The 57,671-nt window shown below is 43.8% G+C and carries 50 protein-coding genes, 3 tRNA genes, 2 rRNA genes, 1 pseudogene and 1 other annotated feature (2 of these 57 only partly in view); of the genes and pseudogenes, 45 read left to right on the forward strand and 11 right to left on the reverse strand.

Annotated elements, in window-relative coordinates; all coding sequences use genetic code 11:
• From IGI96_RS10715 to IGI96_RS10730, 4 genes are all read left to right on the forward strand, one after another.
• A 23S ribosomal RNA gene (locus IGI96_RS10715) occupies positions 1-5 on the forward strand (it extends 2,910 nt beyond the left edge of the window).
• A gap of 81 nt (positions 6-86) precedes the next feature.
• Positions 87-202, forward strand: a 5S ribosomal RNA gene (gene rrf / locus IGI96_RS10720).
• A gap of 11 nt (positions 203-213) precedes the next feature.
• Positions 214-287, forward strand: a tRNA-Asn gene (locus IGI96_RS10725).
• Positions 288-455: 168 nt separating this feature from the next.
• Positions 456-1,106, forward strand: coding sequence for an HAD hydrolase-like protein (locus IGI96_RS10730; RefSeq protein ID WP_086339165.1), 651 nt, complete (start codon positions 456-458; stop codon positions 1,104-1,106).
• Positions 1,107-1,154: 48 nt separating this feature from the next.
• Here IGI96_RS10730 and IGI96_RS10735 read toward each other — a convergent pair whose 3' ends face one another.
• A complete protein-coding gene (locus IGI96_RS10735) occupies positions 1,155-1,511 on the reverse strand; it encodes an iron-sulfur cluster biosynthesis family protein (RefSeq protein WP_015509034.1) in 357 nt (118 codons plus the stop codon).
• Positions 1,512-1,903: 392 nt separating this feature from the next.
• On the opposite strand from IGI96_RS10735, the gene IGI96_RS10740 reads away from it, so the two are divergent.
• Together IGI96_RS10740 and IGI96_RS10745 are read left to right on the forward strand one after the other, a co-directional pair.
• Positions 1,904-2,338, forward strand: a complete 435-nt coding sequence (locus tag IGI96_RS10740) for a universal stress protein (RefSeq protein WP_005225130.1) — start codon at positions 1,904-1,906, stop codon at positions 2,336-2,338.
• Between the two features lie 638 nt (positions 2,339-2,976).
• Positions 2,977-3,216 carry a hypothetical protein gene (locus tag IGI96_RS10745; protein ID WP_086339166.1) on the forward strand — a complete coding sequence of 80 codons (240 nt, stop codon included), beginning with the start codon at positions 2,977-2,979 and terminating at the stop codon, positions 3,214-3,216.
• A gap of 94 nt (positions 3,217-3,310) precedes the next feature.
• On the opposite strand, the gene IGI96_RS10750 is transcribed toward IGI96_RS10745, so the two are convergent.
• Positions 3,311-3,383, reverse strand: a tRNA-Thr gene (locus tag IGI96_RS10750).
• A gap of 194 nt (positions 3,384-3,577) precedes the next feature.
• Here IGI96_RS10750 and IGI96_RS10755 point away from each other — a divergent pair.
• Positions 3,578-3,651, forward strand: a tRNA-Asn gene (locus IGI96_RS10755).
• A gap of 90 nt (positions 3,652-3,741) precedes the next feature.
• Here the strand turns inward: IGI96_RS10755 and IGI96_RS10760 are convergent.
• A complete protein-coding gene (locus IGI96_RS10760; protein ID WP_438785109.1) occupies positions 3,742-5,130 on the reverse strand; it encodes a hypothetical protein in 1,389 nt (462 codons plus the stop codon).
• Positions 5,127-5,516: a GntR family transcriptional regulator gene (locus tag IGI96_RS10765; protein ID WP_005225133.1), complete on the reverse strand. Its 390-nt coding sequence runs from the start codon at positions 5,514-5,516 to the stop codon at positions 5,127-5,129. Before IGI96_RS10765 ends, IGI96_RS10760 begins: the two co-directional genes overlap by 4 nt.
• A 163-nt stretch (positions 5,517-5,679) precedes the next feature.
• Here IGI96_RS10765 and IGI96_RS10770 point away from each other — a divergent pair, with 163 nt between their 5' ends.
• The 6 genes from IGI96_RS10770 (at position 5,680) to IGI96_RS10795 (ending at position 12,437) form a co-directional block, all read left to right on the forward strand.
• Positions 5,680-6,696, forward strand: a complete 1,017-nt coding sequence (locus IGI96_RS10770; RefSeq protein WP_086339168.1) for an acyltransferase family protein — start codon at positions 5,680-5,682, stop codon at positions 6,694-6,696.
• 119 nt (positions 6,697-6,815) lie between these two features.
• Positions 6,816-8,144, forward strand: a complete 1,329-nt coding sequence (locus tag IGI96_RS10775; protein ID WP_005225135.1) for an aminopeptidase C — start codon at positions 6,816-6,818, stop codon at positions 8,142-8,144.
• A gap of 345 nt (positions 8,145-8,489) precedes the next feature.
• Positions 8,490-9,878: an L-cystine transporter gene (locus IGI96_RS10780; protein ID WP_010747447.1), complete on the forward strand. Its 1,389-nt coding sequence runs from the start codon at positions 8,490-8,492 to the stop codon at positions 9,876-9,878.
• A 158-nt stretch (positions 9,879-10,036) separates the two neighbouring features.
• Positions 10,037-10,816 (forward strand): tyrosine-protein phosphatase, encoded by a 780-nt coding sequence (locus tag IGI96_RS10785; RefSeq protein WP_010747448.1) that lies wholly within the window; start codon positions 10,037-10,039, stop codon positions 10,814-10,816.
• A gap of 16 nt (positions 10,817-10,832) precedes the next feature.
• Positions 10,833-11,663 (forward strand): fructosamine kinase family protein, encoded by an 831-nt coding sequence (locus tag IGI96_RS10790; protein ID WP_086339169.1) that lies wholly within the window; start codon positions 10,833-10,835, stop codon positions 11,661-11,663.
• 15 nt (positions 11,664-11,678) lie between these two features.
• Complete coding sequence (locus IGI96_RS10795; RefSeq protein ID WP_086339170.1) at positions 11,679-12,437, forward strand: acyl-ACP thioesterase domain-containing protein; 759 nt, start codon at positions 11,679-11,681, stop codon at positions 12,435-12,437.
• 50 nt (positions 12,438-12,487) lie between these two features.
• On the opposite strand, the gene IGI96_RS10800 is transcribed toward IGI96_RS10795, so the two are convergent.
• A complete protein-coding gene (locus tag IGI96_RS10800) occupies positions 12,488-13,456 on the reverse strand; it encodes an asparaginase (protein WP_005225140.1) in 969 nt (322 codons plus the stop codon).
• Positions 13,457-13,544: 88 nt separating this feature from the next.
• Between IGI96_RS10800 and IGI96_RS10805 the strand changes: the two genes are divergently transcribed.
• From IGI96_RS10805 to IGI96_RS10815, 3 genes are all read left to right on the forward strand, one after another.
• Positions 13,545-14,375: a DUF72 domain-containing protein gene (locus IGI96_RS10805; protein WP_438785110.1), complete on the forward strand. Its 831-nt coding sequence runs from the start codon at positions 13,545-13,547 to the stop codon at positions 14,373-14,375.
• An 8-nt stretch (positions 14,376-14,383) separates the two neighbouring features.
• Complete coding sequence (locus IGI96_RS10810; RefSeq protein WP_005225142.1) at positions 14,384-15,244, forward strand: Cof-type HAD-IIB family hydrolase; 861 nt, start codon at positions 14,384-14,386, stop codon at positions 15,242-15,244.
• A gap of 95 nt (positions 15,245-15,339) precedes the next feature.
• Positions 15,340-15,870, forward strand: a complete 531-nt coding sequence (locus IGI96_RS10815; protein WP_086339173.1) for an HAD family hydrolase — start codon at positions 15,340-15,342, stop codon at positions 15,868-15,870.
• A gap of 71 nt (positions 15,871-15,941) precedes the next feature.
• On the opposite strand, the gene IGI96_RS10820 is transcribed toward IGI96_RS10815, so the two are convergent.
• Entirely contained in the window at positions 15,942-17,291 is a 1,350-nt protein-coding gene (locus IGI96_RS10820; RefSeq protein WP_086339174.1) for an aspartate kinase, read from the reverse strand.
• Positions 17,292-17,649: 358 nt separating this feature from the next.
• Between IGI96_RS10820 and ezrA the strand changes: the two genes are divergently transcribed.
• The 10 genes from ezrA to IGI96_RS10870 all read left to right on the forward strand — a co-directional run bounded on the left by ezrA (position 17,650) and on the right by IGI96_RS10870 (position 30,084).
• A complete protein-coding gene (gene ezrA / locus IGI96_RS10825) occupies positions 17,650-19,371 on the forward strand; it encodes a septation ring formation regulator EzrA (RefSeq protein WP_438785112.1) in 1,722 nt (573 codons plus the stop codon).
• A 186-nt stretch (positions 19,372-19,557) separates the two neighbouring features.
• Positions 19,558-20,700 carry a cysteine desulfurase family protein gene (locus IGI96_RS10830; protein ID WP_086339394.1) on the forward strand — a complete coding sequence of 381 codons (1,143 nt, stop codon included), beginning with the start codon at positions 19,558-19,560 and terminating at the stop codon, positions 20,698-20,700.
• Between the two features lie 47 nt (positions 20,701-20,747).
• A complete protein-coding gene (thiI, locus tag IGI96_RS10835; RefSeq protein ID WP_005225147.1) occupies positions 20,748-21,956 on the forward strand; it encodes a tRNA uracil 4-sulfurtransferase ThiI in 1,209 nt (402 codons plus the stop codon).
• A 154-nt stretch (positions 21,957-22,110) separates the two neighbouring features.
• The gene (locus tag IGI96_RS10840) at positions 22,111-22,764 is read left to right on the forward strand and encodes a redox-sensing transcriptional repressor Rex (RefSeq protein ID WP_005225148.1); all 654 of its coding nucleotides are present in this window, start codon (positions 22,111-22,113) and stop codon (positions 22,762-22,764) included.
• A gap of 65 nt (positions 22,765-22,829) precedes the next feature.
• Complete coding sequence (tpx, locus tag IGI96_RS10845; RefSeq protein WP_438785114.1) at positions 22,830-23,321, forward strand: thiol peroxidase; 492 nt, start codon at positions 22,830-22,832, stop codon at positions 23,319-23,321.
• A 57-nt stretch (positions 23,322-23,378) separates the two neighbouring features.
• Positions 23,379-23,613: a binding site (T-box leader), on the forward strand.
• Positions 23,614-24,135: 522 nt separating this feature from the next.
• Entirely contained in the window at positions 24,136-26,781 is a 2,646-nt protein-coding gene (locus IGI96_RS10850) for a valine--tRNA ligase (protein WP_061053800.1), read from the forward strand.
• Positions 26,782-26,928: 147 nt separating this feature from the next.
• Positions 26,929-28,242: a bifunctional folylpolyglutamate synthase/dihydrofolate synthase gene (locus tag IGI96_RS10855; protein WP_086339175.1), complete on the forward strand. Its 1,314-nt coding sequence runs from the start codon at positions 26,929-26,931 to the stop codon at positions 28,240-28,242.
• Positions 28,235-28,909: an HAD family hydrolase gene (locus tag IGI96_RS10860; RefSeq protein ID WP_005225153.1), complete on the forward strand. Its 675-nt coding sequence runs from the start codon at positions 28,235-28,237 to the stop codon at positions 28,907-28,909. The genes IGI96_RS10855 and IGI96_RS10860 overlap by 8 nt, the downstream gene beginning before the upstream one ends.
• 82 nt (positions 28,910-28,991) lie before the next feature.
• Positions 28,992-29,684 carry a RadC family protein gene (radC, locus tag IGI96_RS10865; protein ID WP_005225154.1) on the forward strand — a complete coding sequence of 231 codons (693 nt, stop codon included), beginning with the start codon at positions 28,992-28,994 and terminating at the stop codon, positions 29,682-29,684.
• 199 nt (positions 29,685-29,883) lie between these two features.
• Complete coding sequence (locus tag IGI96_RS10870) at positions 29,884-30,084, forward strand: cold-shock protein (RefSeq protein WP_005225155.1); 201 nt, start codon at positions 29,884-29,886, stop codon at positions 30,082-30,084.
• Positions 30,085-30,228: 144 nt separating this feature from the next.
• Here the strand turns inward: IGI96_RS10870 and rnjA are convergent, their stop codons facing one another.
• Complete coding sequence (gene rnjA, locus IGI96_RS10875; RefSeq protein ID WP_005225156.1) at positions 30,229-31,908, reverse strand: ribonuclease J1; 1,680 nt, start codon at positions 31,906-31,908, stop codon at positions 30,229-30,231.
• Position 31,909: 1 nt separating this feature from the next.
• Complete coding sequence (locus IGI96_RS10880; RefSeq protein WP_005225157.1) at positions 31,910-32,122, reverse strand: DNA-directed RNA polymerase subunit epsilon; 213 nt, start codon at positions 32,120-32,122, stop codon at positions 31,910-31,912.
• Positions 32,123-32,523: 401 nt separating this feature from the next.
• Between IGI96_RS10880 and IGI96_RS10885 the strand changes: the two genes are divergently transcribed.
• The 3 genes from IGI96_RS10885 (at position 32,524) to IGI96_RS10895 (ending at position 36,667) form a co-directional block, all read left to right on the forward strand.
• Positions 32,524-34,257 carry an ABC transporter ATP-binding protein gene (locus IGI96_RS10885; RefSeq protein ID WP_074934635.1) on the forward strand — a complete coding sequence of 578 codons (1,734 nt, stop codon included), beginning with the start codon at positions 32,524-32,526 and terminating at the stop codon, positions 34,255-34,257.
• Positions 34,254-36,011: an ABC transporter ATP-binding protein gene (locus IGI96_RS10890; RefSeq protein WP_005225159.1), complete on the forward strand. Its 1,758-nt coding sequence runs from the start codon at positions 34,254-34,256 to the stop codon at positions 36,009-36,011. The genes IGI96_RS10885 and IGI96_RS10890 overlap by 4 nt, the downstream gene beginning before the upstream one ends.
• A gap of 62 nt (positions 36,012-36,073) precedes the next feature.
• Entirely contained in the window at positions 36,074-36,667 is a 594-nt protein-coding gene (locus IGI96_RS10895; protein ID WP_005231095.1) for a gamma carbonic anhydrase family protein, read from the forward strand.
• 62 nt (positions 36,668-36,729) lie between these two features.
• Here IGI96_RS10895 and clpP read toward each other — a convergent pair whose 3' ends face one another.
• On the reverse strand, positions 36,730-37,320 hold the full coding sequence (clpP, locus tag IGI96_RS10900; RefSeq protein WP_005225161.1) for an ATP-dependent Clp endopeptidase proteolytic subunit ClpP: 591 nt from the start codon (positions 37,318-37,320) through the stop codon (positions 36,730-36,732).
• Positions 37,321-37,495: 175 nt separating this feature from the next.
• On the opposite strand from clpP, the gene IGI96_RS10905 reads away from it, so the two are divergent.
• The 6 genes from IGI96_RS10905 to glnA all read left to right on the forward strand — a co-directional run bounded on the left by IGI96_RS10905 (position 37,496) and on the right by glnA (position 43,212).
• On the forward strand, positions 37,496-38,014 hold the full coding sequence (locus IGI96_RS10905; RefSeq protein ID WP_005231097.1) for a hypothetical protein: 519 nt from the start codon (positions 37,496-37,498) through the stop codon (positions 38,012-38,014).
• Positions 38,015-38,237: 223 nt separating this feature from the next.
• Positions 38,238-38,987, forward strand: coding sequence for a glycerophosphodiester phosphodiesterase (locus IGI96_RS10910; protein WP_005225163.1), 750 nt, complete (start codon positions 38,238-38,240; stop codon positions 38,985-38,987).
• Positions 38,984-39,901 (forward strand): tRNA (adenosine(37)-N6)-dimethylallyltransferase MiaA, encoded by a 918-nt coding sequence (miaA, locus tag IGI96_RS10915; RefSeq protein ID WP_005225164.1) that lies wholly within the window; start codon positions 38,984-38,986, stop codon positions 39,899-39,901. The genes IGI96_RS10910 and miaA overlap by 4 nt, the downstream gene beginning before the upstream one ends.
• Positions 39,898-41,142 (forward strand): GTPase HflX, encoded by a 1,245-nt coding sequence (gene hflX, locus IGI96_RS10920; RefSeq protein WP_005225165.1) that lies wholly within the window; start codon positions 39,898-39,900, stop codon positions 41,140-41,142. Before miaA ends, hflX begins: the two co-directional genes overlap by 4 nt.
• A gap of 289 nt (positions 41,143-41,431) precedes the next feature.
• Complete coding sequence (locus tag IGI96_RS10925) at positions 41,432-41,812, forward strand: MerR family transcriptional regulator (protein ID WP_005225166.1); 381 nt, start codon at positions 41,432-41,434, stop codon at positions 41,810-41,812.
• 59 nt (positions 41,813-41,871) lie between these two features.
• The gene (gene glnA / locus IGI96_RS10930; protein ID WP_005225167.1) at positions 41,872-43,212 is read left to right on the forward strand and encodes a type I glutamate--ammonia ligase; all 1,341 of its coding nucleotides are present in this window, start codon (positions 41,872-41,874) and stop codon (positions 43,210-43,212) included.
• Between the two features lie 316 nt (positions 43,213-43,528).
• Here the strand turns inward: glnA and IGI96_RS10935 are convergent, their stop codons facing one another.
• Positions 43,529-43,918: a YxeA family protein gene (locus IGI96_RS10935; protein WP_086339176.1), complete on the reverse strand. Its 390-nt coding sequence runs from the start codon at positions 43,916-43,918 to the stop codon at positions 43,529-43,531.
• 234 nt (positions 43,919-44,152) lie between these two features.
• Between IGI96_RS10935 and IGI96_RS10940 the strand changes: the two genes are divergently transcribed.
• From IGI96_RS10940 to IGI96_RS10950, 3 genes are all read left to right on the forward strand, one after another.
• Positions 44,153-44,755, forward strand: coding sequence for a LysM peptidoglycan-binding domain-containing protein (locus tag IGI96_RS10940; RefSeq protein WP_074536355.1), 603 nt, complete (start codon positions 44,153-44,155; stop codon positions 44,753-44,755).
• 153 nt (positions 44,756-44,908) lie between these two features.
• A complete protein-coding gene (gene nagB, locus IGI96_RS10945; protein ID WP_086339177.1) occupies positions 44,909-45,610 on the forward strand; it encodes a glucosamine-6-phosphate deaminase in 702 nt (233 codons plus the stop codon).
• Between the two features lie 232 nt (positions 45,611-45,842).
• Entirely contained in the window at positions 45,843-46,553 is a 711-nt protein-coding gene (locus IGI96_RS10950) for an MgtC/SapB family protein (RefSeq protein WP_074536356.1), read from the forward strand.
• Positions 46,554-46,614: 61 nt separating this feature from the next.
• Here IGI96_RS10950 and IGI96_RS10955 read toward each other — a convergent pair whose 3' ends face one another.
• Positions 46,615-47,439 carry a DUF92 domain-containing protein gene (locus tag IGI96_RS10955; protein WP_086339178.1) on the reverse strand — a complete coding sequence of 275 codons (825 nt, stop codon included), beginning with the start codon at positions 47,437-47,439 and terminating at the stop codon, positions 46,615-46,617.
• Between the two features lie 369 nt (positions 47,440-47,808).
• Between IGI96_RS10955 and IGI96_RS10960 the strand changes: the two are divergent.
• From IGI96_RS10960 to dhaS, 7 genes and pseudogenes are all read left to right on the forward strand, one after another.
• A pseudogene (locus IGI96_RS10960) lies at positions 47,809-49,706 on the forward strand (TIM-barrel domain-containing protein); the annotation flags it as partial.
• 126 nt (positions 49,707-49,832) lie between these two features.
• Positions 49,833-50,216 carry a DUF5110 domain-containing protein gene (locus tag IGI96_RS10965; protein WP_333493791.1) on the forward strand — a complete coding sequence of 128 codons (384 nt, stop codon included), beginning with the start codon at positions 49,833-49,835 and terminating at the stop codon, positions 50,214-50,216.
• Between the two features lie 33 nt (positions 50,217-50,249).
• Positions 50,250-51,590, forward strand: coding sequence for a citrate transporter (locus IGI96_RS10970; RefSeq protein WP_086339179.1), 1,341 nt, complete (start codon positions 50,250-50,252; stop codon positions 51,588-51,590).
• 39 nt (positions 51,591-51,629) lie between these two features.
• The gene (locus IGI96_RS10975; protein ID WP_438785118.1) at positions 51,630-53,756 is read left to right on the forward strand and encodes a hydantoinase/oxoprolinase family protein; all 2,127 of its coding nucleotides are present in this window, start codon (positions 51,630-51,632) and stop codon (positions 53,754-53,756) included.
• 14 nt (positions 53,757-53,770) lie between these two features.
• Entirely contained in the window at positions 53,771-54,418 is a 648-nt protein-coding gene (locus tag IGI96_RS10980; protein ID WP_086339181.1) for a hypothetical protein, read from the forward strand.
• Complete coding sequence (locus tag IGI96_RS10985) at positions 54,390-56,900, forward strand: glycoside hydrolase family 31 protein (RefSeq protein ID WP_086339182.1); 2,511 nt, start codon at positions 54,390-54,392, stop codon at positions 56,898-56,900. Before IGI96_RS10980 ends, IGI96_RS10985 begins: the two co-directional genes overlap by 29 nt.
• Before the next feature lie 339 nt (positions 56,901-57,239).
• Positions 57,240-57,671, forward strand: partial view of a dihydroxyacetone kinase transcriptional activator DhaS gene (gene dhaS / locus IGI96_RS10990; protein WP_060793018.1) — the 5' portion only. 96 nt of this gene lie beyond the right edge of the window; only the first 432 of its 528 coding nucleotides appear in the window; the start codon lies at positions 57,240-57,242; the stop codon falls past the right edge of the window.

A 57,671-nucleotide genomic window follows, 5' to 3' on the forward strand; every position in this document is an offset into this window, starting at 1 on the left:
ACCAAAAAGAAAAAAGCACGTAAACTCGTAGAGTTTTGATTTCTTCGATCCAGTTTTGAGTGAGCAAAACTTACTCAATTGAATAGTGTGGTGGCGATAGCAAGAAGGATACACCTGTAACCATGCCGAACACAGAAGTTAAGCTTCTTAGCGCCGATTGTAGTGAAGGGTTTCCCTTTGTGAGAGTAGGACGTCGCCACGCATTTCAATTTTTCCGGCATAGCTCAGTTGGTAGTAGCGCATGACTGTTAATCATGATGTCGTAGGTTCGAGTCCTACTGCCGGAGTTGCTTGATAGCATCTGCTATCTTTTTTTTTACATAAAATGACAAAAACAAAGACGTTGCCTTTGATGGGGCAGCGTCTTTTTTATTTAGATGAGATCAGAACGAAAAGGAAGAAGTGTTGCTTGTCCTGCTGTTTTTTTCTATACTATTAGAAAAGGAGACGATGGCGTGAGAAAGAAAGTACTTTTTGATTTAGATGGAACGATCATTGATTCGAGTGAAGGAATCTATGGATCGATTCAATATGCGATGGAAAAAATGGGAAAAGAGCAATTAGCGCAAGACGTACTGCGGAGCTTTGTGGGGCCGCCTTTGATTGAATCCTTCCGTGGCTTGGGCTTCGATGAAGCTGCTGCCCAGCAAGCCGTTGCCTTCTACCGGGAAAATTATCGTCAAGCGGGTATGTTTCAAGTCCAACCATATCCGTTGATCGAAGAAACATTGCAGGAGCTGGCGCAGGATCACGATTTGTATATCGCTACGTCGAAACCAGAAGTTTTTGCAAAAGAGATCCTGACCCATCTCAAGTATGATGGCTATTTCAAAGGAATCTATGGGGCGGATCTCGAGAATAAACGTGGGGAAAAAGCGGCCGTTATCCGCTACGCGTTAACTGAGATCGAAAAGGAGCAAAAAGCGCAGCAAACCATCATGATCGGCGACCGTGAGCATGATATTTTAGGGGCAAAAGAAAACCAGTTACCGGCAATCGGCGTTTTATATGGTTTTGGGTCAAAAGAAGAATTGCTTGATGCTGGTGCGATCGCTTTAGTCGCTGAGACACAAGAACTCTTAGCGTTGATTCCAGATTCATTATAGAGAAAAAGAGCTGACAAGCACCTTACAAGGCGTTTGTCAGCTCTTTAGTTACGCATTCGTTTGTTTCAACTGTGGAGAGGATTCCAATAAAAGATTGGTATCCAAATAGCCGCTTTCGTTTTTCAAAATCAAAGTTCCTGAAGTTGGGTGAACATCTAGAATCAGATGACCAGTCAAGAACATTTGATCATAGGTTGATGTAAAGAAAGTAAACTGATTGCTTGAGACTAACTCATTGTATGGGTCTAACGGTTCGTCGATCGGTGTGATCAAAAAACGTTCGCCGATCATACAGCATCCAGCTGCTGAAGAAAATTGGTTCGATCCGTCATTACTCGTCAAAATATATAAGTCGTGTCCTTCTGGAAAGCGAGCAGCGGCAGTAGGGGTAATATGTAAGTCCATTTTGCATGATCTCCTTTTTGAAACGAGTGAGCAGCAAGCTGTTTCGTTTCGATAATTGTTGATAAACCAAGTGTATCACTCCTCTTAGGGATGTGACAGCAACTTGCTTTTCAACAAACCAAGCTTAAAGTTTTAGCAAGAAAAAGGCGATAATACCGATTATCAGCAAGAAAAGCCCTAAGTACAAGAGCACAGTGACCGCAGCCTGGAAAAAAGAGCGCATTTCTTTCACCTCGAATCATTCCTCTCTTTATTTTACTGTATAATCACGGAGACAAGTAAGAAACTTCACAAATCTTAAAGGAAGTTTTAGGTCTCTTAAGAGTAGACCTTGTCCTTTTTTGTAACGCTTCCATTTTTTATGGTAAAATAAAGAAAAGGAGGCGATTTGGATGTTACGTAATTGTCAAAATGTACTTGTTGCCTTGGATGGGTCGGATCAGTCAGAAAAAGCGTTCCAAGAAGCACTCGCGATTTGTCGTATGAACAAAGCCAAATTGTATGTCCTCTCTGTTATCAACAATGCTGAGTTATCCACAAGTGCCTATGCTTTTGCAAAAATTTTTGACCAAGAAAAATTGCGTGTGGAAACGGACATGTTGAAAAAAATCTATGATGCCAATCAGCATGGGGTAGAAGATGTTGAGGTAATCGTTGAAGTCGGCGATCCAAAACGCTTTATCATTCATGCAGCAACAGAATTGTACCCGATTGATTTGATCATTATCGGTGCAACTGGTAAAGGCACATTGACCCGAGCTGTCGTAGGCTCAACCACCGATTATGTCGTCAATCATTCGAAATGTACGGTGTTGGTCGTGAAGTAAAAATTTAAATTAAACGGAAACAGTATGTTATTTTTTAATTCAGCATAAAGCGTATCCTTTTAAAAAATTTAGTGTAGTTGAAAAAACCGCTCTCTTAGCTTTAGGAGAGTGGGTTTTTTGTGGTAAAAAAGATGTGTCTAAAATTGAGCTGTGAGCACCGATTGGAAAACCCGTTTTGTTCGTTTTGTAAGAAAAAATTTATTTAAATTTATAAAAATTGACTATTAGAAGAGATAGTTTGTTACACTTTTAATAAGCAAAGGCTGTAGGAAAAGTATTTGAGAGAGGGGCTGATAATTTATCGACTTTACAGAATGCAGCAGAATACAATCGAATATTGTTGGAAAGGAGAAATAAATGATGAAAAAGATTTTTAAAATTTTAATGATCATGTTTGTTATTTTTATAGTAATTATTTTTCTGCCTACTATTATACTTTTCATAATTAAATAGAAAGAAGGCATTTGAAATGAATTGGTTAAATTGAATTGAACCTTCACCCCGTGGTAATTGTTCAAGTTTGACTTGCGGAATTAAACCTTGTATTTCAGATTCTTGTTTAAATAATGAGGGACATTGAGAGGATGTTGGAATAAATCTTGTTATATCAATTTTAAACAATAAAAAAGGAGAATGAAATGAAGCGTGTTGCAGAAAACTATTTAGTTGTTTTTTCGATTCTTTTGCTGATTATATGGCTAGGCTTGATCCAAGTAAAAGAATATTCGCAAGAAGCAGCCCTGTCGATCATTTACTTTATTAATCTATATACGCTCTTGTTTAAATTTAAAGATACAGCGAAAATGATGAAAGCAGTTGTATCGGTCCTACTATTGGGTTTTACGATCTTATTTCTTTTGTATATCGCAGGAAATTAGGGGCGTACGAATGATTAAGTTCAGAAATTATCGCTATATTTTGGGAATTAGATGCACAAAAAAAGACAACGTCCGACAAACGTTGTCCTACCAAAGCCACTTGACGGGCTTGAACCGTCGACCTCATCCTTACCATGGATGCGCTCTACCAACTGAGCTAAAGCGGCGTGTTATTTAACACAAGATATAGAATACCGTAAAGGCGCTGCTTTGTCAATGAGATTTTCGGATATTTCTTGAGAAAAACACTTTGCGGGAAGGGAAGTTTCTAAAAGGGGATTTTCTTGAAAAAAAGGAACAAAAAATTGATTTTTGCTCTTGCTAAATTATCTGACTATTTGGTATAGTACAGATAGATTCTTCCGGCATAGCTCAGTTGGTAGTAGCGCATGACTGTTAATCATGATGTCGTAGGTTCGAGTCCTACTGCCGGAGTATCAAAAACGACCTTCGTTTCGGAAGGTCGTTTTTTTGGTTGTGGATAGCCTGGGGATAATGGGTTCCCCAGGTTTTTCTCCAGAACACTCACTCCGCTGAGGAAATCTTCTGTACTAGTTCTTCGTATAAATCCGTCGTTTCGGCGGCTTTTTTATTTGTGTAAAAAACGGTGGGGCCATCTTTGGTGGTGACTTTTAAAATAGGTGTCGAGTTTATGTCCACGAACATTCTGGCAGGATCACCAGCAACGGTAAATTTACCAATTTGGTAACTGGCGGTTCCTACACCCATGGTACGAACACGAGGCGATGGCAAAGCTTCGATCAATTCCACCGTCTCTATATCTGCCAAAGAGACCGTTGTTTTCCCAGTCATTGGTGCATCGAAGGTGACTTCTTGTCCTTGCACTTCACCGGTAATCGCATCAGGAGCGAAATCTAAGCGATACATCGGAATGATGGTACCGACCATTAATACAAGTAAGAAGACAGCGGTGATATCTGAGACGATTTGTCCGCTACGTTTGCCTAGATTGATGCCGATATTCATCCCAACACGGTCAGGAACAAACAGTCGCGCATCATTAGGATTGATGTAAAAACCATATCGCCAGTAAGCATCTTCACCATAATAGCGCGGTTGTCCTGCTGGTTCTAAGAGCTGATCTTGTTTTTTACGTAGATCTAGCAACAAGAAGAAGGTAAAGACGATCAAGAAAACAACCAAAACAACAAAGAGCACTAAGAGGATAGTACTGAATGCTCCAGTAGCGGACATGGATGCCAGCGGGACAGTCAACAAGAGCAGCGTAATGGTACAAGTGACAGCGATCAATAAGGACCAATAGCGCTTTGTTAAATCATTGATGTGCTGGTCGATAGCTGAATCACCGCTGATTCCGCGAACGGGTAAGCGGCTGATGATCACCCAGAGATAGACGAACAGCGCAAAAATTGCTAAGGAGACGCCGCCCATCAAGTATACTGTAGAAAGATCAGGCAACTGCCATGCTTGGTACAAACTGATCATCAACAAAATCCCCGCAGGAACGAGGCTATACCACGGCAGCATCCGTTTATTTTTGGCTTGAACGAGTTTTGTATCGATCCGAATCGGATCGATAGGTAGTTCCCATCCTTTGGCAAGGATCAATTGCCGCATTTTTCCAATGTAATGCACTTGCACCAGGTAAGCTGTCCCCAGCAAAGCGGCCATATAAAGCCAGAACAGGGTAAGGATGATGGAGTCAGATAAATTGAACAAAAAAAGGAGACTTGCTACACTAAATATACCAACGATTTGTAAGATACGCTTGCGAAATTCTGTGATCAAGCTGTGGACGCTAGGATCATCCAGATGCTCAGGGGCAAGGGTATTTTCGAGTAAAACATTTTTGTGGGGTTTACTGATCAAGCGTAAACCAAATGCGGTCGTCCCACAGAGGACAAGAGCAATAATGAAAAAAAGATAGGTCATTTGCATTCATTCCTTTCAGGAAATTGGTCCAGCAGTTGTTGAACATCCGTTAAAAGCGCTTGCTTGCTTTTGCCGTGTAAGAGAGCGGTTGCTAGCTGCAGCTGCAAGTTTTGGCGATACTCCGCTTCTTGTCCAGAAGTAAACGGTGGTGGTGCGGCAACGGCGGTTCCTTTACGGCGATCCGTGACTAACAAGCCTTCTTCTTTGAGGGAATTGTAGGCTTTTGAGATCGTCATGGTATTGATGCCGATCTCTTCGGCTAATTGACGGACGGATGGTAGCAATTCGCCAGCGGATAAATCGCCTTTTGCGATACCGACAATGATCTGTTCCCGCAACTGCTGGTAGATCGGTTGGTTGCTTTGAGTTTGAATATCAAATATCATCGAAGACAGCTCCTTTGTATTATATATATTAATACAAAGTATACAAAATAGCAACTGGTAATCAAATGAACAAGAATCGTTAGGAAAAAGTAAATAGCTTGTTACAGTTCTGTTTCATGGATCAGGTATCCTTTGACAGATACAACTTAGAGGAGGAACTTTTATGAGCCAATCGCAAAGAACGGCTTACTTTGATAATGCAAAATTTTTACTGATGATCTTGGTCGTCTTCAGTCACTTACTACAGCCTTTTATCGGCGATCAGAAGTTTTATCATGACCTATATTATTTTATCTTCACTTTCCATATGCCAGCTTTTGTTTTTCTGGCTGGGTACTTTGCCAAACCGTTGACGAAGGGACACAAGCTTCGTGAGCTGATGAAAAAGTTCTTGCTGCCTTATGTCTTCTTTCAGGTGTTTTACACCGTCTATTACTGGTTGATCGGTCTACGGGAGTCGTTAAAAATCCAACTGTTGAATCCGCAATGGGCACTTTGGTTTTTGCTTAGCATGTTCTTTTGGCAGCTCTCCTTGTTGGTCTTTCAAAAAATGTCCAAAAAGCAGGCGATCTTGCTGAGTATCGGCTTGAGCATCTTCGCTGGCTACGTGCCGTTTTTAAATCAAGTGTTGACCTTGCAGCGGACCTTTGTCTTTTTGCCGTTTTTCATCATCGGGTTTTATTTTCCCAAAAATGAGATGCGCTTTTTATTGAAACCAAAGATTCGGACTATCAGTTTGCTTTTCTTACCGATCATCTACACCTTTATCGCGTTTTTTCATGGGATGAACAAGTACATGGTTTTTGGTTCCAAGCCTTATGACGATTACTTGAGCTATCCGTTGTTCGGCGGTCCCTTGCGTGCGGTCTTTTTCGTGATCGGGCTGATGGGGATCATCGGCTTTCTGAGCCTCGTGCCTAGAGAGCACCTCTTTTTTACGAAGTGGGGCAAAAACACCCTGCTGGTCTATCTTTTACAGGGGATCTTCATCAAGGGCTTGCGGGCATTAGCGATTACCGACTTGAACCTGTCGGTATTAGGCTTTGTGACGTTGGTGTTAGCCAGTGTTTTACTGACGATCTTGCTAGCCAGTCGCCCGATCCGCTTCCTTTATGCACGATTTGAACGAGGACTATCCTTTGTTTTACTTGGCTTTTTGCTTTTGATGCTAACTCTTTAAATCCTTGATACGAGCAACCGCTCTTAGAAAGATGATCCTTTCATTTTTCTAGGAGCGGTTGTTATTTGAGAGGCAGAGGCGTAAAATGGAAGGAACGGAAAGTGAAAGGATGAAGAAATATGTCAGAAATTTCAAAAAAGACCACCGCTGCCTTTGCGCAAGCGTATCAAGACAATAATAAACAAACGGCACTACAACGGAGTGTTGTGAAAAATGGGATCACCGCTTCTGCGGAAAACGTGTCAGCAAAAGTCAACAATGTGCCAGTTTTTTCAGTTGATGTGACAACCGGGAAAGTCTCAAACCAAAAACAATCAGGCCGCTGCTGGATGTTTGCCGCATTGAATACATTCCGTCATAAGATGCTGAATGATTTCAATTTAAAAGAATTTGAATTGTCGCAAAACCATACCTTCTTTTGGGACAAATACGAAAAAGCCAACTATTTCTATGAAAATATTTTAGCAACTGCTAACGAGCCTTTAACAAGTCGCAAAGTTGCTTTCTTATTGCAAACACCACAACAAGATGGTGGGCAATGGGACATGATCGTTTCGATTTTCCAAAAATATGGTGTCGTACCAAAAACGGTCATGCCAGAAAGCAGCAACTCTTCCAATTCTCGTGACCTAAACAATTACTTGAACAAAAAACTGCGTAAAGATGCGGTTGCTTTGCGTCAGCTAGTGGCTGAAGGCAAAACAGCTGAAGACATCCAAACAGCCAAAGAAGCGATGTTGGAAGACATTTATCGTTTCTTAGCGACTTCTTTAGGCACACCGCCAGAAACCTTTGATTTTGAATACCGTGATGAAGACAAAAACTATCACATTGATCGCAACTTAACACCGCAAAGCTTTTATGAAAAATATGTCGGGGTGGACCTTGACGATTATGTCAGCATCATCAACGCACCAACTGCCGACAAGCCTTACAATCAATCGTATACCGTAGAAATGCTAGGCAACGTGGTTGGCGGCAAAGAAGTCAAATACTTGAACGTCGATATGCCGACCTTCAAAAAATTAGCGATCGCTCAATTGGAACAAGGGGAGTCCGTGTGGTTCGGTTGTGATGTCGGTCAATCTTCTACCAGAGATACTGGGATCATGGCATTAGATGCGTATGATATCAACGACCTATTTGACATCGACTTTACGATGACCAAAGCAGAACGCTTAGATTTTGGCGAAAGCTTAATGACCCACGCGATGGTCTTGACTGGCGTTGACTTGATCGACGGCGAATCAACCAAATGGAAAGTCGAAAACAGCTGGGGTGAAAAAGTCGGAACGAATGGCTTCTTCGTTATGAGCGATGCGTGGATGGATGAATACACCTATCAAATCGTGGTTCGCAAAGAGTTCCTGACAGCAGAACAATTGGCTGCCTTTGAAGCAGAACCAACAGTCTTAGCACCTTGGGACCCAATGGGTGCTTTAGCGTAAGACAGCAATTTCTAATGATTGCCTGAATATTCTCTGAAATTTTTCAAAAAGTCGAAATGAAAAAATAACGAACCAGTTCCCGCAATCCAACCGTTAGGAAAGTAGAAATCCTAACAGTGTGGGGTTGCGGCAACGGTTCTTTTTTTATTTTCTGACAAAAAAGCGGTACCATCCCAGAAAAGTGGGAACTTATTTATTGTAAGATGAAGCAAACTTCTTTAAAATGGAATAGTCACTAATGATGCCACACGTCTCATTAGAGTGAACTGTTGAAGAATGGTCACTGGGAACCTTTACTTCCTCTGACAGACTTTGTCATGTTTATTGAACAAAAGGAGGATTCAAATGACAAATCTGTTAACTATTATTGTTGTTCTACTTTTTGCTGCCCTTATTTATGGGTTCTACTTATTGCAAAAACGTCACGTGAAGTTTTCTACGCGGGTCTTTGCGGCGTTGTTCGTCGGGATCGTTTTTGGTGGCGTGCTGCAGCTGATTTTTGGGACAGGCTCTGACGTTGTCACGCAAGCTCTTGACTGGATCACGATGGTCGGTAGCGGCTATGTAGCTCTCTTGCAAATGCTGATCATGCCCTTGATCTTCGTTTCGATCGTTGGTGCTTTCACCAAGATGAAAGAAAGCGAAAAAATCAAGAAGATCAGTTTTACGGTTCTTGCGACTTTGCTAGGGACAACGGCGATCGCTGCCTTGATCGGGATCGTGATGGTCATGGTCTTTGGTCTTGACGGTGCCAGCTTTACCGAAGGGGCAACGGAAACAGCGCGGATCGCAGAATTAGCGGAACGTTCGACACAAGTCCAAGACCTATCGATTCCACAACAAATCGTTTCCTTCATCCCAAGCAATGTCTTCGCCGACTTTGCGGGTACTCGTTCGACAAGTACGATCGGGGTCGTGATTTTCTCAGCCTTTGTTGGGATCGCCTTTCTTGGTGTCAAACGTAAATCACCGAAAGAAGCGGAAACTTTTGCGAATTTGATGGACAGCTTATATAAAATCGTGATGCGTATCGTCACGTTAGTTTTGCGCCTGACACCTTATGGCGTTTTGGCATTGATGACAAACGTATTAGCTTCAAGTGATTTTGAAGCCATCTTGAACTTAGGCAAATTTATCATCGCCTCTTATGCGGCTTTGATTTTGGTCTTACTCGTTCATTCATTATTGCTGATCGCTGTTCGGGTCAATCCAGTAACGTATTTCAAAAAGGCCTTTCCAGTCTTGAGCTTTGCCTTTACTTCTCGTTCAAGTGCGGGAGCCTTGCCATTGAACATCGAAACCCAAACCAAAGCGTTAGGTGTTGATGAAGCCACGGCTAACTTTGCAGGCAGCTTTGGGTTATCGATTGGTCAAAACGGCTGTGCGGGTGTGTATCCAGCGATGTTGGCAACGATCGTTGCACCAACGGTTGGGATCAATGTCTTTGATTGGCAGTTTATCCTGCTGCTAGTTGCAGTAGTTACGATCAGCTCATTCGGCGTTGCTGGTGTCGGCGGTGGGGCAACCTTTGCTTCATTGATCGTCTTAGGCTCAATGAACTTGCCGATCGCCATCGTAGGCTTAGTTATTTCTGTTGAACCATTGATCGATATGGCACGGACACTCGTTAATGTCAGCGACAGTATGGTTGCAGGAATGGTGACCAGCAGTCGTATCAACGAACTGGATCGTTCGATCTTAGATGATTCTGCCGCCGTGATCGAAGCCGAATAGAAACGTTTTGTAACAAGCGAAAGCAAAGAAAGACTGCGTGTGGTCTTTTTTTTTTTTGTCCGTTAAAGCTCAGCTCATAGAAAAATCTAGGTTTCAGTGCCCTTAATAGCGAAGTTTCTGCTATACTTTTAACTAGAACATCGCGGGAGGGATAAGCAATGACACAATTGATTCAACTAGAACGAGCAGCAAACGTCAGAGAACTTGGCGGCTATCAAACGACAAACGGCACGACGATCAAACGAAAAAAATTGATCCGCAGTGCGGCGATCAATGAATTGACTGCTTCAGATCAAGCAGTACTGGCAAACTATGGGGTCAATCAGGTCATTGATTTTCGCTCTATCGCTGAAGCCAATGCACAGCCTGATCGACCAATCGCCACAGCAAAGCAGCTTTTTTTACCTATTTTTAAAGAAGACGAAACGATGGTTTCCTTGTCGCCAGAAAGCTTGAAGCAGCGCTTGGAAGATGGGGAAGATGCCGAAGAGCAGATGAAAAAAGTCTACCGTCACTTTGTTGAAAGCGACTATGCCCGCCAACAATATCGGCAGTTTTTTGATCATGTGATCGCCAATGCGGAAGGCGAAGGTGCAACCTTGTTCCACTGTACCGCTGGCAAAGATCGCACAGGCTTTGGCGCCTTTTTATTGCTGCATGTGTTGGCGGTGGCACCAACGACGATCAAAGAAGATTATTTAGCGACCAATCGCTATTTAGCGCCAATGCTAAAAGAAAAATTTGCCCCAATGACCCAGCATTTGCCGCAAGAGCTGTTAACGGCGATCACGGTTTTGATGAGTGCCAAAGAGAGTTTTCTTGATGAAAGCTTGGCTGCGATCGATCAGCATTTCGGTTCGGTTGATCAGTATCTCCTGCAGGGACTAGGGGTGACGAAAGAAGAGCAAGCGTATTTGAATGCCCAACTGACTGAGTAAAGAAAGGGAGATCCGTATGGAGGAAGCATTGTTCGCAGCAATCGGGATGACCGGCTCGCTGACGCCCATCAGTGGTGGGGATGTCAATCAAACGTATCGTTTCACTACAGCAGAAAATCGCTATTTTTTAAAAACTCATCCTCATGTTTCATCGGTGTTCTTTCAAGCAGAGATCAACGGCTTAGCTGAATTAGCCCCTTTCGTGCGGGTGCCAAAAATCGAACATATCGGTCAGACTGAAGAGAGGGCATTTTTATTGATGGAATGGATCGATGGTGGGGAAGGACAGCAGCGACGCTTAGGTCAAAGCTTGGCTCGGCTTCATCAGCAGACGCAGGAGTCTTTTGGGTTTTACGAAGACAATTACATCGGCTTTTTGCCGCAAGTCAATCCGAAAACCACCGATTGGCTTGATTTTTACACAGTCTGCCGTTTGGATGTGCAAGTCGAATTAGCGAAGCTGGGTAACCGCTGGCATGCCAAACGGGAAGCTGCTTATCTGCGTTTGAAAGAATTTTTGCATGAAAATTGGCGTGATCGCAGCGTCACACCTGCTTTATTACACGGTGATTTTTGGCGGGGGAATGTGCTGTTCGATCAGCAAGGAGAACCAGTGTTTCTTGATCCAGCAGTCGCTTATGGGGATCGAGAAATGGATATTGCGATGTCCCAGCTCTTCGGTGGTTTTCGTCAGGAATTTTTGGAAGGCTATCAAGAAGTCTATCCATTAGATGAGGATTGGCAAGAGCGACTGCCAGTGTATCAATTGTATTATTTATTGGTCCATTTGAATCAGTTTGGCGAAAGCTATGGACCAAGTGTCGATGAAATATTGAGTCGTTTTTAGGAGGCAATTAGAACTATGGCAGCAAAGTATCAAACCACGCATGAAGTGGCGTATTATGAATGTGATGTCAACCAAACGATGACGTTTCCAGCCATGCTAGGCATCGCCATCAAGACATCAGAAGAACAAAGTGCGGCGTTAAACCGCGGACCAGAAGTCATCGCTAGTTATGGCTTGACCTGGATCATCACCAGCTATCACATAACGGTGACTCGTTTGCCGCGCGTAGGGGAGCAGATCCAAGTGGCGACCCAGGCGAGAGAATACAATAAATTTTTCTGCTACCGTTACTTCTGGTTATTGGCAGAAGACGGAACGGAACTGGTCAAAATCGAGGCGGTTTTTGCGTTAATGGACCCTGAGACGCGCAAAGTCAGCAGTGTACCAGATGAGATCGTGGCGCCTTTTGGCAGTGAAAAAATCAAGCGAATCAAACGCTACCCGAAGATCACCCCTATCACGCAAGGACAATTTTTGCCGTATCGAGTGCGTTTCTACGATATTGATAGCAATCAGCATGTCAACAATGCCATGTATTTCAATTGGCTGATGGACGTCTTAGGCTATGAGTTTTTAACAAAACATGAAGTGACACAAGTGACGATCCGTTTTGATCGGGAAGTGGCTTACGGCCATTTGATCGAAAGCCATTTTCAAATCAATGAGAAGACAGTCGATGAAGCCGGCGGGGCTGTGCCGCTGCAAACGATCCACGAGATCAAGATCGGTGAGGATACTTACTGCGAAGCCATCTTTACTTGGCGAGAAAAATAAAACAACCCTTTTGCCTCCATTAGCGGAATGGCAAAAGGGTTTTTGTTTGGTTAATTCTCCATGAAATCAGGCAGTTCATCCATGGTCAACCCACGGTTTTTCGCTATCAGCAATTTGATGCGGGCTTTTTGGCTATTGATGCTATTGCAGAAAATCACCCCAAGAGCTTGCAATTCGATCCCGCCGCCTAAGTAGTCATAGACCGGCTCGGCAACGCCGTTGAAGCAGCGAGAAACTAAGACGACTGGAATGTTTCTAGCGATCAGTTTTTTCAAAGGCTCTATGGTCTGCGGCGGCAGATTGCCAGCGCCTAAAGCTTCGATCACTAGTCCATCGATCAGCGAGTCGGCTAAAGCATCGAACAATTCCCCAGTCATTCCCGCATAGGCTTTGACGATCGGAAACAGACCATCGACACGATCAACATCCAAATGGCGGTTATTTAACAGCTCTTGCATGAACAAGATACGGTGCTTTGTGACTAAGCCGATCGGACCTAATGTCGGGGTGCGGAATGTCGCAATATTGGTGGTGTGGGTCTTCGTAACATAACGTGCGGAATGGATCTCATCGTTCATCACGACTAAGACGCCTTTTCCTAAGGCATCAGGTGATTTCGCCACCCGAATCGCACTTTCAAAGTTATAAAGTCCGTCACTGCCGATTTCATTACTTGAGCGCATGGCGCCAGTCACCACGATCGGTAACTGACCGCCGATTGTGGTATCTAAAAAGAAGGCTGTTTCTTCCAGCGTATCGGTTCCGTGAGTGATCACGACCCCATCGACACCGCTTAAATGCGCCAGCTGGATACGTTCTTTCAGCTGCAGCATTTCTTTTGGGGTCATATGAGGACTGGGAATATTAAAAATGTCTTCGACGATCAATTCAACATCGTCATCAATGTGGATCGGTGCATCCATCAGCGGATTGCTGACATCAGGGCTGACGCCGCCTGTCAGGGTGTCTTCTTTCATGGCGATGGTGCCGCCAGTGTGCAACACGAGAATTCGTTTCATTTTTTCATCACCTGCAATGATTTATTTACTCTTAACTCAAAACTATTGTATACTATTAAAATAAGAAAACAAGGAGCGATGGGAAAAAATGATTCGAATTGGTTGTACCACATTTAGTGAACATGGCAGTCTCGTGCAAAGAAAAAACTCGAAATTATTTGAGTATGCCCGTTATTTTCCGCTAGTTGAGCTGGATACTACCTATCATTTTTTGCCAAAAGAAAAAGACGTGCGCAACTGGTTGACCCAGATTCCCGAAAATTTCCGCTTTGTGTTGAAAGTCCATCAAAGTGTGACCACCCAAGGAAATTTGCCAGATCAGTTGACCATGACCGAAGCGCTGCAGCTTTATAAAGAAGCGATCGCGCCAATGGTAGAAGCAGGCAAACTCTTTTGCCTATTGGCGCAGTTTCCCAACAGCTTTAAATGTACAAAAGAAAATGTCGCCTATTTAGACCAAGTGCGAGAATGGTTTGCGGGCTACCCAGTGACGATCGAGCTGAGAGACAGCAGCTGGTATCAGCCGAAACTGTATCCGGGAATGATCGATTATATGAAGCGAAAGCAGTTTTCCTTAGTAGTTGTTGATCAGCCGAAAAAGCTATCGACCACCATTCCCCTTGATCCAACCGTGACCAATCCCGCGTTTGTCTTGTGCCGTTTTCATGGACGCAACGACAGCGGCTGGACAGCGACAGGACCAGATGCCAAAAATCTGCGGACCTTGTATCGCTATGACCAAGCCGAACTAACGGAGTTAAAACACGCAGTCCAAGCCATCGAAGCCAATGCCAAAGAAGTCGCAGTGGTCTTCAATAATAATGCCGGTCGTGATGCCGCTGACAATGCTCGCGCATTGATCGATGCGCTGCAGATCGATTACGAAGCATTAAATCCTAATCAGTTGAAATTATTTTGAGGAGTCATATGATAAAAGCAATCTTTTTTGATATTGATGGCACGCTGATTGCCAGCAACGGCAAGGCGCTTGCCAGTACCCGTGAAGCCATCAAACAAGCCCAAGCCAATGGCGTCCTCTGCGGCATTGCCACCGGACGTGGTCCGGTTGATTTAGAGAAGGTGATCGATTACTTGTCGTTAGACATGTTTATCACCTATAACGGCCAATATGTCTACACGAAGGAAAACTTGATTTATGCTAAACCTTTTCCAAAACAAACGCTGGAAGCGATCGTAGAATACGCAGATGAAAATTACCGCCAAGTCATGTTTGGCGGAGAAACGCAAGTGGCTGGCAGCTTAACGATCCGCTTAAGCCAATCACCCGTCATGCAGCGCTACTTACGCTATGTACCGAAAAAATTTCCCGTCGGTTTTTTAAAGAAAGTCTTGCAGCGCTTTAGTCCCAATCGCAACGCCAAGCGCTATGAATCGTTGGACATTTTACGAGAGCCCATCTATCAGTGCATTATGCTGAGCCCTGAATCAGAGCGCGAAAAATTACGGTCCAAGCTGCCGCAATGTGATTTTAAGCGATCCAATGCCTATTCTGTTGACATCGTGCCGAAAAACGGTTCGAAAATCAAAGGCATCAAAGAGTTTTTGGCCTATGAAGGGATCGCGATGGAAGAAGCGATGGCATTTGGGGATCATTTTAATGATGTGGAAATGTTAGAAGGCGTGGGGATCGGGGTTGCGATGGGCAATGCCCAGCCCATCACTAAAGCCAGTGCTGACTTTGTGACGGATACCAACGATCATGACGGCATCAAGAAAGCCTTGATCCATTTTGGCATCATTGCCGAGGATGCCCAAGCCAGGGAATAAAAAAATAAGCAAGTAGCCAATCTATGAAGCAACGTAGAAGACAGCGCAGAACCATAAAACAGAACCATGAGAAAAAGCAGAAAGAAGCGAGCAAAATGAGTCCATTTGAAATGACGGAAGAGTTTCATAAAACCTTTGATCCAACGCGACCGCCATATCCACAAGCTTTTTCAGCGGAAAAAGCCCAGTTTCGTGCTGGTTTTAAAATTGAAGAATTAGTTGAGTTCCTTTATGCTGCCAGCAACAATGACGAAGAGACCTTCCAATCAGGTCTGGAGCATTTGCATCAAGCGATCGATCAAGCCCAAGCCAAGCTGGCTGCCAAACAACAGCCTGTCAGTGATTCTCTAGTAGAACAAGTCGATGCGCTTTGTGATCTGCTGTATTTTACCTATGGCTCGTTTTCACTGTTAGGGGTCGATCCAGCGCCGATCTTGGCTATCGTTCATGACGCCAACATGGGGAAACTTTTTCCAGATGGGCAGCCTCATTATGATCCTGAGACCCACAAAGTCATGAAGCCGAGCGATTGGGAAGAACGGTTTGCTCCTGAACCGCGAATCAAGGCAGAAATCAACCGCCAATTGGCACAAAAACAAGCGCAAGCTCAAGAATCGTCAGAATAAAAACCAAACGTGCCAGTTGCCCGTTCCGATTGCTTATCAGCAAAAGGAGTGGTGCAACTGGCACGTTTGGTTTAATCAAAGAAAGTGTAGTAAAGGGTTCTGACAGCGGCTTTTTCTTGTTCTTTGTGGATACCGAACATGATGCTGACCTCAGAGGACCCTTGGTTGATCATCTCTAAGTTGATATTTTTCCGCGCAAGGGCAGCGGTACTGTCGGCAGTGATCCCGACTCGTTGACGCATTCCTTCACCAACGACGACGACCATGGATAGATCGTGGGTCATTCGCAGTTCATCGGGATCGATCTCGTAGGCGATCTTGCGCAGCAGTTCTTCTTCCAATACTGGATTCAACTGGTTGGAGCGCATAATGATCGAGATATCATCGATTCCTGAAGGCATGTGTTCATAATTTAAATCAAATTCACGGAAAATCTCTAAGACCCGTAACGTGAACCCAACTTCGCGGTTCATCAAGTATTTGCGGATATAGATCATACAAAAGCCTTCGTCACTGGCAACGCCGATCACGGGCTGATCCAAATTGTCTCTCTGGTTGGTGATCAAGGTACCGGGATGACTTGGATTATTGGTGTTTTTGATCACCACGGGAATTTTCGCATGGTATGAAGGCATCAAGGCCTCATCGTGCAACACAGTAAAGCCCGCATAAGACAGCTCTCGCATTTCTCGGTAGGTCACTTCTTTGATGGACTCTGGATGATGAACATAGCCTGGATGAGCAGAAAAAATCCCATCGACATCGGTAAAGTTTTCGTACAATTCTACTTGCAGACCAGCCGCCACGATGGCACCAGAAATATCTGATCCTCCTCGAGAGAAGGTACAGATCTCGCCGGCTTCTGTGTAGCCAAAGAAGCCAGGAATCACTAAGATTTCAGGACTGTCGCGCCATTGTGCGATCTTGGCGTACGACTTGTTCAAGATACGGGCGTTTTGAGGTTCATCCGTCACCAGCAACCCAAGTTCTTGCGGATTCATGTAGCGAGCAGCTAACCCACGGCTTTGTAAAATCCCTGCGATCAATTTGGCGTTGTTGTCTTCGCCGCTTGCCAAGACCGTATCATAAAGATGCGGATTGTCTTGGGTAGGCAGTGTTTGAAAAGCCGCCAATGATTGCCAGATGCGGTCTAAATGGACTTGTTCGATACCAAAGGGGGCAGCAATCGCTGTATAGCGGGTATAGATTTCTTCTATTAAATCAGTGATTTCTTCTTGGGCACACAGACGGGTACAGACAGCTAGTAACAGATCGGTGACTTTCTGATCGTCGCTGGAACGCTTACCAGGCGCTGAAACAACAACAAACCGTCTTTTAGGATCACTTTCAATTATCGCAACAACTTTTTCGACTTGTTCGGCTGAGGCAAGGGAACTGCCTCCGAATTTCGCTACTTTCATTTGACATTACTCCTGTTCAAGCTTTTTACTAGAGTACAGTTTCAATAGGGAGAAATCAAGCGGTTTCTTGAAAAAAATCGGAAAAATCAGAAAAAAAGTCACTTGTTGATGTAAATTTCACGATTTGTTTTCATTATCGCTGGAAAAGCCGTGATTTATTTTATTCGATGCGAAAAAAGTCGATCTTTTTTGCCTCAATCTAATGCTTGATTTTTTTCTTTATGCTATAATCTAGCGTAGATGCTTTTTTATAAAGGGACTATCTGTCCTTTTTATACTCAACGAACTTATCAATCAATCTGCTGATCAGCAGGTTTTAGACGAAACATGTATATTTGAAAATTGGAGGAACCACAAAATGGGAACTAATATCATCTTTGGAATTGTCATTGCCATCATCATCATCGCAGCGGTCTTGTATGCAATTGGCTTTTTCATGCGGAAGAAAAACCAAGAAAAGCTGAATGACTTGGAAAAACGCAAAGAAAATCTGTTTGACTTGCCGGTGATCGAAGAAGTCGATGAAGTAAAAAGAATGCACTTGGTTGGTCAAAGTCAAAACACCTTCCGTGAGTGGAACCAACAATGGACAGATATCTCCACAAAATCTTTTGCTGAACTTGAAAGTCAAATCTTTGAAGTGGAAGAGCTGAACGAACGCATCCGCTTTTTCAAAGCAAAAGGGGCGATCGTCCAAGCCGAAGCGACCATGGACGAGATGGAACGCCAAGTGGAAGAGATTCGCGCAGGCTTGAAAGAATTACGAGAAAGTGAAGAACGAAATTCACTGGAAGTTCAAAAAGCGCTGGACGTTTACGAAGACTTGAAGAAGAAGCTGCGGGATCAAGGCGAAGAATTCGGTCCTGCCTACAATGAGCTGCAAAAACAAATCAAAAACATTGAAATTGAGTTCACCCAATTTGTTACCTTAAATACTTCAGGCGATCCTGTGGAAGCACGGGAAGTGTTAGACCAAGCGGAAAAACACACCTATGAAGTGGAAGACCTAATGAAACGGATCCCAGCGGCGTACGAAGAATTAAATCGTACCTTCCCTGATCAGTTGAAAGAAATCCAAGAGGGTTATAAAAAATTATTAGAACAAAAATATGTGTTCCCAGAAGCAAACTTCCAAGAAGAAATCAACCGTGTGAAAAAACGGGTTGAAAACTCCATGAACGATCTAGCGAAAACAGAAGTCGCTTCCGTTGAAGTGGCAAGCCGTGATACTGCAAGTGATATCGATGCCTTGTATACGGTGATGGAACGTGAGATCAATGCCAAGAAATATGTCATGAAAAATCGTCAGATCATCGAAGACTACATTGACCACGCAACGAAGAACAACCGTCAGTTGTTGATCGAATTGGATCATACGGCACAAAGCTATACTTTGAATCATAATGAATTGGGTCGCGTCCGCGGCTTCCAAACCGAAGTGGACGAATTGGCTCGCCGCAACAACGAGTACTTACCGAAATTGGAAAAACATGAGATTCCTTATTCAGAAGTGCAAAGCTTCTACAAAGATGCCTACAAGATTTTGGATGATGTGGAAAGCCAGCAAGTCGAAATCGATGATTCTCTTGCGGAATTACGTCGTGGCGAAAAAGTTGCACAAGAAAAAGTGGAAAGCTTCGAATTCCGTCTACGCAACTTGAAACGGTTTGTTGAGAAACAACGCTTACCTGGTTTGCCAGGCGAGTATTTAGAATTCTTCTTCGTGGCAACGGATCGTGTCGAAGAACTAGGCAAAGAATTGAACAAGATTCGCATCAACATGCAAGAAATCAATAAATTGGTTTCTGTCTGTGAAGAAAATCTTGATCTTTTAGATGAACAAACAAAAGACTTAGTGGATGCTGCGGCATTGACTGAGCAAATGATGCAATATGCCAACCGCTATCGTCATTCTCATCCAGATATCAAGGCAGCGATCGACAAATCACTTTACTTGTTCAGTAAAGAATATCGCTATCAAGATGCGCTAGATGAAATCGGCACAGCGTTGGAACGAGTAGAACCAGGTGCCTTCAAACGGATCGAAAACTTCTACTTCAATAACCGCGACTTAGTATAATACGAAAGCCAGCAGTGAAAAACTGACTGGCTTTTTTCATGGAAAGAATGGCTCGCTGCATGAGTACCGCTTACGAAGGAAGGAAAAGTTTCCTTTAAAAAAAGCCAAAGCCAGCGAGTCACCTTGAAACTCAGCCCAAGAGCAGTTATAATGGGAAAGAATTTTTTTAGAGAAAGGGTCCTATCATTGATCTATTTTGACAACAGTGCAACAACCGCTATTTATCCACAAGCTTTAAATACATATGTCCAAGTCAGTCAGCGAATCATCGGCAATCCCTCAAGCCTGCATGATTTAGGAAATCAAGCCAATCGCCTGCTGCAGCAATCTCGTCAGCAGATCGCCGATCTGTTAAACGTTTCTTCCAAAGAGATCGCATTTACCAGTGGAGGAACTGAAGGAGACAACTGGGTCATCAAAGGGACTGCTTTAGCGAAAAAAGCCTATGGGAATCACCTGATTATTTCCAGTATTGAACACCCTGCCGTCAGTGAAACAGCGGCTCAATTAGCCGAGTTAGGGTTTGAGGTCAGTGTTGTGCCTGTCGATGCCCAAGGCTTTGTCAACGTGTCTGAATTAGCAAACCTGATTCGCAAAGAAACGATTTTGGTTTCGGTGATGGCGGTTAATAATGAGGTAGGGTCGATCCAACCGATCCATGAGATCGCAGCTGTGCTAGCGGACCATCCAACGATCCATTTTCATGTAGATGCCGTCCAAGCCATCACAAAGGTGCCGCAAGAACAATGGTTCAATGAGCGGGTCGATTTTGCCGTGTTCTCTGCGCATAAATTTCATGGACCTCGTGGCGCAGGCTTTATCTATTGGAAACAAGGCCGTAAGCTGGCGCCATTGATGACCGGCGGTGGGCAAGAGCAAAACCAGCGCAGCGGTACCGAAAACGTACCAGCAATCGTTGCTATGGCAAAAGCCCTACGTTTAGCGACAGAACAAAAGGCTGAAAAGCCGAACCATGTTCAATTATTAAAAGGCTATTTGCAAGAAGCACTGGCTGGGTACGAGAAAGTCACGCTTTTTTCTGGTACAGAAGGGTTTGCGCCGCACATACTTTGTTTTTCATTAAAAGGGATCCGAGGAGAAGTTTTAGTCCATGCCTTTGAAGAAAAGCAGATCTATCTTTCGACGACGAGCGCTTGTTCCTCCCGTAAAAAGATGGCCAGCAGTACGCTTCATGCGATGCACGTTCCAGAACAGTTAGCAACATCGGCTGTTCGTATCAGTTTAGATGAGAGCAATACAATGGCAGAAGTCGAGCAGTTTCTGATCGTCTTCCACCAGTTGTACCAAAAATTTTCGAAAATCAATTAAGCACGACAGACCACTATAAAATCAATCCAAATCAAAGGAGTTTTCTCGTGAATTATTCAGAAATCATGGTTCGTTATGGCGAACTGTCAACAAAGGGCAAAAATCGTCGTAGTTTTATTATGCAATTAGCTTCAAACGTCAAACGTACCTTAGCAGATTATCCCCATGTCAAAGTTCATGCCGAGCGAGATCGCATGCACTTGCTATTGAACGGTGAAAACAGCCAAGAGATCATTCCTAAGCTGCAAAAAGTCTTTGGGATTCAAAACTTTTCCCCCAGCATTCGGGTCGAAAAAGATATCGAAGTATTAAAGAAAGCCGTTCAAGACGTCATGGCAGAGATCTATACGGGTGTTGAGACCTTCAAAATCACAGCCAAGCGCAGTGATCATTCGTTTGTGCAAGATAGCAACCAGTTGAATTTGACCTTAGGTAATGCGGTGATCGACCGTTTTCCTGATATCAAAGTCCAAATGAAAAAACCAGACATCAATTTGCGTGTAGAAATACGGATCGATGGCGCTTATTTGTCTTATGAAACGATCCAAGGAGCCGCTGGGCTGCCAGTGGGCACCAGTGGAAAGGGAATGTTGATGCTTTCTGGCGGTATCGATTCGCCAGTTGCAGGCTACTTTGCCATGAAACGCGGCGTTGAGATCGAAGCGGTCCATTTTGCAAGCCCTCCTTATACGAGTGAACAAGCGTTGCAAAAAGCCAAAGATTTAACGAAGAAGCTTGCGCCTTATGTGGGAAGCATCCAGTTTATCGAAGTTCCGTTTACAGAAATCCAAGAAGAAATCAAAAATCGTGTGCCACAAGGCTATTGGATGACCATCACCCGTCGGATGATGCTGCGTTTGACGGATGCGATTCGGGAAGCTCGTCATGGCTTGATCATCTTAAATGGTGAATCATTAGGACAAGTGGCTTCACAAACTTTGCATAGCATGGTCGCCATCAATGAAGTAACCAATACGCCGATCGTGCGCCCAGTGGCAACGATGGACAAATTGGAAATCATTGAAGTTGCCGAAGCCATTGATACCTTTGAATTATCAGTTCAGCCATTTGAGGATTGCTGCACAATCTTTGCACCTCCTCAACCAAAGACGCGCCCAAGACTGGATAAGGTCCACCAATATGAAGAACGTCTCGATATCGAAGGGATGATGGAACGTGCGATGGCTGGGTTGAAACTGGAAGCAATCACGGCAAATCAAGAAAAAGCAGCAACGGAATTCGCTGAATTTTTATAATAAAACCCCGATTTTAATGCTACGACCACAACTGTTTTTGAATAGTTGTGGTCGTTTTTCATCGAGTGAGAGAGTTTGTGAATATTTTCTTGCTATTGAAAATGGAACATGCTACACTCAATATGTGAATCATTTAACAAGGAGGGTGGACAGGATGGAAGCATTAAGAGATAAAAAACTTCCGAAAGCGACGGCAAAACGTTTGCCAGCTTATTTACGACACTTAAAATTACTGGATGCCTCTGGTATTCAGCGAATCAAATCGAAAGAGTTTGCAGAAATCACGCAAGTTCCTTCAGCCACGATCCGCCGAGATTTTTCTCATCTAGGAGAATTGGGCAGAAGTGGCTATGGCTATGATGTTCCTTATCTGATTGAGGTATTGAGCTATATCTTAGAAACCAATGAAGAGAAAAAAATCGCCTTGATTGGTTATGGAAATTTAGGAAAAGCGTTAGCCAACAACAATTTTCGCAGAAATGAAAATCTTTCCGTGGTCGCGGTTTTTGACAATGATCCAGAAATGATTGGTCAGACCATTAGTGGGCGTTATGTCTATGGAATGGATCAATTGGCGGAAGTCGTAGCAGAAAAAGGGATCACCGTAGCGATTTCGACCGTTCCTAGTCGTTATTCACAAATGGCGATCGATGCGATCGTGGATGCTGGGATCACAGCGATTTTAAATTTTGCCCCTGATCCCGTCATCGTGCCAAAAGACGTCAATATCCAATACATTGATTTGACGACAGAATTGCAAACATTGATCTTTTTTGATACGACCTACTCGCAAAAATCGAAAGTCTGAGCAAATCCTTTTCGTTTTTTGACAATCTTTCTTATACTGGGAGAAAATGCTATAGGAGAGATGTTATGCAAGTTACACGCAAAGAAACGGTTTATGAGATGCCTGGCAACCAACCAAAAGTAGGGGATAAAGCGGCTGATTTTCGCTTGAAAAGTTTAGAGGACAAGGAATACACACTGACTGATTTTTTAGGAAAACCAACGATCATCAGCGTGGTTCCCGATATCGTGACACGCGTCTGTGCATTGCAGACCAAGCGTTTCAACCAAGAAGCAAGTCAATTGGATGACATCCATTTTGTCACGATTTCTAACAATACAAAAGAAGAACAAGCGCAATGGTGCGGCCAAGAAGGTGTTGACATGATCATGCTTCATGATCCGGCGAATACCTTCGGTGAGGCCTATCAAATCATGATCCCAGACTTCGGTCATTTTGCCCGAGCAATTTTCGTTTTAGACCGTGAAGGCGTGATCCAACACGTTGAGATCGTGCCTGAGATCTCCCACGAACCGGATTATCAAGCAGCCATTGATGCTGTGAAAGCAAACCTCTGATTGACTTTCAAAAAAGTTCATTGTAGAATGTAGCAAGATGAAACAAGAATCTATGATAGCAAGACAATGTTCAAGAGGAGTATCAGTGACCCTGGCGGTCAGAGAGAAGTCGGTCGGTGCAAGACTTCCCCAGACACTGAAAAGGTAGCTTGAAGGTCTTTGATCCGAACCACGGTTTGTTTCTTGCAGACAAAGCCGAACAGTAAGATCAAGCGCGTCGTGAACGTTACCTCACGTCAAAGTGGCAGAGCAATCTGCAATTTAGGTGGTACCGCGTATCAGCGCCCTAATGCCTCGGCATTAGGGCGCTTTTTGCTGTGAATCACTGCGAGTGGCCCACAAAGTGGGACAGAGCAGATGATGAACAGTACTAGGCGACCATAGGGAGCGTAGTAACCGTACTAGGAATCACAATGAGTGGCCCACAAAGTGGGACAGAGCAGATGATGAACAGTACTAGGCGACCATAGGGAGCGTAGTAACCATACTAGGAATCACAATGATTGGCTTGCGATGCAAGACAGAATAGATGATGAACAGTACAAGAAGTCATCAAAATTGGTTCACGAAGCGAGTCAGATCGGTTGCCAAAAGCCCTAAGACACAATAGCGGATCACGGAAGCGAGCCTTGACCTCTGTAAGCAACGTTTTTTTACGAACAACAAGCGAGGCGTCAACAAACAGCTGATAATCATCTCTACCACGGCACTAATCCTGAACGATTCAAACATTGTCACGCTTTACCCAGCAACAGGCACCAAAAATCCACACCAACCATTACGTCTAAAAAACGTAACTTTAGGAGGACCAACAATGACAGAAACTGAAAATCTATCCACCAAGTACAATCCCCAAGAAGTAGAAGCGGGGCGCTACCAAGATTGGTTAGAACATGACCGTTTTAAACCAAGCGGCAACAAAGAAGCAAAACCTTATTCTATCGTGATTCCGCCACCAAACGTAACAGGAAAATTGCACTTAGGTCATGCCTGGGATACCACGTTACAAGACATCATCATTCGTCAAAAACGGATGCAAGGGTATGACACCTTATGGTTACCAGGAATGGACCATGCCGGGATCGCTACCCAAGCCAAAGTAGAAGAAAAGCTGCGGGAACAAGGGATTTCTCGCTATGACCTTGGTCGGGAAAAATTCGTTGAACAAGTATGGGATTGGAAAGAAGAATATGCCGGTCACATTCGGGAACAATGGGCGAAACTAGGTTTATCTCTAGACTATAGCCGTGAACGGTTTACGTTAGATGATGGATTATCCGAAGCGGTTCGCAAAGTTTTCGTGACGCTATATGAAAAAGGCTTGATCTATCGTGGCGAGTACATCATCAACTGGGATCCGCAAGCCCGCACGGCATTATCTGATATTGAAGTGATCCACAAAGACATCGAAGGTGCTTTTTACCATATGTCTTACGAATTAGCAGATGGCAGCGGTGTGGTGGAGATCGCAACGACTCGTCCAGAAACGATGCTGGGGGATACAGCAGTCGCGGTTCATCCAGAAGATGAACGTTATCAAGCATTGATTGGTAAAAAAGTGATTTTGCCTTTGGTCAATAAAGAGATCCCAATCATCGCAGATGAGTACGTGGACCAAGAATTTGGAACTGGGGTCGTAAAAATCACTCCTGCCCATGACCCGAATGACTTTGAGGTCGGTAACCGCCATGACCTACCACGGGTCAATGTCATGAATGATGACGGAACAATGAACGACTTAGCAGGTACTTATGCAGGCATGGATCGTTTTGCTGCTCGTAAGCAAATCGTGAAAGACTTAGAGGCGTTAGGTCGTCTGATCAAAATCGAAAAAATGGTTCATAGCGTAGGGCACTCAGAACGGACAGGCGTAGTAGTCGAACCTCGTTTATCGACACAATGGTTCGTAAAAATGGAGCCATTAGCAAAACAAGCCATCGACAACCAAGAAACCGACGATGCGGTGGACTTTTATCCGCCACGTTTCAACCAAACATTCTTACGTTGGATGGAAAATGTCCATGACTGGGTGATCTCTCGTCAGTTGTGGTGGGGCCATCAAATCCCAGCTTGGTACCACAAAGAAACGGGAGAAATGTATGTAGGACTTGAAGCGCCAGCGGATGCCGAAAATTGGCAGCAAGATCCAGACGTATTGGATACCTGGTTTAGTTCTGCTTTATGGCCGTTTTCAACAATGGGGTGGCCAGATGAAAACAATGAAGATTTCCAACGCTACTTCCCAACGAATACATTAGTGACCGGGTACGACATCATTTTCTTCTGGGTAAGCCGTATGATCTTCCAAAGCTTGGAATTTACTGGCAAACGACCATTTGAAAATGTCCTGATCCACGGATTGATCCGTGATGAACAAGGTCGCAAAATGAGTAAGTCGCTTGGAAATGGGATCGATCCGATGGAAGTCATTGAACAATACGGTGCCGATGCATTGCGTTGGTTCTTATCAAATGGCTCTGCACCGGGACAAGACGTGCGTTTCAGCTATGAAAAAATGGATGCCGCTTGGAACTTCATCAATAAAATTTGGAATGCTTCCCGTTTCGTCTTGATGAATGTCAGCGAAATGACTGCCGAAGACATTGATTTTTCTGGTGAAAAATCAGTGGCGGATCGTTGGATCTTGACGCGCTTGAATGAAACGATTGAAAAAGTCACTGACCTTTTTGAACGCTTCGAATTTGGGGAAGCGGGTCGTCAATTATACAACTTTATCTGGGATGATTTCTGTGACTGGTACATTGAAATGTCGAAAGAAACCTTATACGGTGACAATGAAGCAGCGAAACAAGTCAATAAGAGCATCTTAGTCCATGTTCTTGATCAAATTTTACGCTTGTTGCACCCAATCATGCCATTTGTTACAGAAGAAATCTGGAGCAAACTGCCGCATACAGGGGAATCATTAGTTGTTGCTGAGTATCCACAAGTGGCACCAGAATGGACCGATGAAAAAGCGGCGCAAGGGATGGAAGTGTTGAAAGAATTGATTCGTTCGGTTCGAAACATCCGTGCAGAAGTAAACACACCACTTTCGAAACCAATCACTTTGCTGATCCAAGCAAATGAGCCTGAGATCGAAGAATTCTTGATCGCCAACAAAAACTATATCGAACGCTTCTGTAATCCAGAAGAACTAGAAATCTCTAACAGCTTACAAGCCCCTGAATTGGCGATGTCAGCCATCCTATCAGGCGCGACGATCTACTTGCCGCTAGCTGGGTTGATCAACATTGAAGAAGAAATCGCGCGTTTGGAGAAAGAACTAGCGAAGTTCACCCAAGAAGTTCAACGGGTACAAGGCAAATTGGCAAATGAACGCTTCGTTGCCAATGCACCAGAGGAAGTCGTAGCACAAGAACGCAGCAAAGAAGCCGATTATCTTGAAAAACAAAAAGCAGTCCAAGAACGGATCGAGCAATTGCGCACGATTCAATAGGAAGCGTCGACTGTCTGCAAACAAGCATCTCTTGTAGATGCTTGTTTTTGCGTAATCGATAGAAACCGTCAAACAAATTTCTCGTTTAAAGGAAAGAAATTGGGAAAGCTGTGGGATTTTTGATAAAATAAGAGCGAGGTGAAGGAGATGACAAGCGAAGAAGCAACAGCGTGGATCCATTCGCGTTTGGCATTTGGGCAAAGACCCGGATTGATGCGTGTCGAAGCATTATTAAAACGAATGGGCAATCCTGAAAAAAACATAACCATGATCCATATCGCCGGCACGAATGGCAAAGGATCAACCGTCAGCTATTTGCGCAGTCTTTTAGAAGAAGCTGGGCAGCAAGTGGGGACTTTTACTTCCCCGCACATTGAAGCGTTCAATGAACGGATCGAAATCAATGGACAATTTATATCAGATGAGGATTTGGTCGCTTGGGTGGAAAAAATCCAGCCGCTGGTTGCTGAAATCGATCGTGATGAAACCCTGACGGGCATCACTCAGTTTGAGATCATTACTGCCATGGCATTAGGCTATTTTGAAGAAAAAAAGGTCGATGTTGCGATAATGGAAGTTGGCCTAGGGGGACTTTTAGATAGTACCAACGTTATTTCCCCGATGTTGACAGCGATCACGACGATCGGCATGGATCATATGGATGTCTTAGGCGATACCATTGAAAAAATCGCTGCCCATAAGGCGGGGATCATCAAGCCACAAATTCCCCTTGTGACTGGCAATATCGTTGAAAGCGCGCTTTCGGTGATCGATTTGAAAGCTGCAGAAGCACAGGCACCTGCGTATCATGCAGGGCAAGAGTACCGTGTGACCTATCGTCATCCTGATGAAGAGTGGGGCGAATTGTTTGATTTTGAAAATGAGCATGGCAAAATCAAAGGCTTGAAAACACCGATGTTAGGCCGCCATCAACCAGAAAATGCCGGTGTTGCGATCCAATTGTACAGTCTGTATTGCGACCTGCGGCAGCTGCCATTTTCAGCTAAAGAAATTCGCAATGGGCTAAGAAAGGCCTATTGGCCCGCCCGAATGGAACGAATCAGCAGTGAACCACTGGTGATCATCGATGGCGCCCATAACGTGCATGCCATGGCTCGCTTGGTGGATACGATGAAAGAAGAGTTCAGCGACTATCGCATCCATGTGCTGTTCTCAGCCTTAGAAACCAAAAACGTCAATGAGATGCTTCAGCAATTGCTGGCAATTCCGCAAGCCGAGATTTATTTAACGACCTTTGATTTCCCAAAAGCATTGCATTTAGCAGACGGCTATCAGGAACTCGATGAAAAACGAATCTCAACCGTCTCTTTATGGCAGTTTGGCTTGGCAGAATTATTAGAAAAAATGACCAATGAAGATTTGCTGCTGGTGACAGGATCGTTGTATTTTGTTTCAGAAGTTCGTGAATTGTTGTTGGCAATAGGAGGAAGAAATGGCTAAGTTACGTGGTGTGATTTTCGATATGGACGGCTTGATTTTTGACACGGAGCTGCTCTATTACCAGGCTACTCAAATCGTGGCGGATCAAATGGGGATTCCCTATACAAAAGAGTTGTATTTAGCTTATGTGGGGGTCTCGGATGAAGAAGTCTGGGCAGCTTACCATGAGCGGTTCGACGAAGCCTTTGGCCATCAAATGATCGAAGACTTTATCCAAGCGGCTTTTCAGCAAACGCTGGAAATGTTCCAACGGGGCGAGGCTGAATTGAAGCCAGGTATCCACGAGTTATTGCATTATCTTGATGAGAAAAAGATTCCCCGAGTGTTGGCGTCTAGCAACCAGCGCAAAGTGATCGATACCTTGCTGGAAGCAGCAGGCTTAACGGCGGAATTTCCTGAGATCGTCTGCTTTGATGATGTCACACGGGCAAAACCAGATCCTGAGATTTTTGAAAAAGCCCACGCATTATTGGCGGTACCAAAAGAAGAATTGGTGATCCTTGAAGATTCGGCTAACGGTATTCATGCTGCTCATGGGGCAGGGATCTCAGTCATTATGATTCCCGATTTGATCGCGCCGACGACCATCATTGAAGAAAAAGTCTTGAAAGTCTTACCATCACTAGAGGATGTCCCAGATTTTCTAGAAACCGCCTTTTCGATCTAGCTGCGATTTTTTGCGCACCTGATTCATGAAATACTCTCTCCTTTGCGTATCTTTTATTAGACCGACGCAAAGGAGTTTTTTTATGATCAATGAAACTGTGATTCCCCAAAGTTCGTTTCCCCGAGAGCGTTTAGTAGAATATGGAGTGGATGCCCTTTCGAATCAAGAATTATTGGCCATTTTGCTGCGAACTGGCTCACGTCCTCTGAATGTCCTCGAATTAGCGGCCAGTGTCTTGAATCGTTTTCAAGAATTGTATGAACTAAAGCAAGCGACGATCGATGAATTACAAGAAATTCGCGGCGTCGGACAAATCAAAGCCATCGAGATCAAAGCGATGGTTGAATTAGGTGTGCGAATCCAGCGCTCCGCTCAACCAAAGTACGGTAAGGTCAACTCTAGTATGGCGATCGCCCATCAGTTGATCCAAGAGTTGAAGGATTGTCGTCAAGAGCATTTACTAGGGCTTTATTTGAATACGAAAAATGAGATCATTCAGAAAAAAACGATCTTCATCGGATCGTTGAATCAGTCGATCGCTCACCCACGGGAGATTTTTCATTGGGCGGTACGCTACAGTGCCGCCCGAGTGATCGTCGTCCACAACCATCCCAGCGGCAGTCCCCAAGCCTCAGAGGCAGATCTGCTGTTTACACGCCGCTTGATCAAGTGCGGAGACTTGATGGGGATCGACATATTGGATCATTTGATCATTGGCGACAATGCCTATGTCAGTTTGCGAGAAGAGGGGCTGTGGCAACAGGAAGACGTGTGAAAATAAGCCGAGTTTGCGAACATTATTAAAAATAAAGGTGAATTGTCTAATCGTCTGTCTTGCAAAAAAATACGGGCAAGTGTAAAATATTATTGTAATTTTGTTTGCTGAATAGATGTTGAAACGCACGTTAGGCCTCTATCGCACAAAGGCAATGTTACACACAATTAAGTGCTTATGCACGAGGAGGTTTTTTTTAATGGAACAAGGTACAGTAAAATGGTTCAATGCTGAAAAAGGGTTTGGTTTTATCTCTCGCGAAGACGGTACAGACGTATTTGTACACTTTTCAGCGATCCAAGGTGAAGGATTCAAAACTTTAGAAGAAGGTCAAGCAGTAACTTTCGACGTGGAAGATTCTGATCGTGGACCTCAAGCAGTTAACGTAAACAAAGCGTAAGCTTTCAAACAAACTGCCAGTAAGAGCACTTTGAAATCAAAAACCCCAAAAGACCATCGATTCGATGGTCTTTTTTTTGCTTTTTATAAGGGAAAGGAAAAAGGGTAGTTCTCAGTAACCTGAGAACTACCCTCGCATGTGAGACTATAAATCGTCCGGCGTCATGATCATCGAAAGGATCATTGGATGACGCTCGGTTTTTTCAAATAGGAATGGCTGTAACGCCGAAGACATCGCTTCTCTTAATTTATGTTCTGTTGGGTCTGGTTGGTTCAAGACTTCCCTCAATGCACGGAAGAGGATCTGCTGTGCTTCGTTGATCATCTCGCCAGATTCCCGCATATAAACAAACCCACGAGAAAGGATATCTGGTCCAGCAAGGACTTCTTTCTTCGCCACATCGACTGTCGCGACAGCTAAGACGAGGCCTTCTTCTGAAAGAATGCGACGATCTCGTAGGACGACATTTCCGATATCACCGATACCGCTGCCGTCGACATAAACATCATTGGCATTGAAATGACCAGCCAAGCGAGCGGTATCCGCTGTTAAGGCCAACATGTCACCATTTTCCATAATGAAACAATTTTCTTTTGGTACACCGACATCTTGTGCCAACTGGGTGTGGATGTTCAGCATCCGAAATTCCCCGTGGACAGGCATAAAGAATTTTGGCTTCATTAGACGCAACATCAGTTTTTGTTCTTCTTGGCCACCGTGACCAGAAGTATGGATGTTGTTCAATTTGCCATGGATCACGTTTGCGCCAGCTTCCAACAACAAGTTGATCAGCTGATTGACACTCGTGGTATTTCCTGGGATTGGTGAGCTTGAGAAAATCACGGTATCATCTGGGTGAATTTGGATTTGACGGTGAGTCCCGTTGGCAATCCTACTTAAAGCAGCCATTGGCTCTCCTTGAGAACCCGTACAAAGGATCATGGTTTCGTTTGCAGGCAAACGATTGATCTCATGAGATTCCACAAAGGTTCCATCTGGCACCTTGATATAGCCAAGGCGCTGTCCGTTGACGATCGCATTTTCCATACTGCGTCCAAAAACGGCGATTTTACGTCCAGTCGCAACCGCCGCATCTGCAGCTTGTTGGAGACGGAAAATGTTGGAGGCAAAGCTGGCGAAAATGATCCGACCATCGATTTTTTCAAAAATCTTTTGGATCGAGCTGCCGATCGTTTTTTCTGATTTGGTAAAGGTCGGAATTTCTGCATTGGTACTATCGGAAAGGAGGCAAAGGACGCCTTCTTCACCAATTTTTGCCATTTTGTGCAAGTTTGCTGGTTCGCCCACAGGCGTAAAGTCAAACTTGAAATCGCCAGTTGCGACGATATTGCCAGAAGGCGTTTTGACAACGACACCTAAAGCATCAGGGATACTGTGAGTCGTTCTAAAGAAGCTGATGGATGTTTTACGGAAACGAATCACCGTATCTTCATTGATTTCGTGTAATTCCGCATCCCGCAATAAGCCATGCTCATCTAATTTGTTGGTGATCAAAGCAAGTGCCAAGGGTCCCGCATAGATCGGGATATTGGCTTCCCGCAACAAGTAAGGGATTCCGCCAATATGGTCTTCGTGACCATGAGTGACGATCAAGCCTTTGACTTTCGGTAAATTTTGAACGATGTAGCTATAATCGGAAATGACATAGTCGATCCCAAGCAGTTCATCTTCGGGGAATTTGATTCCCGCGTCAATTAAGATGATCTCATCTTGGAATTGAACCCCATAACAGTTTTTTCCGATTTCGCCAAGTCCACCGACGCCGAATACGCCAGTCTCATTATTTTTCAGCGAAACTTTCATCTTAAAACTCCGCTAATTTGAAATCAGCGTTTTCTTTTTCGTAAGCTAAATGTTTTTCATCTAGTTCTTGAACGAACTCGATGTTGTATGGGGTATTTTGTTCAACCAGACGGCGTGCGATCACTGCATCGTCTGCTTCAATGTACAAAGAGTGGGTTTGTTCTCTCTTTGGGTTGCGGTCTTTTGTTTCTTGGTAATAAATTTTGTAAATCATATCTTTTCTCCTTTATCTGCTTTTCGCAGTAGTCTATTTGGTTGATGAATTCGCTGCATCACAAAATCGAGGTCCGAATAAAGTGACCTGAAAAGAAGGCTTCGAGAGCCGCTGCATGCTTTTTTCAGACAATCGTTGTGAGAAAAAAGAGAAAGCCTCGTCTTTGCTTTCCAAATGTCGTCATAAAAAATTCACCGGGTTTGTAAGTCGTTCCACTACAAGTATCCCTAGTTTATCACAGAAAAACGAATAAGTATAGAAACACGTCATTTTGAAAAGGCTTACTGAAAGAAAATGAAAGGACTATCGCTGAAGTTTGCTTTTTTTCGTTGAAAGTGCATTACAATAAGAATATTCCTATGCTATAGTAGAAGTAATGAAGTAAAAAAGGAGGGGATTTTTTGAAATTAATGTGGCACTACACGATGAGAAACAAGAAACTGCTGGTTTTTAATTTCATCTGTGTTTTTGGTTTTATTTTGATTGAATTAGGTTTGCCGACGTTATTGGCAAGAATGATCGACAAAGGGATCGCCGCTGGTGATCGCGACTACATATGGAAAATGGGTGCGGCGATGATCGCGATCACCATTGTGGGGATCACGATGAACATTTTGTTAGGCTATTTCACGTCACGTATCACCACTAACATTGTGGCAGATATTCGTGACGATCTTTTTGAAAAAGTCCAAGGCTATTCACATACCGAATATGAAAAAATCGGGGTTTCATCATTGATCACCCGTGTGACCAATGATGCGTATCAAATCATGCTGTTTATGCAAAGCATCTTACGGACAGGTTTGATGACACCCATGATGTTTGTGGTCAGCTTGTACATGGTCATGCGGACAAGTACACAACTAGGGTTGTATGTTTTGGGGGCATTGCCGATATTGCTGATGGCCGTCATCGCCATTGCCAAAATCTCGGAACCATTATCCACCAAACAACAAGCCAATCTAGATAAAATCAATGGCATCTTGCGGGAAAATCTCTCTGGTTTACGAGTGATCCGTGCCTTCGTCAATGAAAAATTTGAAGAAAAACGCTTTGGCAAAGTCAACCAAGCCTATGCTTCTAGTTCTCGCAGCTTGTTTCGCTTGATGGCAACGGCACAACCGGGCTTTTTCTTCTTGTTCAATATCGTGATGATCTTGATTATTTGGACGGGAAGTATTCAAATCGATCAAGGGCAACTGCAGGTCGGTGACTTGATTGCATTTATCGAATACATCTTCCATGCCCTGTTTTCTTTCATGTTGTTTGCGACTGTCTTTACGATGTATCCACGAGCGGCGGTTTCTGCTCGTCGAATCCAAGAAGCGTTAGATGCGACTTCTGAAATCAAAGAGCCAGAACATCCAGTGACAGAAACTAAGACGAAAGGCTTCTTGGAATTCAAAAATGTTACCTTTGCTTATCCAGGACATGCTCAAAGTCCAGTGATCCGTAATGTTAGCTTTACCGCTTCACCAGGGGAAACCGTGGCGTTTATCGGTAGTACTGGAAGTGGAAAATCAACCTTGATCCAATTGATCCCACGTTTTTACGACGTCAGTGAAGGCCAAGTCTTGGTGGATGGTGTTGACGTTCGGGATTACAGCTTAACGACGTTGCGCAACAAGATCGGGTTTATCCCTCAAAAAGCGTTGCTATTTACAGGGACGATCGCAGAAAACCTACGCTATGGCAAAGAAGATGCCACGCAAGCAGAGCTGGAACGAGCAGCCGAGATTGCGCAAGCGGCAGATTTCATTTCTCGCACACCAGATGGCTTTGATGCTCACTTGGCAGAAGGCGGAACCAACTTCTCTGGCGGACAAAAACAACGCCTAGCGATTGCCCGTGCGGTGATCCGCCAACCAGAGATCTATATTTTTGATGATAGTTTTTCTGCATTGGATTACCAAACGGATGCAAAATTGCGGGCACGCTTGAAAAAAGAAACCACAGAATCGACCGTTTTGATCGTTGCTCAACGAGTAGGAACGATCATGAATGCCGATAAGATCGTCGTCTTGAACGAAGGCGATGTGGTTGGCATCGGCACCCACAAAGAACTGCTGCAAACTTGTCCAGTATACTACGACATTGCGGCGTCACAATTATCAGAGGAGGAGTTGGCACAATGAAAGCAATCTCTTCTTTAAAACGGTTAGGTGCTTACATCAAACCGTACAAAGTACAATTTATCCTAGTCTTGCTGTTTACTGTTGCAACCGTCGGCTTCAATGCGGCAATGCCGTATGTTTCTGGATTACCGACGACAGAGATCAGCCGCAACATCGCTGCAGGCGAAGGCGTTAATTTTGATTACGTGATCCTTTGCTTGATCTGGATCGCAGTCGTTGGTGTCGGTTACTGTTTCTCACAATTGATGTCAGGGCTGCTGATCACCAACGTTGTCCAATCTGCGATGCGAGATCTGCGGCAAGACATTGAAGAAAAAATCAATCGTTTGCCCGTTTCTTACTTCGACCGCAACCAACAAGGGAATATCTTGTCACGGGTGACCAATGACGTGGATGCCGTCAGCGGTGCGATGCAACAAGCCTTGATCGGGATCGTCAATGCCTTCTTAGGAATCGTTATGGCGGTTTCCATGATGTTTTACATTAATACCTACATGGCGTTGGTTTCATTGATCATGATCCCAGCCTCCTTATTGATTTCTCGCACGATCGTCAAAAAGTCGCAAAAAGACTTCCAAGGCATGCAAAATGCGTTAGGGGATCTGAACGGCTACGTACAAGAAAACATGACTGGATTCAGTGTGTTGAAAGTGTATGGACGGGAAAAGCAAACACTTGAAGGGTTTAAAAACGTTAACCACCAGTTGCGCTATTACGGCTTTCGTTCTGCCTTTGTTTCAGGATTGATGATGCCGTTGGTGCAAATGACCGCTTACTTTACCTATATCGCAATGGCAGTCATGGGGAGCTTTTACGTGATCAGCGGCGTGATCGTTGTTGGTCAGCTGCAAGCATTCATTCAATACATTTGGCAAGTCAGTCAGCCAATGGGGAATATTACCCAGCTGTCTTCCGTCTTGCAAAGTGCCTCAGCAGCAGCAAAGCGGGTCTTTGAAATCCTAGATGAGGAAGAAGAGCCAGTCAATCAAACCGATATCCAATTGCCAGAACAAATCAGAGGCGACGTGACCTTTGAACATGTCGGCTTTGCCTATGATCCGAAAAAACCGTTGATCAAAGACTTGAACTTTGAAGTCAAAGCTGGACAAACCGTGGCGATCGTGGGACCAACAGGTGCTGGGAAAACCACCTTGATCAATTTGTTGATGCGTTTTTATGATGTCAATGAAGGGGCCATCAAGATCGACGGCATCGACACGAAGAAAATGGAACGTCACGATGTTCGGTCACTATTTGGGATGGTCTTACAAGATGCATGGTTGTACGAAGGCACGATCGGCGACAACATTCGCTTTGGGAAATTAGATGCCACCGATTATGAAGTCGTTGATGCAGCGAAAACCGCCAACGTCGATCACTTCATTCGCACGATGCCAGACGGCTACGAAATGATCATCAATTCTGAAGGGGACAATGTCTCCTTGGGGCAAAAACAATTGTTGACCATCGCTCGGGCAGTCATCTCTGATCCGAAGATTTTGATTCTCGATGAAGCCACCAGTTCGGTGGATACCCGCTTAGAAGCGCTGATTCAAAAAGCAATGGATAAAGTGATGGAAGGTCGTACCAGCTTTGTGATCGCCCATCGTTTGTCAACGATTCGTGAAGCAGATCTGATCTTAGTGATGGATCAAGGGTCGATCATTGAAAAAGGCAATCACGAAACCTTGTTGGCAGCTGGCGGCTTTTATAGCCAACTGTACCAAAGTCAATTTTCAGAAGAAGCCGAGTAAGCCCAAAAGAGCGTCCAGTCTGACTGGCGCTCTTTTTGCATTGTCGCAAGGGTGGTGCTATAGTGAAAAAAGAAAGCGCAGATCCGTTTATGGATTGGAAGGAGAAGTTGATGGACAAAGAACAATCAGGGAATGAAACCCACAAAACAGTTTCGCCAGCCTCGTTGCAAGGAACACCTTGTTTTGTGGCAAAAAATGCGACGATCGTAGGAAACGTGACTCTAGGAAAAGAGAGTACGGTCTGGTTTCAAGCAGTGATTCGAGGCGATGCCAATCGCATCGAAATCGGCGCGCGTACCAATATTCAAGATGGAACGATCATTCACGTTGATCACGATGCCCCGACGATCGTGGAAGACGATGTGACTGTTGGGCATCAGTGTATGCTTCATGGCTGTACCATCAAAAAAGGGGCGCTGATCGGCATGAGCTCGATTGTTTTGAATCATGCAGTGATCGGTGAAAATAGCTTGTTAGGTGCTGGTTCGTTAGTAACGGAAGGAACCGTCATTCCGCCCAATGTGTTGGCGTTTGGTCGTCCTGCACGAGTGATCCGTCCGTTGACAGAAGAAGAAATCGCCAAAAATCAGGCAAACATCACGCATTACGTGGAAAATGGGTATGCTTACCAACAGGGCGAATATGGTGAAGTCTGACGCCGAACCAAAAGACGCAAAAAGGTGTACGAATTGCTTCGTACACCTTTTTTTATGCAAGCTTATTTCAATTTGTTTGATTCCATGATCTCGTCGATCAAGCCGTAATCTTTGGCTTCTTGTGCGGTCATGAAGTTGTCACGATCGGTGTCGCGTTCAATCACTTCGATTGGTTGACCAGTACGTTCTGACAAGATTTTGTTCAGACGTTCGCGGGTTGCCAAAATGTGGCGGGCAGCAATTTCGATCTCAGTTGCTTGTCCTTGTGCGCCACCTAATGGTTGGTGGATCATGATTTCTGCATTTGGTAATGCAAAGCGTTTGCCTTTTTCACCAGCGGTCAATAAGAATGAACCCATAGAAGCAGCCATCCCCATAACGATGGTTTGAACATCGGCTTTGATAAAGTTCATGGTATCAAAGATCGCTAGACCAGCAGTAACGCTTCCGCCAGGCGAGTTGATGTACAAGTAGATGTCTTTTTCAGAATCTTGCGCGTCCAAGAATAAAAGCTGAGCAATGATCGAGTTTGCTAAGTCATCGGTTACTTGACCACTCAACATAATGATCCGATCTTTTAATAGACGAGAATAGATGTCATACGCTCTTTCACCGCGAGATGATTGTTCAATGACTGTAGGAATTAAATTCATAGTGATAGTCCTCCTAAAAATCGTTATAGATATAGTTTAGCATAAAGTTTTCGCAATATCTAAGAGATAGTATACCGATTAGGTCAAGAAAGGTCAAATAAAAAGTTCGTTATCTTTTTTGCGAAACTTTCAAATATGATACAATATGAAAAAAGGAATGAGGAAGGATCGAAGAATGGCAGTAGCAATAGCAGGTTTGATCGGCGTCTTAGTGGGCGCATTGTTAGTAACCATCATTTTTAATTTACGCATTCGGTATGAGGAGCAAAAAGAAAAACAACGCCGTTTGTTGGAGCATAAAGTCAAAGAAATCGAAACGTTGGTTTTATTGAATCAAAAAATCAGTGAGATTCTACAAAAACGGGTCATGCTGATGGATGAGTATGTCAGCTTTGATGCCTTTGACGACTGTTATATCACCATCGATGATTTTGCCTATCTACAATCTTTTGCGGCGCAAAACAGTTTTTATCTACCGAATTTTTTCTTGGAAGAATTTTTCAAAAAAATCGGAACACGTCGGGTGATTTTATCCCCAGAGGAAACTGTTAAAATCGGTGGGTATACCTATAAAGGCGGTCGGATCATTATGGAAAATTTCCTTGATCAATTAGTCGAAATGGTCAATGAGCGTAAAACCCAAATGAAAAACATGACGAGCGAACCGTTGACCTATTTTTCAAAAACGATTTGATTCTACTGGTCAGCCGTTTTCCTTGGTTAAGGCAACCAAACCAGAGTATCGACGGTTGCGCTTTTTTAACTGATCACACACACTCTTACTGCGATCATAGTAAGGGTGTTTTTCTTTGACCGAAACAAAGCGTTATTATGCATTAAGAGGATCGAAACAAACAGAGGCTTTTTGGTTCTAGGAGATTCCATGGTAAAATAAAGAGTGAGAATGGAGTGAAAGAATGATGGTACAAATCGTTGCCCACCGCGGGAGTAGCGGCAACCGACCTGAAAACACGCTACCAGCATTTGCGGAAGCGGTGCGGGTCAAAGCTGATATCATTGAGTTAGATGTACATCTATCAAAAGATGGCGGCTTGATCGTCATGCATGATGAAACGGTTGATCGAACGACCAACGGCAAAGGTCGGATCTGTGACCTGACGGTTGCTGAACTAAAAGAACTCAATGCTGGCAGCTGGTTTTCTGAGGAATTCCAAGCCGCCAAAGTCCCCACACTAAAAGAAGTGTTGGATTTACTTGCAGCGAAGAATTATCGTGGCATTTTGACGATCGAATTAAAAACCGATCATTATGAGTATGAAGGAATCGAAGCCAAAGTATCCGACTTAATGAATAGTCAAGAATGGCCCTTTACTCATTGGTATTGTTCCTTCAATATCGAGACCTTGGATCGGATCCATGCGATCGAACCGGATGCGACCCTTGATTTTATTATGGGACGCGGGGAAGACAAACCACCGTTGGCGCTCAGCCGACCGTATATCGAAGGAATTCATCCTGCCTATCGCTGGGTCCAAGAGACAGCAACGGTCTTAACTGATTTTCCGATCGCGATCCGTCCGTGGACTGTCAACGAAGAAGCGGCGATTCGCACCTGCTTGGCTCTGGGGTTGACGGGGATCATCACCGATTTTCCAGAAAAAGCTCGGGCAATTGTGCAACAGGTCCGCGAGGAAACAAAAGGATGAAAAAAGTCTTAGTAATCGTGGGACCGACCGCAGTCGGCAAAACCGCCTTGAGTATCCAGTTAGCCCAAAAATACCATGGGGAGATCATCAGCGGGGATTCCATGCAAATTTACCGTCAGTTAGATATCGGTACCGCCAAAGTGACGAAGGAAGAAATGGCAGGGATTCCTCATCATTTGATCGATATTCGTGGGATGACGGAAGCATACTCTGCCGCTGATTTCCAGCAAATGGGGCGTGAAGCCATCGAGACGATCCAGCAGCAAGGAAAGCTGCCGATCGTTGTAGGGGGAACAGGGTTATACATCCAAGCGCTTTTGTATGACTTTCGTTTAGGGGCAGAAGAAGGCGACCCAACGATTCGTCAGCGTTACGAACAAGAAGCAGTAGTCATCGGCAAAGAAGCTTTATGGCAAAAGCTGCAGGCGGTCGATCCCTTGGCAGCAGCGAAGATCCACTACAACAATGAGCGGAAAGTGATTCGTGCGTTGGAGGTTTTTGAAACGACTGGCGAAAGTATCGCTGCACCAAAAGAGACACCACAAGCTTTGTACGATTTCTTCATGATCGGGTTAACCACTGAGCGAGAAGTGTTATACCAGCGAATCAATCAGCGGGTGGACTTGATGATGGATCAAGGCTTGATCGAAGAAGCAAAAGCTGTTTTGCAGTATCCAGAAACGCAAGCCGCTAAGGGGATCGGCTACAAGGAATTTTTGCCCTATTTTCAAGGGCAGGCCACATTGGAGGAGACCATTGAGCAAATCAAGCAAAACTCACGCCGCTACGCCAAGCGGCAGCTGACGTGGTTCAATAACCGAGCACAGCCCCGATGGATTGATTTAGTGAGGCAACCTGAAGAACAACGTACCCTTGAAACAGAAATCGACCAATGGTTGGAGGAGAAAAGATGAGCCAAGAACGTGTGATTCTTGTCGGAGTAGAAACGGAGAAAAACTATCTTCATTTTGATTCGTCAATGAAAGAATTGAAAAGCTTAACAAAAACCGCCAATGGTGAAGTTGTTTTTTCACTGGTGCAAAAACGGCAGCAAGTCGATCGACAAACCGTGATCGGCAAGGGGAAAGTTGCGGAATTGCAGCAGTTGGCAGAAGCACATGAAGCAGATCTAGTGATCTTCAATCATGAACTGACACCAAGGCAAAGCCAGTTGATCGGTGATGCGCTAGAAGTGCCAGTGATTGATCGCGTTCAGCTGATCCTTGATATTTTTGCGATGCGTGCCCGTTCCAAAGAAGGAAAGCTGCAAGTAGAATTGGCGCAGCTGGATTATTTGCTTCCACGCTTGATAGGGCAAGGAAAGAACATGTCTCGGCTAGGGGGCGGAATCGGAACGAGAGGACCAGGGGAAACCAAGCTGGAGACCGATCGTCGACACATCCGCAACCGCATCACCATCATCAAACGGGAATTGAAGGAAGTGGCAGCCCATCGAGACCGGACACGCCAAAAGCGCAAAGACAGCCAAGTCTTTCAAATGGGCTTGATTGGTTATACCAATGCTGGAAAATCAACTATTTTAAACATTTTGACCAGTGCGGATACGTATGAACAAGACCAGTTGTTTGCGACACTTGACCCTTTGACGAAACGCTGGCGGATGCCAGAAGGATTCGAAGTCACCATTACCGATACGGTTGGTTTTATCCAAGAATTGCCGACCCAATTGATTGATGCGTTTCATTCCACACTGGAGGAAAGTCAAAACATGGACTTCTTGCTGCATGTCGTCGATGCCAGTTCCGAAGAACGGGTCCAGCAAGAGGAGACGGTCTTAAAATTAATGGAGGAACTTTCTTTGACCCAATTACCGATGTTGACGGTCTACAATAAGGCGGATCGCATCGACGCCGATCAGTTTGTCCCAACACTATTTCCCAATGTCTTGATCTCAGCAAAGAGTACCAAAGGCAAAGAGCGCTTGACTCAGGCGATCAAAATGGAATTGATGCAGATCATGCAGCCTTATCATCTGGTGTTGCAAGCCGATGAAGGCAATGCGCTGAATCGTTTAAAACGGGAGTCGCTAGTGTTGAGTAATGCCTTCGATGAAGCAACACAGACCTATCATATCAAAGGATTTGCGCTGGAGGATACCTATCCACTACGCAGAATGGCGCAAGAACAGGAATAAACAGAAACGGTGCAACCGATGCACCGTTTTTTTGTGGTGACAAAATTATGGGAGTATAAGTGGTTTGACTTTCTTCAAGTGCAAAACCCGAACATTTTTGGCTAAGGCACCATTTCTTCCAGAAAAAGGACTGCTTGAACATGCGATCAAATCAAGGGCCCAATGGAAAAATCAAAAAAATTTGCATTCATGTCACTTTTTCTAACATGAGGGGTTGACACACAAAAAAAGAATTGGTATAGTTTCCATAAAGTTACGCAGCATCATTGAAACGGAGGGGAGCCAAGTTATGCGGGAAAAAGAATTGCGGCGCTCAATGTCAGTCTTTCCTATCGGAACAGTCATGAAATTGACCGATCTCACCGCCCGTCAAATTCGTTATTACGAAGAACAAGAATTGATCCACCCGGAACGCAGCGATGGCAATCGACGAATGTATTCGCTGAATGATATTGATACCTTGCTAGAGATCAAAGACTATCTTTCCGATGGACTGAACATGGCGGGAATCAAACGAGTTTATGAAATGAAAGTTGCCAAAGAAAAAGAAGCGAAGAACAAACCGCCGCTGACCGATGAAGATGTACGTCGAATTTTTTATGATGAACTCTTGGCTCAAGGTGGATTGAATCAACAACAGCCATACCAGCAAAAAGGTCCACGAATGTAGAGCATTAGTAGATCGTTGCTGTGATATAAAAAAAGAATTGGGAAAAAGGAAGGGATACTATGCCAAAATTTGAAAGAACTGCCGAAGACATCAAACAAATCGTAAAGGATGAGAACGTGCGCTTTTTACGCTTGATGTTTACTGATATTTTAGGAACGAACAAGAACGTTGAAGTACCTGTAAGTCAATTAGATAAAGTACTGGAAAACAAAATGATGTTTGACGGTTCTTCTATTGAAGGGTTTGTCCGTATTGAAGAAAGTGACATGTATCTGTATCCTGATTTGTCCACCTGGATGATCTTCCCTTGGGAAAGTGAACATGGCAAAGTGGCTCGTTTGATCTGTGATATCTACAATCCAGATGGCACCCCATTTGCAGGCGACCCTCGTGGCAACTTAAAACGGGCATTAGCTGACATGCAATCCCTTGGTTTTACTTCTTTCAATCTTGGACCAGAACCCGAATTTTTCCTATTCAAATTAGATGAAGCAGGCGAAATCACAACGGAATTAAACGACAAAGGCGGCTACTTCGATTTTGCCCCAACCGATCTAGGGGAAAACTGCCGTCGCGATATCGTATTAGAATTAGAAAGCCTTGGCTTTGAAGTTGAAGCGTCTCACCATGAGGTGGCACCAGGGCAACACGAGATCGACTTTAAATATGCGGATGCAGTGGAAGCATGTGACAACATCCAAACCTTCAAGCTTGTCGTGAAAACCATTGCTCGTAAACACGGCTTGCATGCGACCTTTATGCCAAAACCATTATTCGGCATCAACGGTTCAGGTATGCACTGCAACATGTCCTTGTTCAAAGGTGATGAAAATGTCTTCTTTGATGAAGAAGGACCAATGCAATTAAGCCAAACAGCGTATCACTTCTTAGGCGGTTTGATCGAACACGCCCGTGCTTACACGGCTGTCTGCAACCCAACCGTCAACTCTTACAAACGCTTAGTGCCAGGTTACGAAGCGCCTGTATACGTGGCATGGTCAGGACGCAACCGTTCACCATTGATTCGGGTACCAGAATCAAGAGGCTTGTCAACACGTTTGGAATTGCGTTCGGTTGACCCATCCGCTAACCCATACTTAGCAATGGCTGTTTTATTACAAGCAGGACTTGATGGCGTTAGACGTGAGTTGACACCACCACCAGCTGTCGACCGCAACATCTACATCATGAACGAAACAGAACGGGCAGAAGCACAAATCGAAGATCTGCCATCAACGATCCACAATGCCATCAAAGCATTGCGTAAAGACCAAGTGATGATCGATGCCTTAGGCAAACACATCTATGCCAACTTTGTCGAAGCAAAACGATTAGAATGGGCAGCCTTCCGCCAAACAGTCTCCGAGTGGGAAAGAGAACAATACTTGGAACTCTATTAAAATCGCAAAAAAAGCCGCTAGAGATAAACAATCTAGCGGTTTTTTTATGATGAAACCAGCGTTTATCCTATTGATTCTGGTTTTATTTATTTCCGATCGTCAATAGCTGCTTGATCAAAGTTTGAGAAAAAAACCATTGCGAAGCTAGAGCGGTTTTGTCTACAAGAAGCGTAACTCCTGACCATTGGGAAAAATCAAAAAATACCAGTCGGGCGAGGACTGGTAAGAGGAAGAAAAATAGTTTTGGTATAAAGCTAGCATAGACCGTCAAAGTAAAATGAACCTTAAAAAGTAGAAAGTTTCTTGTAAGAAGTCCTTATTCGTCAAAGGTTTTCAGCTCAGATAGTATTTTTGCGGGGACTTCTGATTGAGGGACTTCATTGGGACCAGAAATGATGCGGGTCTTACTGATTTCTGCTTTGACTAAAGTATTTGGAGCCAATGGTTTTACATTTTCGCCCGTCAGGTCATAGGTCATGAGTTCTTTTTCACCATTTTTCTTTACGAATTCAAAGGTGTATTTGTAGGTAAAAGAGCCATCGATTTTTTCACCAGAATCGCTGTAGGTCTGTGTCTTTTCAGGGACTTTGTTGGGCGTGATAGCATAAGCCGTGATGCCGCGATACGTTGTTGCATAGTACGTGTAGCCGAAATAGCCGGCTACGACAATAATCAAAACGCCAAGCGTTAATAGTAGTTTTTTCATGGGTGTCATTCCTTTCCATTACTAGCATCACTATAGCATGTGGCCACTAAAAGCACTCATCGAAAGGGATAACAATATTGTAAGTTTAGCATTTTTGAATAAAAATCCTGTAACTTTCTGTTTAACAATTGTGATAATGAAAAATATTTCTGAAACCTTCCTGCAATATTGTAATGTTATTCTCTTACTTGTGCCCGATAGCGGGACAAATAATCAAAAGAGAGGTTTTTTCATTTGAAAAAATTTGCATTTACAGTTGTTGCAGGATTTGGTTTATTCGTTGGCGGAACAGTTGTTTCAGCAGCAGAACAAACCCATGTTGTCGAACCAGGAGACACTCTATCTGGGATCGCTGCTACTTATCAAACAACGGTCGAAGACCTTTTAGCTTTAAATGATTCGATCGAAAATCCAAATATGATTTTTGATGGCGAAACATTGTTGGTTTCTAACGATGGCCAATCAGTAGAAAACAAAGAGACAAGTACGAAAGAAAGCACAGAAAAAAGTGAGTCTACAGCGACTGCTAACGTGAGTCAAACTCGTTCAAGCGTTCCTGGTGCTGGTTCTGGTGTCTTGAATCCAGTGGATGGGATCAATTACTTCAATGGTGTGAGAGAATCGTACTACTCACAAAAAGTCTTGCCAGGAGGCGGATTGAATATCCCTGGTCGCCATGTAGCATCAGACGGAACCATCCGTGATGCCGATGGGTACATCGTTGTTGCCAGTGATAATCAACCGAAAGGATCGACTGGTCAATCATCTTTAGGTGCCTATAAAGTCTATGACACAGGTGTCGGTCATAGCGGTATTGATGTTTATACGAATTGGTAAACAAGTAGAATACGAGTAGAGACGAGCGCATTTTAGAGCTCGTCTTTTTTTGATTGCCGAGAAAAAATCGTCATCTGGTCTAGACTAATTATTGTAATCAAACACAACCTGTGGTATTATTGGACTATACCAAATAGAAACGGAGCGCTGATCATGGAAATTATTCGCGTTAAAGATGCTGCTCAAGGCGGAAAGAAAGCTTTTGAATTGATTCAAGAAGGTATGGCAAATGGCGCCAAGGTCCTAGGCTTAGCAACAGGAAGCACGCCAGAAACCCTTTATGCAGAAATGACTGCCAGTGAAGTTGATTTTTCAGAAATGACTTCAGTCAACTTAGATGAATACGTAGGACTAGGCGGCGAAGACGAACAAAGCTATCGCTACTTCATGAATGCTCATTTATTCAATAAAAAACCATTCAAAGAAACCTTCGTACCAAACGGCAAAGCGGAAGACTTAGAAGCAGAATGCCAACGCTACGATAGCGTGATTGGGGATCACCCAGTTGATATCCAAATCTTGGGTATTGGACAAAACGGACATATCGGCTTCAACGAACCTGGTGCATCCTTTGAAGGAACGACCTCAGTCGTTGATTTGACTGAATCAACCATCAATGCCAACAAACGCTACTTTGATAAAGTCGAAGACGTCCCAACGACGGCAATTTCAATGGGGATCGGTTCGATTATGCAAAGCAAAAAAATCATTTTGATGGCATTTGGCGAAGTCAAAGCGGATGCGATCCAAAAAATGATTGAAGGACCCGTAACCAACGAATTACCGGCTTCTGTTTTACAAAAGCATGATGACGTGATCGTGATCATCGATGAGGCTGCTGCCAGCAACCTGTAAAACAAAATCAGCCCTTTTCAGAAATAAGTCAGAAGGAAAAATGAGCCATCCTCGCAGCTTCCCCCTGCGCTTGTGCAGTAGCGCCAGCGCAGCTGCGAGCAATGGTTTGTAGCTAACTTGCTTATTTTCTGAGGGGGCTTTTTTTATTTGGCTGATTCGGCGCTGTTTTTTTCTTTTTTTCATCAGAGATGCTATAGTTAAAAGAGAGAATACGAAGAAAAGAGGGATGCAAATGGTTGATATGCATTTATCCATTCCTGAAGTAGCGCTGAGATTGCTGTTGGCAATGATCATGGGAGGAGCGATTGGGTACGAGCGGCAATACAAAAGTCGACCAGCTGGACTTAGAACCCATATCTTGGTTTGCATGGGAGCTTGTGTCATTGCTTTGATCCAAGTGGAGATCGCCACAGGTGCCATGCGAGATGCACTAAATCATCCAGATTTAGCAGGCGTGATTCGTTCAGACGAAGCACGATTGATCGCCCAAGTCGTCAGCGGGGTCGGTTTTCTAGGCGCCGGAACGATCATTGTGACGAAGCGCTCGGTGACGGGGTTGACGACGGCTGCTTCCTTATGGGCGATCGCCGGTTTAGGAATTGCCATCGGGATGGGCTTTTACACCATCGCATTAAGTAGTTTTATCGGGATCTTCTTTGCATTGACGATCGTTAAGCGGATCGTCCGCGTACCAACAGCAAAGAAATTAGAGATCCAGTACATCCACCGCACTGAGACCAAAGAGTTTTTGACGGAGTACTTCCAAGAGAAAAATATCGTGATCGAAGATGTCAATTTTGATGTCAAATTCATGGAAGACTATCGCATTTATACCAACATTTATACGATTGATCTCCCCCGAGGACTAGGCTTTTCTGAAGTGATCGAAGAATTGTCTGTCTACAAAAATGTCACGAAGATCCGCTTAGTGGATATTGCTTAATCGGTATTGAGTCAAAAAGCAGCAAGACACCTCACATTAGTGACGTGCTTTGCTGCTTTTTTTATGATGCGGTAGACATTTTTAAGTAAAAGAAACATACAGTCAAAATAACGATCACTATTGAAGTCAGCAAATTGACCCCTTCATTCGTTACAAAGGTAAGACCGCCGACTTGCTTGGTGGCAACGTCGTGGTGGACTTTTTTTTCGGTGTATTGGTGACAGACAGGACATTGATAGCGCACCTGAATCGTTGCGCCCAGTAAGCTGTCCAAAAGACTACCGCAAAAGCCTAAGGCAGTCAAGGTCAACCAGAGATCAAAGGAGAACGGCTTGCCGTTCAACCATAAGGCTGCTGCGAATAAACCAGTGATGGAGAGACTCCCTGCTAGGGAAGCGGCAGTTCCCAACCAACTGACACCGCCGGAAAGTCCCGGTGGTAATTTTTTTCCCGTTAGTAAGTGACGCGGTGGACTTGGACTCAGCACGCCGATTTCTGAGCCCCAAGTGTCAGCCGTACAGCTAGCGATTCCCGCCACAAATCCCCAAAGGAATAGCGGTTCTTTCGTCCAAAAGGCAAGCAGTAGAGCAAAGATGCTTGGTGTGATGTTCGCAAAGACTTGTTTTGCATCACGGCGAGCACCTTTGGCAAGCACAGCTAACTCTGGCTGACTGCGCATTTTCTTTAAAAGACCAATGATGCCAGAGCTGGCAAAGAAAAAGCCAATCAAAAAGATGCTGTACCACGGACCAAAGCCAATGACCAGTGTGCCGCAAAGAATCGCAGCCAGTGCGCCAGAAACAGTCAGCCACTGAAAGACGAATGCTGCCGCTGCAACGAATGTACTGGCAAACAATCCCAGCATGAATTGATAAAAGAAAACCATTTGAACACTCCTTTTTGCTGAATAGACTAGACGTTTTACAAATCACTTCGCTATCGAAAGGACAATCCAAGGGACAATCCAAGGGACCAGAATCAGGTTGCAGAAGTGAGGAGGACAATTCTCGAAATCTGTCCGTTGTATATTAATATATGAGAAGTTACTATTATCAATAAGCAAACGGTCATAGAAAATTGCTCTTCCTAGATAGAAAGCAATTATTTTTTTTAGTGTAAGTGAAAGCGATTTCTAAGTCCGTTTTTGTGACAATCGTTTAAGGAGGTATATATGAAGATTGCAACAAGTGTCATCGATAGTCAAGAAAAAAATCACTGTTTTTTGATTCGAACAAATGGTTGTTTAGTGAAGATCATGTTCTTGACTGACGAAATTATTCGGATTCGTGCCAGCTTTGATGAGGAATTTGATGAGGCGTCTTACAGTTTAGTGTTGACAGGGTGGGAAGATCGCTTCGATCAGTTGATTGGAGCAGAGCGTCAGCGAGTCGATTTACAAGAATTTCAGGTCATTGAAGAAGAAGACAAGATTGGGTTGATCGGCAAGAAATTGAAAGTGTTTCTCTACAAGGATCCCTATCAATTGGTGATTTACGACCAAGAGGATTTGGTTTTGCACAAAGATATCGTCGATCTTGCATTGATGGAAGATGCGAATAAGCGCAAAATCCACACCAGTGAAATAGTAGAGGGAGATTGCTTTTACGGATTTGGGGAAAAAACAGGTGCTATAGAGAAAAGTCATACTTTTATGGTTATGAGTCCTCGCGATACGATGGGCTATGATCCTAAAAATGCCGATTCTCTTTATAAGCACATTCCCTTCTATGTAAAAAGCAATAAGCGAACAAAAGTTGCCAGTGGTTACTTTTATCACACCACATATGAATGTGATTTTGATATGGGGCGCTCACATAGTAATTATTGGAAGAAACACAGTCGTTTTCGAGTAGACGGAGGAGACATTGACTTATTTTTTATTGCAGGACCAACGATCAAAGAAGTGGTTCAGCGCTATACCTCGTTGACTGGACGGTCGGCGATGCTACCTAAATATGCATTGGGCTACCTAGGTTCATCCATGTATTATTCTGAACTGTCTAAAGATTGCGATCAAGCGATCATTGATTTCATCGATACCGCTAAAGAAGAATCGGTACCGATCGATGGCTTCCAGTTGTCTTCAGGCTATTGCAATCATGAGGGGCAGCGCTACTTTTTTACGTGGAACAAGGAGCGATTTAAAGACCCTAAAGGATTCTTCGCTGAGATGGAGAAACGGGGCGTCACGACCTCGCCTAATGTCAAACCTGGGATTCTCTTAACGCACCCATTCTTTCAGGCACTTCAAGAAGAACAAATTTTTGTGAAAGACAGCATGGACAAAGGTAAAAATGCTTTAGGTACTTGGTGGGGAGGAAAAGGAGTTTTCGCTGATTTTACCAATCCCCATACACGGAGGATTTGGAAAAAGTATTTAAAGGAACATGTCTTATCTTACGGTGTAACCAGTGTTTGGAATGATAATTGTGAATATGAAAGTATTGTCGATCAAGATGCTCGTTGTTTTTATGATGGGAAAACCGGTACCATTGGTCAGTTACGTCCAATCATGGCAAATCTTATGTGCCAAATCACAACCGAAGCCATCATAGAAGAGCACCCTAACACCCGACCCTTTGTGGTTTGTCGGGCAGGCCATGCGGGAATTCAGCGTTTTGCCCAATCGTGGTCTGGGGATAACCGAACGAGTTGGGAGTCGCTAAAATACAACATCGCGACAGTTTTAGGAATGGCGCTTTCTGGGGTGACCAATTATGGCTGTGATATCGGTGGCTTTTATGGGGATGCTCCTGAAGAAGAGTTGTTTGTCCGCTGGGTCCAAAATGGAATTTTCCAGCCCCGCTTCTCGATTCATTCAACCAATACTGATAATACGGTGACTGAACCCTGGATGTTTTCTGCAAGTAAGCAACGGATTGCGGAGGCGATCCAATTTCGATACAAAATGATTCCTTATTATTATTCATTGATGGTGCGGGCGGCTGAGACTGGTTTGCCAATTATTCAACCGACCTTTATGAAATTTCAAGAGGATGCTAACTGTTATGACAACGGCATTGATTTTGTTGTCGGAGAATCATTACTCGTAGCGAATGTCGTTGAAAAAGGCCAAAAGTCCGTGAGGTCTATTTGCCAGAAGGGGCAGTTTATTATGACTTTTATTCACGACAGAAGTACCAAGGGGGCCAAACACTAGCCATTCCTGTGACGATCGATAGTGTACCGTTGTTCGTGATTGGTGGGTCGATCACCCTTTTTGCAGCGAATGAAGTGAGAAATCTTCATTCTGAGGCGGTCACTGATCTAGAGATTTTAGTGGCACCAGATCAAGCTTGTCACTTCACCCATTATGAAGATGACGGGAAATCATTGGCTTACAAGACAGGCGCCTACTTGAAAGAAGAGATCCATGTGGAACCTGGAGAACAGGTCAAAGTGACAGTGAAACGAACGGGTGACTATCCAACGCAGATCGAAAAGATTCTTTTAAAAATCATCAACCACGAAAAAGCCCCTTTTTGGGTAACGATTGATGATCAGCTTGTTCCTCATTTTCAGCATCATAAGCAATTCGAGGCTGCGAAGGAAGGCTGGTACTATAGTCAAACCATGGGTCAAGTCTTTATCAAATACCAAAATCCAAAAGCAGATTATCAAGCGGTGATCTCCTTTGAAAACTTTGATTTGTTAGGGATGTAAGAAAAAGAAATGTAAAAACGAGGAGGAAAAGAAATGATTACACAGGTATTAGGCGGATTGGTCATTTTGTCGATTTTATTTATGGCTTTTTATTGTATCAAGGGCTATAACATGACCGTTGGCTTTTTCTTAATGAGTGCGATTTGGATCGCCATTAGTTTTGCAGGAAATGTGATTGAGCCCAATAGTGCTATGGAGGGATTGACCGCAGTTGAAGTGCTGACGGATGTCTTCCAAGCGGGACCCGAAGCATACGGACGAAATGTTTTAGTCAATGTGTTGTTCGGGGCATTCTTTGGTACCGTTTTGATTGAAACAGGGATTGCTTCTACTTTGATTCGTAAGACCGTGGAATTAGGGGGCGATCATCCGCGAGTGACCGTCAACTTGCTGTGCTTGGTTACAGCTGTATTGTTCACTTCGTTAACAGGTGTCGGACCATACATTGCTATCGGGGTAGTTGTTTTACCGATCATGCTGGCATTAGGTATCTCACCACTTGTTTCCGTTTTTGCTTTTATTGGTTCAGCGGGAGTGAGTGCCTCCTTCTTGAATGTAGTGAATTTCCAACAGTATCAAACGATTTTCGAAACGACGAGTCCAGAATTTGCGAATTATAGTTACAATGATTATTTCCCATTTGCGATCGTGGCAGCGACGATTTCTTTGATCGTGATCTTGACGATCGTTAATGTGAAGATCGGGAAAGCCAAAAAAGTCTATTCTTGGGATGCAGGTCAGTCCACAGCCAAAAGTGCTCCTGCTCTTTCACTGATTTCCGTTGCTATGCCCGTGATTTTATTGATCGCATTTAATCTACCCGTGATCCTTTCCTTTATTTTATCCAGTTTGTTTGCACTGATCACGACAGGGCATCTAAAAGGCGGCTTTGTGGAAGCAAGTCGGAAAATTGCCAAGTATGGGTCTGATGGGGCGATCAGTGTTGCACCGATGATGGCGTTCTTGTTAGCCATCGCCACTTACAATGCGGCAGCTGCGTATGTTGCTCCCTATTTAGGCGCATTATTAAGCCCAGTGATTCCTGCGACCACATTAGGATTGGCGATCGTGTTTGGTGTCTTTGGTGTCTTAGGGCATTTTAGAGGGCCGATGAACTTAGTCGGAAGCGGTCTTGCACTTTTACATGTCGTAGCTGCGGTAACAAGTTGGCCGATTCAATTTCTCTATCCATTGTTTATCGTGACAACGATCATTCCCCAAGGACTAGACATTACCCTTTCAGGAGCAGTCTGGGCATTGGATTATGCCAAAGTACAGTCCAAAGATTATATGCGTCTTGGGATCCCAACATCAGCGACCCTATGTGTCATTATGGCAATCGTTGTCTATCTCATGTACGGATCTTTAATGTAAAAAATCAGCACAAAAGGCTAGAAAAGAGTGGTATAGAACATGACAAGAAGAGTACGGATGGGAATTGACGTGGGTGGAACCCATACAAAAGCGGTAGCGATCGATAATGCGACGCATGAGATTATTGGGAAATCTTCCGTCAAAACAACCCACGATGATGTTTCAGGAGTGGCAAAAGGTGTCATTCAGACCTTTCAAAATTGCTTAAAAGAAAACAATATTGCTCCGGAAGAAGTGATTTTTGTTGCCCATAGTACCACGCAGGCGACCAATGCATTAATTGAAGGTGACGTGGCGAAAGTAGGGATTTTAGGGATAGCCAAAGGCGGCTTAGAAGGATTTCTCGCGAAGAAACAATTAAACATAAAAAATATTGTTTTAGGAGAAGGCAAAGAAATTCAGATCGCTAATGAATTTCTGAAACTAAAAGAAGTATCCGAAGACAAAATCGGTGACAAAATTGCTGCGCTAAAGCAAGAATCTGCGGAGGTCATCGTTTCTTCCATGGCGTTTGGGGTAGATGATATCGGTCCCGAGGAGCTGGTTTCCAATGTAGCGAAGCAAAAAAATATTCCTTCTACGATGGCATCAGATATCACGAAGCTATATGGCTTAACGCGGCGAACCCGTACGGCAGTGATCAATGCCAGTATTTTACCAAAAATGCTAAATACCGCAACATCAACCGAAAATGCCGTTCGACAAGCAGGCGTAACTGTTCCGTTGATGATCATGCGTGGTGACGGTGGGGTGATGGAAATCACTGAAATGAAGCGTCGTCCCGTATTGACGATGTTGTCAGGACCGGCTGCTTCGGTCATGGGTTCATTGATGTATCTGCGGGCTTCAAATGGGATCTATTTTGAAGTTGGTGGGACGACCACCAATATCGGTGTCATCAAAAATGGACGGCCCACGATCGATTATTCTATCGTGGGTGGTCATGCTACGTACATCAGTTCATTAGATGTACGAATCCTCGGCGTTGCAGGTGGTTCAATGGTTCGCGCGGATAAAAATGGGATCATTGACGTTGGCCCACGTTCTGCACATATCGCAGGACTTGATTATGCCGTATACACCGATACTGAGAAAATCAATCAGCCAAAGGTCGATTTCTTTTCGCCTAAGCCTGGTGATCCTGCCGATTACGTCCGAATTCTTATGGAGGACGATTCAGCTGTCACCATTACAAACTCTTGCGCAGCCAATGTCTTGGGTCTGGTAGAACCGAATCATTTTTCTTATGGAAATATTCCTTCTGCACGTAAAGCAATGCAAGTATTGGCGGATTATTGCAAGACGACAGTGGAGGATATCGCGAACCAAATCATGGAAAAATCTTACCAAAAGATTGCACCGGTCATCAACGAACTGGTAGATAAATACAAGCTAGAAAAAGACCAAATCTCCTTAGTAGGAGTAGGTGGCGGTGCCTCCTCCTTGATTACGTATTATTCCAATAAAGATCAAGTGAAATATGATATCCCAGAAAATGCGGAAGTGATTTCTTCCATCGGTGTTGCTTTAGCCATGGTGCGTGATGTCGTTGAGCGTATCATCCCATCGCCAAGTCCAGAAGACATTCGTGCCATCAAACAAGAAGCACTAGATAAGGCCATCGATAGTGGAGCAAGTGAAGAAACGATCGAAGTTCATATTGAAATCGATCAACAGACGTCAAAAGTGACCGCGATCGCGACTGGTTCCACCGAAGTCAAAGCCATGGATCTATTAAAAGAATGTTCGGAAGAAGAAGCATTGGCTTTGGCTGCCAAAGACATGCGCTTGACGGAGCAGCAAACGACCTTGTTGGCGAAAACAAATGCCTTCTTCGTGTTTAGTGAAGCGACACATGACGGTCCCACTCAAGTTCGTATCTTAGATAAAAAAGGCTTTATCAAAGTGCAACGAGCGAATGCTTTGGCAGCAAAAGCAACGATTGCCACTTACCGAGAGGCAGTGGAGAAATTGTGGGAAGAAATGTCTGTTTATCAAAGTGAGATCATTGTTCGACCAGAGTTTTATGTCTGTTTTGGTTCACGAGTGATGGACTTCTCTGCTTCAACGCTTGAACAGTTAGCATTATTGATGGGCATTGAGCTAGATGATTTACAAGGGGACACAGAAGTTTTACTGGTCGCAGGAAACATCAAACAAACATGATCAGGTGATCAATGATGAATCACACGACTATTTTAAGACGACCATTGCAGGAACTAACGCAATACGATGACGAATTTTGGGCGAATTATCTATTCATGACCGATCCCTTTGCCTGCAAATACCAAGGATCAGATCATGTGGAGCTGATTGAGCAAGCACGACAATGTGGCGAAACTGCTGCCAAAGAATTTTTAGAAATGTATGGTCACCCCTTTGATAGGGGGACCATCTGCAAACAAAACAAGCTATTGTTGCGAAATCAAGTGCCCTTAAATGCTAGTGGAATGATCTTAGGGCAGTTTCAGCCACCTAATCAATTATTCATCAATGAGGCAGCAATCACACAGATAGCAGCCTTTTTAGAAAACAGGGCAATCAAGAGCACCGACACAGAAATTGCGAACCTGGTTTTCGGACATGAATTTTTTCACTGGATCGAAGAGCAGCAACAAGCATCGATCTACACGAGAACGAAAAAAGTTCAGCTCAGAAAGTTTTTAGGGATACCGCAAATCGTTAATTTGCGTGTCTTGAGTGAAATCGCTGCGATGGTTTTTACGAAAGAAATAAATGATTCAAAATTCAATCCCTGTCTCTTGGACTGTGCATTGATTCAGGGAAAAGGGGACTATTATGAGAGTGAAAACATTTCTTTATCTTGAAAAACGACCCGATGATTACTTGATCCATACCGAAGAAGCAACGATTCAACTACTATTTCTCACGGAAGATATTGTCCGAATCCGCGCCTCTTTTGATCGGACATTTATCGAAAAATCGTATGCCTTAGTAATGACCGCTTGGGAGGATCGCTTGGATTCCTTATTGAAGGAGGAGCGTAAGCGAGTCGCAGCGGTTACTGTCCCGTGTGAAGAAACGGAAGATACCTTGATTTTTCCTGCCAAAAAATTAAAGGTGATCATCCACAAAGCACCCTTCCATTTCAGAATCTACAACCAGAAAGACGAATTGATTTACTCTGATTTGCCAGAACGGGCTTTTGAGATCGACCAGCTAGGCAGAGCGTACCATTATAATAAAATCGAACCAAAAACCAATCATTTTTATGGTTTTGGCGAAAAGACAGGGCACCATGATAAAAAAGGCAGACGAATGCGCATGTCCGCCAAAGACGCAATTGGTCACGATCCAGAGTTTGGTGATCCGTTATACAAGCATATCCCTTTCTATATTCGTCTGAGTGAAAGCAACCAAACAGCGATTGGTCTCTTTTATAACAATTCTTATGAGTCTGTATTTGATATGGGCAATGAGATCAGTGGTTATTGGGACCCTTATAGCTATTATCAAACAGATGGTAACGAGATCGATCTCTTTTTTATCAACGGTCCTTCAGTAAAAGAAGTTGTCAATCGCTATACCGATCTAACCGGCAAGCAAGCTATGCCGCCTAAACACAGCTTAGGTTTTACTGCATCTACTATGTATTATGCAGAACTTGACAAAAATTGTGACCAAGAAATCTATGGTGTGATTGAAAAGCATCGGGCCAATGGTATGATGATCGATAATTTTAAGCTAGCATCGGGCTATTCCTCTGGTGAAGAAGATAATCTGAGGTATGTGTTTCATTGGAATAAAACGCGTTTTCCTGATCCAATTGCGTTTTTTAACAAAATGAACCAGCTAGGAATCAATGTTATCGTGAATTTGAAACCGGGTATTTTAGAAAAGCATCCCTTTAGAGAGGAATTTGAAGCAAATGATGTGTTTGTGAAAGACCGCGACGGTGAACAAGATTACTATGGTCGCTGGTGGGGTGGTGAAGGTCGTTTTGTTGATTTCTTAAAAGCATCAGGGCGCAATACCTGGAAAAAAATGTTGAAAGCATCGATTTTAGAAAAAGGGACAGCTACCGTCTGGAACGATAATTGCGAATACGATGGGATCGAAGAAAAACAAGCGCTTTGTGGCGAAGGAGCAGAACGAGGACAAATTGCAGAATTAAAACCGATCCAAGCCAACATGATGGCCTATACGGCAAAACAAGCGATCAAAGAAGTTTTTCCCAATAAGCGACCGTACATCATCAATCGAGCAGGCTATGCCGGGATTCAGCGTTATGCGCAAACTTGGGCGGGAGACAATCTCACTGACTGGCGGACCCTCCGATACAATATCGATACAATCATCGGGATGGGTTTGTCTGGGGTAGCAAATACTGGCTGTGACATTGGTGGTTTTGCTGGTGGTGCACCAGATGCAGAATTATTACTGCGCTGGATTCAAAATGGTATTTTTCAACCGCGTTTTTGTATCAATTCTGCCAACGATGATAACACAGTTACGCAACCATGGATGTATGACAAAATGAATCCATTGATTCGGAAAGCCTTTCGCTTGCGCTATCAAATGCTGCCTTACCTCTATTCATTGATGTATCAAGCCCATCGAACGGGTGATCCGATCCTCAGACCGTTGTTCTACGAATTTCAAGAAGACCCTAACTGTTATGCAGATCCTTTTCATACCTTCATGGTTGGTTCGTCGCTTTTAGTTGCCAATGTTTTGGAAGCAGGTGCGACAACGCGAACCCTTTACTTGCCAAAAGGTAGTCAATGGTTCCAATTAAACGAGCAATTCACATGTTATGAGGGTGGTCAAGTGATCACGATTCCAGTCGGCTTAGAAGATATCCCGATGTTTCTTAGAGCAGATGGTATCTTTGTGACAAGTGCTGATGAGCATCAACGGGCGACTGATACGTTGAAACAGATCGAACTACTAATAGGTGAAGGAGAAAATCAACGATTCGATTTGTACGAAGATGATGGACAGAGCAATGATTTTGAACAGCAGCATTACAAGCTAACGACGATCAAGACAACTGGCAGAGAAAGAAAAACCATTCAGTTTCAAACAACAGGTACTTTCGACAGTACGATCGAGTATTATCGCTTGAAGGTGATAACTAAGGAAAAAGGTGCCTATTGGGTCACCTTAGATGGGCAAAAGCTGCCACAATATCTAAGTCGTCAAGATTTTGAAGCAGCAACAAATGGCTGGTATTACGATCTTCAAGAACGGGCAAACTGGATAAAATTCCCACGACCAAGCAGCCCATCTTTTGAAGTGATCGTTTCAACGGAAACGTTTGATCTGATCGGGATGAGTAATGAGTGAAAGCTGAAAAAAATTAGGTGAATGATTAAAAAGTGTTATGTTACCTTTATAGTAATTTTTTAGATATGATTTAACTGTTTGTTGGACCGAATTGTTTTAGATCCCTAGAAACCAGCTCTATCAACACAAATAACGATTGGTTTTTTATCAAGGGGAGGAAATGCAAAAAACGGCTGTCAATATTCATTATTTGTTATTGTAAACAGACAATAGCTTAGATAGAATACTCGTATAGCGAAGGCAGGAAGGTTCATCTTATTAACCGAACGAGTCGAAGATCTATCCATTAAGGAAGCATCAGCAAAATGGAAGATTCGTTTATTAGATAAGGGTGTTTAGATGGCAGAATCAATGATCGTAAAGAAAAAAATTTCCAAAGCATTTAAACAATTAGTAGTGGAGATTGGTTTCGAGAAAGTAACTATTTCAAAGATTATGCTAGCAGCCAATATACGTCGTCAAACGTATTACAATCATTTTCAAGACAAATATGATTTGACCGATTGGATTTTTCAGCAAGAAGCCATTGAAAAAATAGCAGATAATTTGGCTTATGAAGACTGGATGACGACGTTACAAGACTTGTTCGTTTACTTTGAAGAAAATAAGCGATTCTATTGTAATGTGTTATCTTTTCAAGGTCAAAATTCTTTTCAAGAGTATTATGTCGAACACTTAAAGGGCTTGATCAGTAAGATGTTGGATATAAAATGGGGCGACAACAGCAAAAAGAAAGAAAATCGTGAGTTTATCGAAGAATTCTATGCGACT

Source organism: Enterococcus sp. DIV0421 (genome assembly GCF_051713745.1).
In the GTDB taxonomy this organism is placed as follows: domain Bacteria; phylum Bacillota; class Bacilli; order Lactobacillales; family Enterococcaceae; genus Enterococcus_D; species Enterococcus_D casseliflavus.

What these genes read in the sequence shown, in the direction of transcription:
- IGI96_RS10735 (WP_015509034.1), bottom strand. Translation starts at nt 1,511, where the DNA reads ATGGACTTACATATTACCCCTACTGCCGCTGCTCGCTTTCCAGAAGGA.
- IGI96_RS10740 (WP_005225130.1), top strand. Translation starts at nt 1,904, where the DNA reads ATGTTACGTAATTGTCAAAATGTACTTGTTGCCTTGGATGGGTCGGAT.
- IGI96_RS10745 (WP_086339166.1), top strand. Translation starts at nt 2,977, where the DNA reads ATGAAGCGTGTTGCAGAAAACTATTTAGTTGTTTTTTCGATTCTTTTG.
- IGI96_RS10760 (WP_438785109.1), bottom strand. Translation starts at nt 5,130, where the DNA reads ATGACCTATCTTTTTTTCATTATTGCTCTTGTCCTCTGTGGGACGACC.
- IGI96_RS10765 (WP_005225133.1), bottom strand. Translation starts at nt 5,516, where the DNA reads ATGATATTTGATATTCAAACTCAAAGCAACCAACCGATCTACCAGCAG.
- IGI96_RS10770 (WP_086339168.1), top strand. Translation starts at nt 5,680, where the DNA reads ATGAGCCAATCGCAAAGAACGGCTTACTTTGATAATGCAAAATTTTTA.
- IGI96_RS10775 (WP_005225135.1), top strand. Translation starts at nt 6,816, where the DNA reads ATGTCAGAAATTTCAAAAAAGACCACCGCTGCCTTTGCGCAAGCGTAT.
- IGI96_RS10780 (WP_010747447.1), top strand. Translation starts at nt 8,490, where the DNA reads ATGACAAATCTGTTAACTATTATTGTTGTTCTACTTTTTGCTGCCCTT.
- IGI96_RS10785 (WP_010747448.1), top strand. Translation starts at nt 10,037, where the DNA reads ATGACACAATTGATTCAACTAGAACGAGCAGCAAACGTCAGAGAACTT.
- IGI96_RS10790 (WP_086339169.1), top strand. Translation starts at nt 10,833, where the DNA reads ATGGAGGAAGCATTGTTCGCAGCAATCGGGATGACCGGCTCGCTGACG.
- IGI96_RS10795 (WP_086339170.1), top strand. Translation starts at nt 11,679, where the DNA reads ATGGCAGCAAAGTATCAAACCACGCATGAAGTGGCGTATTATGAATGT.
- IGI96_RS10800 (WP_005225140.1), bottom strand. Translation starts at nt 13,456, where the DNA reads ATGAAACGAATTCTCGTGTTGCACACTGGCGGCACCATCGCCATGAAA.
- IGI96_RS10805 (WP_438785110.1), top strand. Translation starts at nt 13,545, where the DNA reads ATGATTCGAATTGGTTGTACCACATTTAGTGAACATGGCAGTCTCGTG.
- IGI96_RS10810 (WP_005225142.1), top strand. Translation starts at nt 14,384, where the DNA reads ATGATAAAAGCAATCTTTTTTGATATTGATGGCACGCTGATTGCCAGC.
- IGI96_RS10815 (WP_086339173.1), top strand. Translation starts at nt 15,340, where the DNA reads ATGAGTCCATTTGAAATGACGGAAGAGTTTCATAAAACCTTTGATCCA.
- IGI96_RS10820 (WP_086339174.1), bottom strand. Translation starts at nt 17,291, where the DNA reads ATGAAAGTAGCGAAATTCGGAGGCAGTTCCCTTGCCTCAGCCGAACAA.
- ezrA (WP_438785112.1), top strand. Translation starts at nt 17,650, where the DNA reads ATGGGAACTAATATCATCTTTGGAATTGTCATTGCCATCATCATCATC.
- IGI96_RS10840 (WP_005225148.1), top strand. Translation starts at nt 22,111, where the DNA reads ATGGAAGCATTAAGAGATAAAAAACTTCCGAAAGCGACGGCAAAACGT.
- tpx (WP_438785114.1), top strand. Translation starts at nt 22,830, where the DNA reads ATGCAAGTTACACGCAAAGAAACGGTTTATGAGATGCCTGGCAACCAA.
- IGI96_RS10850 (WP_061053800.1), top strand. Translation starts at nt 24,136, where the DNA reads ATGACAGAAACTGAAAATCTATCCACCAAGTACAATCCCCAAGAAGTA.
- IGI96_RS10855 (WP_086339175.1), top strand. Translation starts at nt 26,929, where the DNA reads ATGACAAGCGAAGAAGCAACAGCGTGGATCCATTCGCGTTTGGCATTT.
- IGI96_RS10860 (WP_005225153.1), top strand. Translation starts at nt 28,235, where the DNA reads ATGGCTAAGTTACGTGGTGTGATTTTCGATATGGACGGCTTGATTTTT.
- radC (WP_005225154.1), top strand. Translation starts at nt 28,992, where the DNA reads ATGATCAATGAAACTGTGATTCCCCAAAGTTCGTTTCCCCGAGAGCGT.
- IGI96_RS10870 (WP_005225155.1), top strand. Translation starts at nt 29,884, where the DNA reads ATGGAACAAGGTACAGTAAAATGGTTCAATGCTGAAAAAGGGTTTGGT.
- rnjA (WP_005225156.1), bottom strand. Translation starts at nt 31,908, where the DNA reads ATGAAAGTTTCGCTGAAAAATAATGAGACTGGCGTATTCGGCGTCGGT.
- IGI96_RS10880 (WP_005225157.1), bottom strand. Translation starts at nt 32,122, where the DNA reads ATGATTTACAAAATTTATTACCAAGAAACAAAAGACCGCAACCCAAAG.
- IGI96_RS10890 (WP_005225159.1), top strand. Translation starts at nt 34,254, where the DNA reads ATGAAAGCAATCTCTTCTTTAAAACGGTTAGGTGCTTACATCAAACCG.
- clpP (WP_005225161.1), bottom strand. Translation starts at nt 37,320, where the DNA reads ATGAATTTAATTCCTACAGTCATTGAACAATCATCTCGCGGTGAAAGA.
- IGI96_RS10905 (WP_005231097.1), top strand. Translation starts at nt 37,496, where the DNA reads ATGGCAGTAGCAATAGCAGGTTTGATCGGCGTCTTAGTGGGCGCATTG.
- IGI96_RS10910 (WP_005225163.1), top strand. Translation starts at nt 38,238, where the DNA reads ATGATGGTACAAATCGTTGCCCACCGCGGGAGTAGCGGCAACCGACCT.
- miaA (WP_005225164.1), top strand. Translation starts at nt 38,984, where the DNA reads ATGAAAAAAGTCTTAGTAATCGTGGGACCGACCGCAGTCGGCAAAACC.
- hflX (WP_005225165.1), top strand. Translation starts at nt 39,898, where the DNA reads ATGAGCCAAGAACGTGTGATTCTTGTCGGAGTAGAAACGGAGAAAAAC.
- IGI96_RS10925 (WP_005225166.1), top strand. Translation starts at nt 41,432, where the DNA reads ATGCGGGAAAAAGAATTGCGGCGCTCAATGTCAGTCTTTCCTATCGGA.
- glnA (WP_005225167.1), top strand. Translation starts at nt 41,872, where the DNA reads ATGCCAAAATTTGAAAGAACTGCCGAAGACATCAAACAAATCGTAAAG.
- IGI96_RS10935 (WP_086339176.1), bottom strand. Translation starts at nt 43,918, where the DNA reads ATGAAAAAACTACTATTAACGCTTGGCGTTTTGATTATTGTCGTAGCC.
- nagB (WP_086339177.1), top strand. Translation starts at nt 44,909, where the DNA reads ATGGAAATTATTCGCGTTAAAGATGCTGCTCAAGGCGGAAAGAAAGCT.
- IGI96_RS10950 (WP_074536356.1), top strand. Translation starts at nt 45,843, where the DNA reads ATGGTTGATATGCATTTATCCATTCCTGAAGTAGCGCTGAGATTGCTG.
- IGI96_RS10955 (WP_086339178.1), bottom strand. Translation starts at nt 47,439, where the DNA reads ATGGTTTTCTTTTATCAATTCATGCTGGGATTGTTTGCCAGTACATTC.
- IGI96_RS10970 (WP_086339179.1), top strand. Translation starts at nt 50,250, where the DNA reads ATGATTACACAGGTATTAGGCGGATTGGTCATTTTGTCGATTTTATTT.
- IGI96_RS10975 (WP_438785118.1), top strand. Translation starts at nt 51,630, where the DNA reads ATGACAAGAAGAGTACGGATGGGAATTGACGTGGGTGGAACCCATACA.
- IGI96_RS10980 (WP_086339181.1), top strand. Translation starts at nt 53,771, where the DNA reads ATGAATCACACGACTATTTTAAGACGACCATTGCAGGAACTAACGCAA.
- IGI96_RS10985 (WP_086339182.1), top strand. Translation starts at nt 54,390, where the DNA reads ATGAGAGTGAAAACATTTCTTTATCTTGAAAAACGACCCGATGATTAC.